The sequence below is a fragment of the Aeromicrobium sp. WCS2018Hpa-31 genome (assembly GCF_031843905.1).
Classification (GTDB): Bacteria; Actinomycetota; Actinomycetes; order Propionibacteriales; family Nocardioidaceae; genus Aeromicrobium.
In genome coordinates this window covers 1-56279 of the sequence record NZ_JAVTJF010000003.1, presented here as the reverse complement: position 1 = coordinate 56279, position 56279 = coordinate 1, and the positions used below count along the sequence as shown (strand labels likewise).

The window sequence follows — 56279 nt, the reverse complement described above, 5'->3', positions numbered from 1 at the left end:
GACGTCGCCGTGGTCGGCTACGACGACCTCGAGGTGGCCGAGCGGACCTCCCCGACCCTCACCACGGTGCGCAACCCGGTCGGCGAGATGGTGGAACGGGCCACCCGGCTGCTGCTCGACCAGCTCGCCGACGTCGGGGAGCGCGAGGCCGAGCAGGTCGTCTTCCCTCCCGCGTTGGTCTCCCGCGACAGCGCCTGAGCCCCTACGATGCGGGCGTGAGCACGTCCGACCAGCCAGCGTTCGACCCGAGCCTGCTCATCGACGTCGCGGCCGACTTCCTGTTCGACGGCGGACCGACCCTCACGCAGCGCGAGGTGGCCGAGCGCTCCGGCATGGACCTCGACCTCGCGAACGACCTGTGGCGCTACCTCGGCTTCCCGGAGGTCGAGGACGACAAGGTCGCGTTCACCGAGGCCGACGTCGCCGCGCTGAAGGTCACGAAGCGGCTCATCGACCTCGGCGTGCTCGAGGAGGACCGGCTGCCGCAGTTCGTCCGGTCGCTCGGGCGCACCTTCGCCCGGCTCGCCGACTGGCAGACGCGGCTCCTGCTCGGGGTGCTGCAGACCGAGGACGGTGGACAGCCGCCGCTCGACGTGCTCGCCGAGGTGATCCCGATGGTCGAGGAGGTGCAGGGCTACGTGTGGCGGCGGCACCTGCTGGCCACCGCGTCACGGATCGCGCTGCGCGACGTGCGGTCGGAGTCCGAGCGCCAGCTCGTCGTCGGGTTCGTCGACATCGTCGGGTACACCTCGCGCAGCCGGCAGATGAGTCCGCGCGCGCTGGGTGCAATGGTCGAGTGGTTCGAACGCGTCGTCACCGAGCTGGTCGTGCAGCACGGCGGACAGGTGATCAAGACCATCGGTGACGAGGCCCTGTTCACGGTGGACGACCCGACCGAGGCCGCGCTGCTCGCGCTCGAGCTGGTCGAGCGGGCCGAGGCCGACGAGCAGTTCCCCGACGTCCGCGTCGGGCTCGCCCACGGCCCCGTCCTCGCCCGGCTGGGCGACGTGTTCGGCTCGACGGTCAACATCGCTGCGCGGCTCACCTCGGTGGCGCGCCCGGCGCGCGTCCTCGTCGACCACGACCTCGCCGAGCTGCTCGACCACGACGACTTCCGGCTGCGCCGGACGCGGCGGGTCTCGGTCAAGGGCTACGAGCACCTCGAGCCGTGGGCGCTCAAGCGTCCACGCGAGAGCTGAGCGTCCGCGCCACCGCGTTGGCGGCCGCGCGCCCGGCCCGGTTCGCCCCGATCGTCGAGGCCGACGGTCCGTAGCCGACGAGCTGCACCCGCGGGTCGGCGGTGGCCGTCGTGGACGTGGCGAGCGTGGCGCCCAGCTGGATGCCACCCCTCGGTGAGCGCAGGTGCAACGGCGCCAGGTGGTCGACGTCGGGGCGGAAGCCGGTGGCCCACAGGATCACGTCGACGGGTTCGAACCTCGTCGTCTGCCGCCCGCGGCCCGGCACCCCCGCCGGGTGGTCGCCCCACCAGGCGCCCTCCGCGGTGAGCCGGTCGAACATCGGCAACCGTTCGTAGGCGCCGAGCCGCTCGGCCTCGGCCTCCTGCTCGCGCAGCATCAGCCCGGTCACGCTCACGACGCTGCGCGGGGGGAGCCCGGCCCGGACCCGTTCCTCGACCATCGCCACGGCCTCGCGGCCCGCCTCGGGGTCGAAGGGCTCGGTGCGCCACACGGGCTCGCGGCGGGTCACCCACAGGGTGTCGGTGACCGGCCGCAGCGCGCCGAGGAACTGGACGGCCGAGGCGCCGCCGCCGACCACCATGACGCGCCGGCCGCGGAAGTGCTCCGGGCCGGGGTAGTCGACGGTGTGCAGCTGCTCGCCGGCGAAGACCTCCTGACCGGGGTAGCGCGGCACGAACGGCCGCCGCCAGGTGCCGGTGGCGTTCACCAGGGTCCGGGTGTGCCAGGTGCGGTCACCGGCGTGGACGACGAGGAGGTCGTCCCCCGTTCCTGGCACCGACTCGACCCGGTCGACCGCCACCGGTCGTTCGACCGGCAGGTCGTGCGCCCGCTCGTACGCGGCGAAGTAGGCGGGCACGAAGACGTTGGCCCGCTCGTGACCCTCGGCCGGGGGCACGGGCGCGTCGGGCAGGTCGGCCACGCCGTGCACGTCGGACATGGTGAGCGCGTCCCAGCGGTGCCGCCACGCACCGCCCGGCGCGTCGTCGGCGTCGAGCACGACGTGCCGCACCCCACGTCGGGCCAGGTGGTACGACGTGGAGAGACCAGCCTGGCCGGCACCGATCACCACGCTCTCGAGGACCTCCACGTCCACGGGAACGCCGGAAGGCCCGGGTCTATGCCCGTCAGCCGTGCAGCCGGGAACCCTTGAGCGACTTGTCGACCGCGTTCTTCGGCCCGTGCACCGCGATCCCCACGAGGTCGAGCGCGTCGGTCGGCACGGCCGCGACGGCCGCGCGGTTGGCGGCGTCGTGGCCGGTCGAGAACATCTCGTGGGTGTAGATCGCGAGGGGCAGCCCTCGGGACACGACCTTCGCGTGGGCGCGCGAGAGGGTCGCGGCGTCGGCGGTCAGGACGACGACGGGCTGGCGCAGCAGTGGCAGGTAGCGCTGCCCGTCGGCGTCCTCGTACGGCTCGCCGAGGAGCTCGGGGTTCGCGGCGACCCCGCTCACGAGGAACGCGGTCACGTTGAGCTCCTGCCAGGGGAGCAGGTCGTCGCGCAGGACGACGGCGATCTTGGTGTCGAAGCGGATGTCCTCCATGGCCACCACGATCCGCCCCCGACCCGGGCGCGGTCTTGTACGTTCCTGACATGGCCGAGCAGGTGCGGGCGTGGGCGCCGCAGGCACCCCTGGTCCGCGAGGTGTTCCACGCGACGATGACCTCGCACGCGTACCCGGCGCACACCCACGACACCTGGACGGTGCTGCTGATCGACGAGGGGTGCGTCGCGTACGACCTCGACCGGCACGCCCGCACGGCGCCCGAGCGACACGTCAGCCTGCTGCCGCCGCACGTGACCCACGACGGTCGGTCCGCCTCGCAGGACCACGGCTTCCGCAAGCGGGTCCTCTACCTCGACGCCGCCTGGCTGCCGGTGTCGGTGACCGGCCACGCCGTGGACCGTCCGGTGCTGCCCGGGGCCGCGGCCCGGGCACTCACCGAGGAGCTCCACGAGGTGCTCGCCCGACCCGAGGACACCTGGCAGGCGGAGTCGCTGCTGCTGGGTCTGCGCGACGTCGTGCTCGGCTCGGGCCGGCAGGCGATCCCCGCTGCTGCCGACGTCCCGGCCGCGCGGGCGCTGCGCGACGTGCTCGACGACCACGTCGTCGACGGGATCATGCTCGAGGAGGCCGCCGGTCTGCTCGGCCGCTCACCGGCGCACCTGGCGCGGGCGTTCCAGCGGGCCTACGGCCTGCCGCCGCACCGCTACGTCGTCGGTCGACGGGTGGACCGCGCCCGGTCGCTGCTGCTGCACGGCGTCCCCGCGGCGGAGGTCGCCACCGCCGTCGGGTTCTGGGACCAGGCGCACCTCACCCGGCACTTCCGTCGGACCGTCGGCACCACGCCCGCCCGCTTCGCCGGGTCGGCCTAGACCGCGGTCTGGCGGATCAGCCTCAGGACGAGCTCGGGGTCGTCGGCCATCGGCACGTGACCGCAGCCGGGCAAGGGCTCGTGGCGGGCCTGCGGCAGGCGGGACTTCGCCACGGCGGCCTGGGCGTAGGGCAGCAGGCGGTCCTTCGTGCCCCACGCGACAGTGGTGGGGACCGGCACCTGGCTCGCGAAGCGGTAGGTGACGCCCTCCCGTGCGGTGCGCTCGAAGGCCGTCGCGTGCTTGAGGGCCAGCGAGTCGCCGTAGGTGTGGTCGGCGTCGTGGCGCTCGGGACGGGCGTAGAGGATCGCGCCGATGGCCCGCCGACCGCGCAGGTCTGCGGCCAGGCGCTGGAGCAGTCGTGCCGGGGTGAGCAGCGCCGACAACCGCATGAGCAGCAGCGGCACGAGCGCCTGGAACCGGTTGACGGGGCCGAAGAACCCGGCGGGGCTGAGCGCCGTCACCGACGAGACGAGGCCGCGCGAACCGAGCTCGAGCGCGATGGCGCCACCGAGGGAGTTGCCCACGACGTGCGGCTTCGCGATGCCCCACCGCTCGAACTGGTCGAGCATGTGCTCGCACGCGTTCTCCATCGAGTACCGGACGCCGCCGGCGAAGGCGGGGGACTCGCCGAACCCGGACAGGTCGGGGGCGATCACGTCGTAGTCGCGGGCGAGGTCGTCCAGGAGCGGGTCCCAGGCCTGGCGACGGTGGCCGATGCCGTGCAGGAGGACGAGCGGGGGAGCGCCGGGCGTGCCGCGTCGGGTGTAGGCGAGATCAGGATGCACGGCAGCATGGTGCCACATACCGACGGTATCTCGACACCCTCTCGACATCGTGACAGTAGAACTGTCACAATGGTGCTGTGACGATCAACTCCGGTTCAGGGCCCCTGCAGGGCGTGCGCGTCGTCGAGATCGTGGGCATCGGCCCCGGTCCCTTCGCGGCCATGATGCTCGCCGACCTCGGCGCCGACGTCGTCCGGGTGCACCGCCCCGGCGGCGGTGGCCTCCAGCTCACGACCCCCGAGCAGGACCTGCTCGGCCGCGGCCGTCCCTCCGTCGCGCTGGACCTCAAGGACCCCCGTGGCGTCGAGACCGTGCTGCGGCTCGTGGAGTCCGCCGACGTGCTGCTCGAGGGCTTCCGTCCCGGCGTCACCGAGCGCCTCGGCATCGGCCCCGACGCCTGCCTGGCCCGCAACCCCGCGCTCGTCTACGGCCGCATGACCGGGTGGGGCCAGGACGGACCGCTCAGCCAGACCGCGGGCCACGACATGAACTACATCGCCGTCGCCGGTGCGCTCGACCCGATCGGCCGCCGACCCGGCGACGCGCCGACGTTCCCGATGAACCTGCTCGGCGACTTCGGCGGCGGTTCCCTCTACCTGGTGGCCGGCGTGCTGGCCGCGGTGCTGCACGCGCGCAGCACGGGCGAGGGCCAGGTCGTCGACGCCGCCATCACCGACGGCACCGCCCACCTCATGACCATGGCCGTCACGATGCAGCAGTCGGGCAGCTGGGACGGGCGTCGCGGCACCAACCTGCTCGGTGGGGCCGCCCCGTTCTACGACGTCTTCGAGACCTCCGACGGGCGCTGGATGTCCGTCGGCCCCCTGGAGCCGCAGTTCTTCGCCGCGTTCACGGACCTCCTGGGAGGCGACCTCCCCGGCCAGTACGAGCTCGAGCGCTGGCCCGAGCTGAGGGAGCGGATCGAGCAGCGGTTCGCCGCCCGCAGCCAGGCCGAGTGGGTGGAGGTCTTCGAGGGCAGCGACGCCTGCGTGCACCCGGTGCTCCCGCTGGCCGAGGCCTACGAGCACCCGCACAACGTCGCGCGGGGCACCTACGTGGAGCACCACGGCACCACGCAGCCCGCGCCGGCCCCGCGCTTCTCGCGCACCGAGGCCCGCCTCGGCTCGGCTCCCGAGGCACCGGGCGCCAGCACGCGCGACGCACTGACCGCCTGGGGCATCGACGACGTCGAGTCCCTCATCGCCGACGGCGTCGCCGTCCAGGCCTGACCGACCATCTCGCAAGCACCGAAAGAGGACCCCATGAAGCGCACCATCTTCGACGCCGACCACGAATCCTTCCGCGACACCGTCCGCACGTTCTGCGAGAAGGAGGTCGCTCCGCACCACGACCAGTGGGAGAAGGACGGCATCGTCCCCCGCGAGGTCTGGGAGAAGGCCGGCGAGCTGGGCCTGCTCGGCTTCATGATGCCGGAGGAGCACGGCGGAGGCGGCATCGACGACTTCCGCTACAACGCGATCCTGTCCGAGGAGATCACCCGCGTCGGGGCGAGCGGCATCGGCTTCGTCATCCAGACCGACCTCGTGTCCGGCTACCTGCTCTCCTACGCCACCGACGAGCAGAAGGCGCGCTGGTTCCCGAAGTTCTGCAGCGGCGAGATGATCACGGCCATCGCCATGACCGAGCCGGGCACCGGCTCGGACCTGCAGGGCATCAAGACCCGCGCGGTGCTGGAGGGCGACGAGTACGTCATCAACGGCTCCAAGACCTTCATCACCAACGGCATCAACGCCGACCTCGTGCTGGTCGTCTGCCAGACCGACCCCGAGGCCGGCGCGATGGGCTTCTCGCTCATCGCGGTGGAGCGGGGCACGCCCGGCTTCGAGCGCGGTCGCAACCTCGACAAGATCGGCCTGAAGGCCCAGGACACCGCCGAGCTCTACTTCGAGAACGTGCGCGTGCCCAAGGAGAACCTCATCGGTGAGCCCGGCCAGGGCTTCATCTACCTGATGGAGAAGCTGCCGCAGGAGCGTCTCTCGATCTCCGTGGTCGCCGCGGCCGCGTGCCGCGCCGCGATCGACATGACGCTCGACTACGTCAAGGAGCGCAAGGCGTTCGGCAAGCCCGTCGGCTCCTTCCAGAACAGCCGCTTCGTGCTGGCCGAGCTGGAGACCGAGGCGAGGATCGCGCAGGTCTTCGTCGACGAGTCGATCACGCAGCACAACCGCGGCGACCTCACCGTCTCCGACGCCGCCATGGGCAAGTGGTGGACCACCGAGCTGCAGAAGAAGACCGTCGACAAGTGCCTCCAGCTGCACGGCGGCTACGGGTACATGAGCGAGTACCCGATCTCCAAGGCGTACCTCGACACCCGCATCCAGACGATCTACGGCGGCACCACCGAGATCATGAAGGAGATCATCGGGCGCGGCATGGGCCTCTGACCCCTCATTCGACGACGGCCGCCACGCACTGCGTGGCGGCCGTCGTCGTGGGGAGCGCAGACACTCAGACCAGGGGCTCCTCGCCCTCCTGGACGGCGGCGTCCTTCTCCTCCGCCTTCTCGCGGCGGTAGGAGGGGAGGGAGGCCAGCACGCCGGCGCCGAGGATCAGCACCACGCCACCGAGCGACCACTCGGGCCCGACCTTGCCGAAGATCTCCCCGTAGGTCATCTTCGCGGCGATGAACACGAGCAGCGCGGCGAGCGCGGCCTTGAGGTGGCGCAGTCGCGCCACGAGCTCGGCCACGAGGAAGAACAGTGGCCGCAGGCCCAGCAGCGCGAACGCGTTGGCGGCGAACACGACGTAGGTGTCGGTGGTGATGCCGAGGATCGCGGGCACCGAGTCGACGGCGAAGATGATGTCGACGACGGCGATGGCCACGAGCGCGGCGCCGGCCGTGGTCAGCATGCGCTTGCCGTCGACCTTCGCGAGGAGCTTGTCGCCGTGGTCGCCCTCGGCGATCGTCATGCGGTTCTTGACGCCCTCGATCAGCTTCTCGTCACCGTCGTGGTCGTTGCGGTGACGCCACAGCCGCAGGCCCGTCCAGGCGAGCAGCGCGGCGAACGGGTAGGTCAGCCAGGAGGCGGCGTCGAGCGCGGCGGCACCCACCAGGATGAAGATCAGCCGCAGCACCAGGGCGAGCACGATGCCGTACGTCAGCAGGCGCACCCGCTTCGGTGTCGGGATGGCGAAGGCGCCGAAGACGACGAGGAAGACGAACACGTTGTCCAGCGACAACGACTTCTCCACGAGGTAGCCGGCGAGGTAGGTCGTGGACTGCTCGGTGGTGCCGAACAGGTAGAGCACGCCGCCGAACGCCAGGGCGATCGCGATCCAGACGATGCTCCAGATCGCGGCCACGCGCGGCGGCATGTCGTCGCGGGCTCGCACGAGGATCAGGTCGACGACGAGCAGGATCGCCAGGGCGGCAAACAGCAGGGTCCAGTCCAGGGAGGTGCCGAGAGGCATGGGGGAACGTCCTTCGCGGTGCAGTGTCAGGTCTGACAGGGATCGCGAAGGTTTCTCCACCCGGGAGGGCCACCTGGTGCGGATCCGGATGGCCGGACCGTGCTGACGCACTCAGGTCGACGGGATACTTCCCTTCGATGTGCACGAGTTTACCGACTGCCGCGAAACGTCGCAGCGCGAGCGGACGTGACGTCAGTCGCGGTCGTTGGCCTTGCGCCGCACGGTCCGACGCTTCTCGTCGTCGACGGCCTCCTCGTACGCGGTGACGAGTGCCTGCACCGTCAAGGGCTTGAACCGCTCGATCATCGCGGTCATCAGCTCGGGCGGCTGGCCCGACGCCACCAGCTGGGGCCACACGGACGTGCGGAACAGCTCGGTCAGCTCGATCGCGAGCGCGCGCCCGTGCTCGGTGACCATGCGCCGCGCGGCGAGCGCGGCGTCGACCGGCAGGCCTGCGTCGAGGAAACCCATGCCGACGGCCAGGTGGGCCGGCGCGAGGCGGAACACGTCCTCGGTCGGGGTGGGCTCGACCACGCCGATGGCCACCAGGACCTCGAGGTCGTCGTCGCTCAGCTGGCGTCCGGCGCGCTTCTCGAGCATCGTCCGGTCGAGCGTCTCGGGCATCTCGGGCGTCCAGGGCGCGAGCAGCGTGCGGTGCAGCGCCACCTGCTCGGGCGTCGCGTCGGCCGGGATCTGCTCGAGGTAGCCCTCGATCGCCGCCAGCGTGAAGCCGTGCGCCTGCAGCTCCTTGACGAGCTCGAGGCGGGCCAGGTGGTCGGGGCCGTAGTAGCCGTTGCGACCTTCCCGGCGCGGCGGCGGGATCAGACCGCGCCCGGCGTAGAACCGGACCGTGCGGACCGTCATGTCGACGCGCGTGGCGAGCTGCTCCACGCTCATCGTCTCCGTTGCCTGAGGACTCACCCGGCAGAGCGTAGTACCCGGCATGCGAGATCGACGGATGCGAATGAGGCGTTCGTTCCACTACGGTCCCTGACATGGACAAGCTCTCGGGGAAGAACTCGGCACTGCTCATGGTGGTCGTCCTGGTGCTGGGAGGTGTGCTCTGGGCGACCGGGCTCACCGACAAGATCACCGGGGCGACGAAGGGATCGTCGTCCGAGTCGTCCTCGGGCGCGGACCGTCCGTACGACGCGATCGAGATGCGCGTCCGGAACGTGGCCGACAGCGGCACGTTCACCGCCACGGTCGTCACCACGTCCCGCTACGCGGACAAGGGGCTCGAGGCGTACGGCGACGGCCGCGTCACGGTGCGGCTCTACGGGGTCGACACACCGGGCGCCAGCTACCGCCAGGAGTGCTACGCCGAGGAGGCCAAGGAGTCCCTCGAGAAGCGACTCTCGGAGTCCTCGCAGCGCATCTGGGTCAAGCCCGGTCGTGACGACCGCCGGGGTCGCGCCCTGGCCTGGGTGTGGACGAAGGACGGCGAGCTCCTGCAGGAGAGCCAGCTGGCCGACGGTGCCGCGACCCTGCGTGACGACGCCACCTTCGCGCCGTACGAGAAGCAGGTCACGGCAGCCGAGGACAAGGCCGAGAAGGCGAAGACCGGACTGTGGGGCGCGTGCGGGTCCTGAGCGCGGTCCTCGCGCTGCTCCTCCTCGCGGGGTGCAGCGACCCGGAGCCGACCCCGCCGACGCAGGAGCAGCGCGCCGACGCCGAGGCCAAGGTCGAGGAGCTGGCGCCGGACGCCTGGGGCCTCGGCGCGCCGATCGCCGAGGCACGTCAGGACATCTGCCAGGAGGGGCAGCAGAGCTCCAAGGTGAGTGAGGTCGACTCGGCCTGCACGCTGGGCCGGTCCTGGATCGTGCCTGCTGCCGCGTCCCGCTCCGACGTCGCCGGGGCGATCGACGACCTGAGTGACCGCCTCGCCGACGCCGGCTGTGAGAGCGCCATGCGCGGCGGTCTCGACGTGGCCGCGCGCTACTGGCGGGAGGGCGTGCAGTCGGAGCCGGGGTCGCTCCCGGGGTCGAGCTTCCGCTGCGGGTCGCGCGGCGTCGACGTCTCGACCGTGAGCCCAGAGCAGCCGGGGCCGAGGTCGATCGTCTCCGTGGGTGACCTGACCGGCGGCACCGTGGGGGAGAAGGACACGGACGACTTCGGGGCCGACGTGCGCCGTGAGGTCGAGGCCAGTGGGCAGGCGCTCCTGTGGCAGATCACGGTCACGCAGACCTACGCCGTGCGACGCTGAGTGCAGCGTGACCCGCGTCACGATCCGGCAGGCCCCTAGCAACTCTGACAGTTGTGGTGTCACAATCGGCACCGAAGGTTCTACACGAAGGACACTGAGGACACTGACATGACCGAGGCATTCATCTACGACGCGATCCGCACCCCGCGCGGACGCGGCAAGAAGACCGGCTCCCTGCACGAGGTCAAGCCGATCTCGCTGCTCAACGGGCTGCTCGACGAGATCCAGACCCGCAACCCCGACCTCGACGCCAACCAGGTCGACGACGTCGTCCTCGGCGTCGTCTCGCCCGTGGGCGACCAGGGCGCCGACATCTCCCGCACCGCCGTGCTCGCGGCCGGCTTCGGCGAGCAGGTCGCCGGCGTCCAGCTGAACCGCTTCTGCGGCTCCGGCCTCGAGTCGGTGAACCAGGCCTCGGCCCGGGTCAAGTCCGGCTGGGAGGACCTCATCGTCGCCGGCGGCGTCGAGTCCATGAGCCGCGTGCCCATGGCCTCCGACGGCGGCGCCTGGGCGATGGACCCCCGGACCGCGCTCGACACCGACTTCGTGCCCCAGGGCATCGGCGCCGACCTCATCGCGACCCTCGAGGGCTTCAGCCGCGACGACGTGGACCAGTTCGCCGCCGAGTCGCAGGCGCGCGCCGCCAAGGCGATCGCCAACGGCTACTTCGCGAACTCCGTCATCCCCGTCAAGGACGTCAACGGCATGACGATCCTCGACCACGACGAGTTCGTGCGCGAGGGAACGACGGCCGAGTCCCTCGCGGGCCTCAAGCCGTCGTTCAAGGACCTCGGCGACTTCGCCGGGTTCGACGCGGTCGCGCTCGAGAAGTACACGACCGTCGAGAAGATCAACCACGTCCACCACGCCGGCAACAGCTCCGGCATCGTCGACGGTGCCTCCCTCGTGCTGATCGGCAACGAGAACGCCGGCCAGCGTCACGGGCTCACGCCCCGGGCCCGCATCGTCTCGACCGCCGTCATCGGCTCCGAGCCGACGATCATGCTGACGGGCCCCGGCCCCGCCTGCCGCAAGGCGCTCGACAAGGCCGGCCTGTCCATCGAGGACATCGACCTGATCGAGATCAACGAGGCCTTCGCCGCCGTCGCCATGAAGCTCATGCGCGACCTCGGCGACTACCCGCACGAGCAGACCAACGTCAACGGCGGCGCCATCGCGATGGGCCACCCGCTCGGCGCCACCGGCGCGATGATCCTCGGCACGCTCGTCGACGAGCTGCACCGCCGCGAGAAGCGCTACGGCATGGCCACGCTGTGCATCGGCGGCGGCATGGGCATCGCCACCATCGTCGAGCGCATCTGACCCCCCAGGAGAAGAAGACCATGACTGAAGCAGTGCGTTACGAGGTCGAGGGCGGCATCGTCAACCTCATCCTCGACGACCCCAGCCAGAACGCCAACACCATGAACGACGCCTACGCGTCGTCCATGGCCAAGGCCGTCGACCGCCTGGTCGACGAGATCGCGGCCGACGCCGACAGCATCAAGGGCGTCATCATCTCCTCGGCGAAGAAGACCTTCTTCGCCGGTGGCGACCTCAAGCTCATGACGCAGGCCACCCCGGCCGACGCTCAGAAGCTGTTCGACAACGTGGAGGGCATCAAGGCCACGCTCCGCAAGCTCGAGACCTCCGGCAAGCCCGTCGTCGCCGCCATCAACGGCGCCGCGCTCGGCGGTGGCCTGGAGATCGCGCTCGCGGCGCACCACCGCATCGCGGCCGACGTCCGGCTCGAGGTCGGTCTGCCCGAGGTGACCCTCGGCCTGCTGCCCGGCGGCGGAGGCGTGACCCGCACCGTGCGCATGTTCGGCCTGCAGGACGCGCTCATGAACATCCTGCTCCAGGGTCCGCGCATGCAGCCGGCCAAGGCCAAGGAGATCGGCCTGATCGACGAGATCGTCCCCGCCGACGAGCTGCTCTCCGCAGCGAAGGCGTGGATCGAGTCGGTCCAGGGCGACGCCGACGCGGCCACGCAGCCGTGGGACCGCCAGGGCTACCGCATGCCCGGTGGGACCCCGTCGAACCCGAAGCTGGCCGCCAACCTGCCCGCGTTCCCGGCCATGCTGCGCAAGCAGACCAAGGGCGCTCCCTACAAGGCGCCGCGCAACATCCTCGCGGCTGCCGTCGAGGGTGCGCAGGTCGACTTCGAGACCGCGAGCCGCATCGAGTCCCGCTACCTGGTGGAGCTCCTCGTCGGCCAGCAGTTCAAGAACATGACGCAGGCGTTCTTCTTCGACCTCGGCTCGATCAACGCCGGTGGCTCGCGTCCGGCGGGCGTGGAGCCGAAGAAGTTCACCAAGGTCGCCGTCATCGGCGCCGGCATGATGGGCGCGGGCATCGCCTACGTCTCGGCGCAGGCGGGCATGGAGGTCGTGCTCAAGGACGTCTCGCGCGAGGCGGCCGAGAAGGGCAAGGCCTACAGCGAGAAGCTGCTGGCCAAGAAGCTCGAGCGCGGTCGCACCACGCAGGAGAAGGTCGACGCCTTCCTCGCGCGCATCACGCCCACCGACGACTACGCCGACCTGGAGGGCTGCGACCTCGTCGTCGAGGCCGTCTTCGAGTCGGTCAAGCTCAAGCACGAGGTCTTCGCCGAGATCGAGAAGGTCGTCAAGCCCGACGCCCTGCTCGGCTCGAACACGTCGACGCTGCCCATCACCGGCCTGGCCGAGGGTGTGGAGCGCTCGAAGGACTTCATCGGCATCCACTTCTTCTCCCCGGTCGACAAGATGCCGCTCGTGGAGATCATCGCCGGTGAGCAGACCGACGACGCCGCGATCGCCGGTGCGCTGGACTACGTGCAGCAGATCCGCAAGACGCCGATCGTCGTCAACGACAGCCGCGGCTTCTTCACCAGCCGCGTCATCGGCACCTTCGTCAACGAGGGCATCGGCATGCTGTCCGAGGGCGTCGACCCGGTCTCCATCGAGCGGGCCACCACCATCGCGGGCTTCCCCGCGCCGGTGCTCCAGCTCAGCGACGAGCTCAACCTCGAGCTGATGACGAAGATCCGCAACGAGTCCAAGGCGGCCGTCGAGGCCGAGGGCGGCACGTGGGTCTCCGACCCGGGCGAGCAGATCATCGACACGATGATCGAGCTGGGCCGGCCGGGACGCCTCAAGGGTGCGGGCTTCTACGACTACGAGGACGGCAAGCGCGTCGGCCTCTGGTCGGGCCTGCGGGAGCAGTTCCCGACGGCCGACACGCAGCCCGACTTCGAGGACCTCAAGGAGCGTCTGACGTTCCGCATGAGCCTCGAGACGATCAAGTGCCTCGAGGAGGGCGTGCTGCGCACGGTGCCCGACGCGAACATCGGCTCCATCTTCGGCATCGGCTTCCCGGCCCTGCAGGGTGGCGCGATCCAGTACGTGAACGGCTACGAGGCCGCCGACGGCTCGATCGGCGTCGAGGCGTTCACGCGTCGCGCGCAGGAGCTGGCCGCCACCTACGGCGACCGCTTCGAGCCCCCGGCGCTGCTGCTGGAGAAGGCGAAGAACGGCGAGAAGTTCGCCTGACCACACCTCGACGAGGCCCCCACGACCCTGCGGTCGTGGGGGCCTCGTCATGAGGTGACGATCCGGTGTAGGACTTGCGTCACGTAGCCACTTCCGCTGAAGTGGCCCGATGGACGTCACCGGGATCGAACAGGCCATCGACGGATTCTTCGCCCCCGTGGCGGACTTCGTCTCCGGGATCATCTTCTTCGAGCTGACGATCGGCGGGGTCGCGTTCCCGCTCATCGTGTTCTGGCTCGTGGCGGGCGCACTGGTCTTCACCATCGCCTTCCGCGGCCCGCAGACGTGGGGCGTGGGACACGCGATCGAGCTGGTGCGCGGCAAGTTCGGCAGCAAGGACGACCCGGGCGAGGTCTCGCACTTCCAGGCGCTCGCGTCGGCGGTGTCCGGCACGGTGGGTCTGGGCAACATCGCCGGTGTCGCCGTCGCGGTGACCCTGGGTGGTGCAGGTGCGACCTTCTGGATGATCGTCGCGGGCCTGCTCGGCATGGCCACCAAGTTCGTGGAGTGCACGCTCGGCGTGAAGTACCGCGTGGAGCACGAGGACGGCACCGTCAGCGGTGGTCCCTTCCGCTACCTGCCCATCGCGTTCGAGCGGTTCGGTGCGGCGGCGGCCACGGTCCTGACCGGCATCTTCGCCGTCGCGATCTTCTTCTTCGGTGCGGTCGGCGGCAACATGTTCCAGGCCAACCAGACGTACGCCCAGGCCAAGAACGTGACCGGCGGCGACGACGGCTTCCTCGGCTCCGACGGTGCGGCGCTCGCGTTCGGCATCGTCCTCGCCCTGCTCGTGGGCCTCGTGATCATCGGCGGCATCAAGTCCATCGGCCGGGTCACCGAGAAGCTGGTGCCCGCCATGGCCATCGTCTACGTCACCGCCTGCCTCGTGGTGATCGGCGCGAACATCACCAACCTGCCCGACGCGTTCGGCCAGATCATCACCGGTGCGTTCTCGCCCGAGGGCGTGACCGGCGGTGTCGTCGGCGTCCTGATCATCGGCTTCCAGCGCGCGGCGTTCTCGAACGAGGCCGGCGTCGGCTCGGCGCCCATCGCCCACTCGGCGGTCAAGACGAGCCGTCCGGCGAGCGAGGGCTTCGTGGCGCTGCTGGAGCCGTTCATCGACACCGTGATCATCTGCACCATGACCGCGCTCGTCATCGTCATCGCCGAGCCGCAGAGCTGGCTCGACGGCAAGGCCGCGGTGGCCGCCGGTGAGTCACCCAACCCCGACGGCGTGGTGCTCACCTCGGACGCGTTCGAGACGGTCGTCCCGTGGTTCCCGTACGTGCTGGCGATCGCGGTGGCGCTGTTCGCCTTCTCGACGCTCATCACGTGGGCCTACTACACGCAGAAGGCCTGGACGCACCTGTTCGGCCGCTCGCAGTTCACCGAGCGCCTCTTCCAGGTGATCTTCTGCGTGTTCACCGTGTTCGGCTCCGTCGTCACGCTCAGCGACGTGATCACGCTCGCCGACTCGATGCTGTTCCTCTGTGCACTCGTCAACATCTTCGGCCTCTACCTGCTCCTGCCGGTGGTGCGCCGGGAGGTGCGCGAGTACTGGGCGGACAAGAAGGCCGACCGGCTGGTGCGCGCGGACTCCTGAGTCGAGGCGTCCCCGAGTCCCGGCACACCATCGCCCGCCGTCGGCGGGCGGGCGATGGTCTTCCGGAGCGGGGCTGAGACGTGACGACCCTCACCTCGCGTGTGAAGATGAGGCTTGCCTAAGTTAGTGTGTCCTTCGGAATCGTCCCGAAAGGACTCCCGATGACCCTGCGCTCCCGCATCGTCCTGGCCGCCGCGGCCGCCCTCGTGCTCGCCGGCTGCGGCATGACCACCGAGAGCGGGGAGGCGTCGGGCGAGAACGCCTGGACCTACACCTCCGGCGACGGCAAGACCTACACCGCGGAGAAGATGCCCGAGCGGATCATCGCGCAGGGAGAGGCCGCCGCCGCGCTCATCGCGCACGGCATCGAGCCCGTCGGCATTTTCATCAACCAGCCCCTCGAGGACACCAAGGCCCTGAAGGGCGTCGACGTGTCGGGCATCCCGATCCTGGGCGAGACCTGGGGCCAGATCGACGCCGAGAAGGCCGCGCAGCTGAAGCCCGACCTCATCGTCACCACCTACTGGAGCACCGAGAAGGCGTACGGCGGCTTCGAGGAGGGCGTCGAGGAGGACAGCAAGAAGGTCGCCAAGCTGGCCCAGGTCGTCGGACCCACCGCGGACCAGTCGGTCGAGGAGATGCTCGACGGCTTCGAGGAGCTCTCCGAGTCCTTGGGCGCCGACCTCGACTCCGAGCAGATCGCCACCGACAAGGCCACGTTCGAGGCGGCGCGCGACCGGTTCAAGGACACCGTGGCGAAGGCCGAGGGCCTGTCCGTCCTCGGCGTCTCGCCCGCCGACGACCTGCTCTACGTCGCGGTGCCGAAGCACTCCGCCGAGCTGGCCGACTTCAGCCGCTACGGGCTCGACATCACCGTGCCGGACTCCCCGGACCCAGACTTCCCGTACTGGGAGAACCTGTCGTGGGAGAACGCCGACAAGTACCAGCCCGACCTCATCCTCATGGACGACCGCACCTACGACCAGGCCATGAAGATCGTCGCGAAGCAGCCCACGTGGACGAAGATCAAGGCCGCCGAGGCCGGGGCGGTCACCCCGTGGCCCGCCTTCTGGATCAGCACGTACCGCGCCTACGCCGAGCAGCTCGACATCCTCAGCGACGTGGTCGAGAAGGCCGACCCGGACTTCACGTGAGCACCACGCTCCAGCGCTCGACGTCCACCGAGGCGCCCGCGCCCCGGCACCGGTCGGCGGCGGGCCTCGGCGTGGGCGTGCTCGTGCTCCTCGGCGTGCTCGCGGTCGTCACGTTCGTCAGCATCACCATCGGTGCACGCGGCGTGGGTCTGGGCACGATCTGGACGGCGTTCACCGACTACGACCGGGCGTCGGCCGAGCAGACGGTCATCCGGGAGCTGCGGGTGCCACGCACCCTCCTCGGCCTGCTCGTCGGGGCGGCCCTCGGTCTGGCGGGTGCGCTGCTGCAGGGCGTCACGCGCAACCCCCTCGCCGACCCCGGGATCATGGGCATCAACATGGGTGCGGCCACCGGCATCGTCGTGGCCGTCATGGTCCTCGACGGCATCAGCCAGTCCGCGTCGGTGTGGGTGGGCTTCGCGGGGGCCGGCATCGCCACCGTGGTGGTCTACGGCGTCGCGTCGTTCGGCCGTGAGGGAGCCACGCCGGTGAAGCTCGCGCTCTCCGGCGCCGCCGTGAGCGCCGCGCTCTACTCCGTCACCACCGGCATCACCATGACCGACGTCGGCGCGCTCAACGAGCTGCGCTTCTGGCAGGTCGGCTCGCTCAGCGGCCGCTACCTGCCGGTGCTCGAGCAGACCTACCCGTTCCTGGTGGCCGGCATCGTCGTGGCGATGCTGCTGGGTCGTGCCCTCAACGGGCTGGCGCTCGGCGACGACCTGGCCGTGGCCCTCGGCCAGCGGGTGCGCCTGACGCGGGTGGTCATCTTCGTCACGGTCGCCCTGTTGGGCGGCGCCGCCACCGCGGCCTGCGGACCGATCGTGTTCGTCGGGCTGATCGTCCCGCACGTGGCCCGGGCGATCTGCGGACCCGACTACCGTTGGATCCTGCCCTACACCCTGCTGCTGAGCCCGGTGATCCTGCTGTCGGCCGACGTGCTCGGACGGGTGCTGGTGAGCCCCAGCGAGCTCCAGGTCGGCGTGGTGCTCGGGGTGCTCGGTGCGCCCGCGTTCATCGCGCTCGTCCGCTACAAGAACCTGGCCCAGCTGTGAGCGCCGCGACCACGCCCCTGCGCGACGCGGTCCGCGCGCAGCGCCGCGGCCACCGAGCCCGGACGACTGCCATCACCGCAGGTCTCGCGGCGTTGGCGTTCGCGCTGTTCGTGGCGACCATGATGATCGGCACCTTCCGGCTCACCGCCTGGGAGGTGGTCGGGAGCGTCTTCCGGCTCACGGACGACCCGAGCGTCGACTTCATCGTGCTCGACCTGCGCCTGCCCACGGCCGCCACGGCGGTGGGCGTGGGCCTCGCGCTCGGCGTCGCGGGCCTCGTCTTCCAGCGGCTGCTCGCCAACCCGCTGGCCTCGCCCGACTTCGTGGGCATCTCCGGTGGCGCCAGCCTGTTCGCCGTCTCGACGATCCTGTTCTCCACGTGGGGTGCGGTCGCGACGTCGGGCATGGCACTGCTCGGGGCCGTGCTCGCCGCAATCGCGGTGTACCTGCTGGCCTGGCGCGACGGCATCACCGGCTACCGGTTCATCCTCATCGGCATCGGCCTGTCCGAGCTGTTCGTGGCGCTCACCGGCTACGTGATCGCGAAGGCCGAGCTGAGCGACGCGCGCGAGGCGATGACCTGGCTCGTGGGCTCGGTCGGCTCGGCCGGCCCGTTCGAGCTGCGCGCGCTGCTGATCGGCGTCGCGGTGCTGCTGCCGGTCGTGCTCGTGCTGTCGCGGCGGCTCGGCGCGCTCGAGCTCGGCGACGACGCGGCGTCGGCGCTCGGCGTGAGCGTGGAGCGATCGCGGCTCGTCCTCCTCGCGCTGTCGGTCGTGCTCGTGGCGCTCGCCACCGCCGCGGCCGGCCCCGTCGCCTTCGTGGCGCTCATCTCCGGACCGATCGCGATCCGGCTCGTCGGCAACGCCGCCAGCCTGCCGGCGGCCGCCTTCGTCGGTGCCGTCATCGTGCTCCTGGCCGACCTCGTCGCGCAGCACGCCCTGCCCGTCGCCCTGCCCACCGGGGTGATCACCGGCGCCGTCGGCGCCCCCTACCTCATCTGGCTGCTCGCCACCGTCAACCGGGAAGGACGCGGAGGATGACCACCACCAGCACCGGCCGCACCCATGGCCCCCGCACCCATGACCTCCGGGCTCAGGACCTCACGCTCGGGTACGCCGAGACCGACGTCGTGTCCCACCTGGACGTGGAGATCCCGCCCGGCCGGATCACCGTCATCGTCGGCGCCAACGCCTGCGGCAAGTCGACGCTGCTGCGAGGCCTCGCCCGGCTCCTCAAGCCGCGCCACGGGACCGTCCTGCTCGACGGGACGTCGGTGCACGAGCAGCGCTCCACCGACGTCGCCCGCATCGTCGGCCTGCTGCCACAGACGCCGGTCGCGCCCGACGGCATCACGGTGGCCGACCTGGTGGGTCGTGGCCGCTACCCGCACCAGGGATGGTTCCGCCGCTGGAGCCCGGAGGACGACGCAGCCGTCGCCGAGGCGCTGGAGGCCACCGGCACCGCCGACCTCGCCGACCGCCCGATCACGGGGCTGTCGGGCGGCCAGCGCCAGCGCGTCTGGGTGGCCATGGCACTCGCGCAGGACACCGACCTGCTGCTCCTCGACGAGCCCACCACCTACCTCGACATCAACCACCAGGTGGAGCTGCTGGACCTGCTCACCGACCTCAACCGCGAGCACGGCAAGACCATCGCCATGGTGCTGCACGACCTCAACCTCGCGTTCCGCTACGCCGACCACATCATCGCCATGAAGCACGGCGAGATCGTCGTGGAGGGCAGCCCGTCCGACGTCATCGACGCGGCCGTGGTGGAGGACGTGTTCGGGCTCGCCTGCCAGGTGGTCCCCGACCCCGTGAGCGGCACGCCGCTCGTCGTGCCGCGCAGCCGTCACCACGTCGGCGGGCTCACGTCCGAGGCGGAGTCGCCGGCCGCCGTCTGAGTCGGTCGACGTTCGTCCAGGGCTCATGGCACGTTCACGACCGCGCCCTAGCGTGCGAGGCATGGCCGGACTACGCGAACGCCTCGCCCGTCGGATCTGGACGCCACCGCCCCCACCGAAGCCGCCGCGCGACCCCGAGCTGGTCGAGCTCGACCGGTTGCGCGACGCGTGGAAGGACGGGTCCGTGCGTGACGACCGGATCAACGAGCACCTCGCGCTCGTGCTCGACAAGTCCGGCGTCCCCGGCGGGCGCGTGCTCGAGATCGGCGGCCGAGGGCACCCGCGTCACCGGGTGTTCGACGCCGACCGCTTCGAGTACCTCAACCTCGACCTCGCCGAGACCGGACCGGGCGTCATCATCGGCGACATCACGCACTGCCCCGAGATCCCCGACGCGTCGTTCGACGTGGTGCTCAGCGTCGACGTCTTCGAGCACATCGACCGGCCGTGGCGCGCGGGCGAGGAGATCGTGCGGATCCTCAGGCCCGGGGGCCTCGTCTACACCTCGACGTTGTTCAGCTGGCGCTACCACCCGTGCCCGATCGACTACTGGCGCTACACGCCCGAGGCTCTCGCGTTCCTGATGCGCGGCACCGACACGATCGACCAGGGCTTCGACGCGACCGAGCGACGTCGCGACGTGCGCAAGAAGGCGGCAGAGGACCCCCTGCCGTTCGACGCGCTGGGCGGCTGGCGAGAGAACGTACGCGTCTTCCACGCCGGCGTGAAGCCGGCCTAGGCCTTCCCGGCCGCCTGGTCGCGCCCCAGGCGCGAGTGGCTGCGTCCGTAGACGAAGTAGAGGACGACGCCCAGCACCATCCACACGAGGAACCGCAGCCAGGTCTCGACCGACAGGTTCACCATGAGCCAGATGCACGCGGCGATCGCGAGGATCGGCACCAGCGGGACGCCGGGCACCCGGAAGGAGCGGTCGAGGTCGGGCCGGGTGCGGCGCAGCACGATGACGCCCGCCGAGACCACCACGAACGCGAACAGCGTGCCGATGCTCACGAGCTTGCTCAGCTCCGACAGCGGGACGAAGCCGGCCAGCACGGCCACGAAAGCACCGGTGATGATCGTGATCTTGTAGGGGGTGCCGAAGCGCGGGTGCACCTTGGCGAGGCCCTGGGGCAGGAGGCCGTCGCGCGACATGGCGAACAGCACGCGGGCCTGGCCGAGCATGAGCACCAGCACCACGGTCGTGAGCCCGGCCACCGCGCCGACGGAGATGATCTTGCTCGCCCACTCCAGGCCGTTGGCCGAGAACGCCTCGGCGAGCGGGGCGGCGGTGTTCATCCGGTCGTCGCTGTACTTGAGCATGCCGGTGACGACGAAGGCGACGGCCGCGTAGAGCACGGTGACGATCGCGAGGGAGCCGAGGATGCCGCGCGGCATGTCGCGCTGCGGGTTGCGGGTCTCCTCGGCCGACGTCGCCACGATGTCGAAGCCGATGAACGCGAAGAACACCACGGAGGCGGCGGCGATGATGCCGTAGATGCCGAACACGGTCGGCTCGACGCCGAAGATCGTCTGCAGGAGCGTGGAGTCCAGCCCCGACTCGCCCGAGCTGGGCTTCGACGGCGGCACGAACGGCGTGAGGTTGGAGGCCTTGATGAAGAACAGGCCGGCGACGACCACGAACAGCACCACGGCGACCTTCACCACGACCAGCACGCTCGTGAACCGACCCGAGAGCTTGGTGCCGAACACGCCCAGCGCGGTGAGGGCCACGACGATGGCGATGGCACCGAAGTCGGGACGGGCCGCGTCACCGGCGAGCCACGTCGGCAGGTCGAGGAGCGACTGGAGGTAGGCCGACCAGCCGCGGGCCACGACCGCCGCGCCCAGCGCCAGCTCGAGCACGAGGTCCCACCCGATGATCCAGGCGATCAGCTCGCCCAGCGTCGCGTAGGAGAACGTGTACGCGCTTCCCGCGACGGGCACGGTGGAGGCGAACTCGGCGTAGCAGACCGCGGCGAGCGCGCAGGCGATTCCGGCGAGGACGAAGGAGATGACGATCGCGGGACCGGCACTCCGGTAGGCCTCCTGGCCGGTCAGCACGAAGATGCCGGTGCCGATCATGACCCCGACGCCGAAGACCGTGAGGTCCCAGGCGGAGAGGTCCTTCCTCAGCCGGTGGTCGGGCTCGTCGGTCTCGGCGATGGACCGCTCGACGGACTTGGTGCGGAAGAGGCTCACCGGGTGATCCTGCACCCGACGATTGCAGCGCGCAACCGTACCGGTGGGTCAGGCGGTCCTCGCCGCGTCTAGCTGCTCCGCGGCCTTGGCGATGTTGCGCTGCATGGAGCCGAAGATGATGCCGTGGAAGGGCAGGATCGCCCACCAGTAGGCGTGCCCGAGCAGACCGCGGGGATGGAAGAGCGCGCGGTGGTGGAACGTCGTGGTCCCGCCCTCGGTCGAGCCCACCTGCAGCTCCAGCCAGGCCAGCCCCGGCACCCTCATCTCCGCCCGCAGGCGCAGGAAGGAGTGGTCGTCGGTGGCCTCCACCCGCCAGAAGTCGAGGGCGTCTCCGACCACGAGCTCCTTGTCGTTGCGTCGACCACGACGCAGCCCGGGCCCGCCGACGAGCCGGTCCAGGATGCCGCGCACCCACCACGCGAGCGCCCAGGAGTACCAGCCGTTGCGTCCGCCGATGCCCTCGATGACCGTCCAGAGCGACTGCGGGGACGCGTCGACCTCGCGCGTGCGCTCGTCCTTGTACAGGGAACCGCCCGCCCAGTCCGGGTCCGACGGCAACGGCTCCGACGGTGCGCCGGCGGTCGCCGCCGACGACCAGCGGGTGGGGACGTCGAGGTTCTGGATCTTGGTGAGCGCGAGCTCGACGGCACGGTCGAAGCCGATGAGACCCTCGGGAGGGTCGGGCACGTACTGCTCGACGTCCTTCTCGCTCGCGACGACGGTGTTCTTGAGCGACTCGACGAGCGGACGCGCGATGCTCGCGGGCACGGGCGTGATGATGCCGACCCAGTGGCTCGACAGACCGGGAGACAGCACGGGCACCGGCAGCACACGACGCTTCGGCAGCCCGGCGACCGCGGCGTAGCGCTGCATCATCTCGAAGTAGGTCAGGACGTCCGGACCACCGATGTCGAAGGCCCGGTTCACGTCCGACGGCATCGCGGCACTGCCCACCAGGTACCGCAGCACGTCGCGGATGGCGATGGGCTGGATGCGGGTGTGCACCCACTTCGGCGTGACCATGACGGGCAGCCGCTCGGTGAGGTAGCGGAGCATCTCGAACGACGCCGATCCCGAGCCGATGACGATGCCCGCCTGGAGCACGGTGGTCGGCACGCCCGAGGCCAGCAGGACCTCGCCGACGCGCTTGCGGGAGGCGAGGTGCTCGGAGAGCTGCTCGCCCTCGGGGTCCATGCCGCCGAGGTAGACGATGCGGCTCACGCCGGCCTGCTGGGCGGCACCGGCGAACGACTCGGCGATCCGGCGCTCGGTCTCGGCGAAGTCGTCACCCGACCCGATCGAGTGCAGCAGGTAGTACAGGACGTCGACCCCGTCCATCGCGGCACGCACGTCGTCGTCGGACGTCGCGTCGCCCTGCACGATCTCGACCCGCGGCGCCCAGTCGTGGGCCTGGGCCTTCTCGGGGCTGCGCACGAGCACGCGCACGTCGTGGCCCGCCTCGAGCAGCTCGGGGACGAGGCGGCCGCCGACGTAGCCGGTGGCACCGGTGACCAGGGAGAGCGTCATGTCTCCATCGTCGGGGACCCCGCGCGCCGGGGCATCCCGAGTGGGTCGAGGTCACACCGGCGTACCCGGTGGTGTCAGCCGGCCCGGTGCAGCTGCTCGACGTCGTCGTAGGCGAACCGGTTGGGGAACTCCAGCGGCGTGGTGGGCCGCCCGGAGGGCTCGGCGCGCTCGGGGTGCTCGACGTCGGCGCTGCACACCCGGTTGCCGCAGTCGTTGCGGCGCACGAGCCGGTCGCCCACGACCGACCCGAGGTAGTGACCGCGCGCGTCGACGACGTCGGTGCCCTCCCAGGGCATCCAGCCGATCCAGCGTCCGGCCGTGTCGAACACGTGCTCGTCGTCCCAGGCGCGTCGGAACGCGATGACGTCTCCGTCGAGGTCGTACAGGTACACGCTCATGTGGTCAGGCTCCCGAGATGGTGCTGGTCTTTCCCCCCTTGACGGTAGGACGACCGAATGATGACGCGGTGAGAACGCACCAAGATGATCCCGATGGACTAGTCAGTCCTGGCCAGCGCACGCTCGACGGCCGTCTCGACGTGGATCCGGGTGGTCGCGAAGACCGGCACCGGACTGTCGTCGGCCGAGACGAGCAGCTCGATCTCGGTGCAGCCGAGGACGATCCCCTCCGCGCCGTCGGCCACCAGTCGGCCGATCACGTCGGCGTACGCGGCACGTGAGGTCTCGCTGACGATCCCGCGCACGAGCTCGGCGTAGATCACCCGGTGCACGGTGGCCCGGTCGGCGGCGCCGGGCACCAGGACCTCGATGTCGTGCCGGGCGAGGCGCTCGCGGTAGAAGTCCTGCTCCATCGTGAAGGCGGTGCCGAGCAGGCCGACCCGGCCCAGTCCGGCGTGCCGCACCCGTTCGGCGGCCGCGTCGGCAATGTGCAGCACGGGCACCGTCACGGAGGCCTCGACGACGTCGACGACCTTGTGCATGGTGTTGGTGCAGAGCAGCAGCAGCTCTGCACCCGCCTGCTCCAGCCGCTGCGCTCGGTCGGCGAGGAGCGCGCCGGCCTCCTCCCAGCGGTTCGCGGACTGGAGCGCCTCGACGTCGGCGAAGTCGAGCGAGTCGAGCAGGACGCGGGCGGAGTGCACACCCCCGAGCCGCTCGCGGACGAGCACGTTGGCGAGCCGGTAGTACTCCGCCGTCGACTCCCAGCTCATCCCGCCGAGCATCCCGATCGTGCGCATCGCGGCCTCGTTCCCGGGGCTCCCGCCCCTGTTGCAGGATGGTCCCATGAGTGATGCGTCCGCGACCGAACAGCACCGTCAGGTGGGCCTGGAACGACTCGACCGCGGCCGCTACCGCGTCACCAACGCCCGGGGCGGGGAGATGGTGATCGGCGACGGCTCCGGCGACGACTTCACGCCCGTCGAGCTGCTGCTGGCCGCGATCGCGGGCTGCACGGCCATCGACGTCGACCTCATCACCACCAAGCGGACCGAGCCGGAGCGGTTCGCGGTGACGGCCTCGGGCGAGAAGATCCGCGACGACGACGGCAACCGGATGGACGACCTGCAGGTGCGCTTCGACGTGGCGTTCGGCGAGGACGAGGAGGGGGCGAAGGCGACCGGCCGGCTCGCCGACGCGATCGCCAAGTCCCACGACCGACTCTGCACGGTGAGCCGCACGGTCGAGCTGGGCACGCCCGTCGACACGCAGTAGGTCAGCGCAGGCCGTACCAGGTGGCGGCGGCAGCGGCGGCGAACAGCAGCAGCGCGGCCGGCACCACCACCCACGTCGGCCAGCCCGGCCGACGACGCGGGCGGTGCCCCGCCGTCACCCGCTCCAGCTCGACGGCGAGCGCCTCGGCCGACGCGTGCCGGTGGTCCGGGTCGCGTGACAGGGCGCGGTCCAGGACGGCGTCGAGCCGCGACAGCAACGGGGAGGCCGCCGCGCCGCGGGTCCGGGCGAGACCACGGGGCCGTTCGCCATCGGAGCGTCGCAGGACGGCGGCGGCGTCGGGCACGTCGAAGGGGAGCGCACCCGTGACGAGGACGAAGGTCACGACCGCGAGCGCGTACACGTCGGTGCGGGCGTCGATGCGTCCGCCCGACGCCTGCTCCGGCGCCATGTACGCCGGCGTCCCGGTGGTCACGGTGAACCCGGTGGCCTCCGCCAGCCGCTTCACGCTGCCGAGGTCGGCCACGAGCACGCGGCCGTCGTCGGCGACCAGGAGGTTGCCCGGCTTCACGTCCCGGTGCACCACACCCGCCGCGTGCAGCACGTGCACCGCCCGGCACCCCTCGACGGCCAGGCGCACCGCCTCGGCCGGCGCGAGCGACCCGTCGGCCACCGCGTCGAGCGACCCGCCCCCGGCGAAGTCCATGACGAAGTAGGGCCGGTCGGTCCCGTCGAACGTCTCGGTGCCGATGTCGTGCACCCGCACGACGCGGGAGCTCTCGAGCCGCCGCAGCAGACGCGCCTCGGCCAGGAAGCGCTCGCGCACGTCGGCGTGGTGGGCCCAGTTCTCCGCCAGCACCTTCACGGCCACCGGTACCTCGAGCTCGGTGTCGTAGCCCCGCCACACCGTGGCGAACGCGCCCGACCCCTGGACCGCGTCGAGCCGGTACCTCCCGATCTGCCTCATCACGGGACAGTATGGTCGCTGGCGTGGCCCCCGGCGGTGAGCCCGGCGGGGGTGCCGGCCCGTGGGCGGCAGACGAGCCCGGCGGGGGTGCCGGGCCGTGGGCGGCAGACAAGCAAGGGGGATCCATGGAGGACGACCAGCTGCTCGAGCTCGTCGCGCGGGCCCAGGCCGGCGACGCCGACGCCATGGAGGACCTGCTCGCGCACCTGCGTCCGCTCGTGCTCCGGCGCTGCTCGAAGTTCCTGCCGTACTCCGGCGACGCCGAGGAGGCCGCGCAGGAGGCGCTCCTGGTGGTGGCGCAGAAGCTCCACACCTTCGCCGGCCGCGGCTCGTTCGTCGGGTGGGTCACCGTCGTCGCGTCCAACACGGCGCGCCAGGCCTACCGGTCCATGCGGCGTCGCTTCGACGAGGGCTCCACCGACCTCGTGCCCGACGCGGCCGACCCCCGCACGACGAGCGTCATCGCAGGCACGCGGCTCGACCTGCTCGAGGCCCTGGAGCACCTGGAGCGCGAGCACCCGTCCGCCGTCGAGGCGTTCGTGCTGCGCGACCTCGGGACGCTCCCGTACGACGAGGTCGCCGCCCTCACCGACGCGCCGCTCGGCACGGTCAAGGCACGCATCCACACCGCCCGCCGCTACCTGCGCGAGCGGCTCGGCCAGGACCCACCGCCCGGTCCGGACAACCTTTCGGGCCCGGACGGCATCTGATGGTGCAGATCCCCTCACCGAAGGACGCACGCTCATGATGCAGACCAGGCTGGCGCTCTCGCTGCTCGCCGGAGCCGTGGCCCTCGGCGTGGCCACCGGTGCCGTGGCCGCTGTCGTCGGGGGAGAGGACGCCGCCCCGAGCGACTCGCCACGCGCCTCGTCGTCCCCATCCCCCTCGTCGTCGCCGTCCAAGGAGAAGGACGACGAGCCGGCCGCATCGGCCCCGGCCCCCTCCGGCGGTGGCGACCAGGACGCGCCCGAGGCCGAACCCGACCTGCTCGCGCCGTCGGCCCTGCTCATCACTCCCGGTGCGGTCGGTCCGGTGCAGGTGGGGATGACGAAGGCGCAGGCGCTGGCGACCGGGTACTTCGATGCGGACGTCCAGGCCCCGGTCGACGGCTGCCCCGCGCGCCCCCTCACGTGGCGCGACGAGTACGCGAACACCTTCGACGTGCTGACGTCGCAGGCCGGTGACGTGGTGTCGATCGGGATCCGCCAACCAGGTCCGCGCACCCGCTCCGGCTACGGCGTCGGCTCCACGTGGGGCAGCCTGAAGGCCGTGGCACCCGAGCCGCAGGAAGCCGGGTACGGGCAGACCGGGGCGTACGTGCAGGAGAGCGGCGACGGCAGCTGGATCGGGTTCCTCCTCGACACCCCGCCCGACCAGCTCACCGACGACGACGTCGTCACCTTCGTCGAGGTGACGCGGGGCGACCGTCCCGGTCTGATGCGCGACGGCTGCTGAGGACCGCGCCCCTCAGAGACGCTTCGCGGGGTCGTGCGGGCCCTTCGGCTCCACCCAGAAGTCGAGCGCCAGGTCCTCCTCGCGACCGCCGTTCAGGTAGATCGACAGGTCGGTGACGCCCTCGGCCTCGAGGACCTCGTCGTCGATGAAGAAGTTCCCCGTGCACTCCCGGCTGGGTCGCGTGAGGATCGCGTGGGCGGCGTCGGCCATGATCGCCGGCGTGCGGGAGCTGGTCTCCAGCCCGGCGCCCACCACGTTGCGCACCGCGGCGGTGTCGATCGCCGTGCGCGGCCACAACGAGTTGCACGCGACGCCGTCCTCCCTCAGCTCCTCGGACAGGCCCAGGGTCACGAGGCTCATGGCGTACTTGGCGATCGCGTAGGCGGTGAACGTGCCGAACCACTTCGGGTCGAGGCTGATCGGCGGGCTGAGCGTGAGCACGTGGGGGTTCGCCGACGCACGCAGGTGCGGGATGCACAGCTTGGACAGCAGGAACGAGCCGCGCGCGTTGATCTGCGTCATGAGGTCGTACTTCTTCATCGAGATGTCCTCGGTGCGGGACAGGTCGATCGCGCTGGCGTTGTTGACGACCAGGTCGATGCCGCCGAACGTCTCCACGGCCCGGGCCACGGCGTCCTCGACGAACGCGTCGTCGCGGATGTCACCCACGAGCGGAAGCGCACGTCCGCCGGCCTCCTCGATGGCGGCGGCAGCGGTGTGGATCGTCCCGGGCAGCTTGGGGTGCGGCTCGGACGTCTTCGCGAGCAGCACCACGTTCGCACCGTCGCGGGCGGCGCGCACCGCGATGGCCTCCCCGATGCCTCGGCTGCCTCCGGACATGATCATCGTCGTTCCGGCCAGGCTCATCGGGGGTCCTCTCGTCGTGGACGTGCGTCCTCGCTATCGTGCTGGGGACGGCAAGAACAGTCAAGGTTGATTGTTTCTCTGGAGGTGGCGGCACCGATGGCGCAGGACGTACCGGCCTGGTTCACGGCCGCCCTGGCGGAGCGGCCCGAGCACGCCACGGTCGACGTCGACGGCGTGCGCATCACCTACCGGGCGTGGGGCCCGGTCGACGAGCCCGTCACGGTGCTCGTGCACGGCGGCGCCGCGCACGCGGGCTGGTGGGACCACGTCGGGCCGCTGCTCGACGGACGCGTCGTCGCGCTGGACCTGAGCGGGCACGGGGACAGCGACCACCGCGACGTCTACGCGCTCGAGACCTGGGCGGCCGAGGTCATGGCCGTCGCGCGGGCGCAGGGCAGCACCCGTCCGCCCGCCGTCGTCGGCCACAGCATGGGCGGATTCGTGGCCCTCACCACCGCCCGGGACCACGGCGCCGCACTGGCCGGGGCCGTCGCGATCGACTCGCCGGTCCGCGAGATGTCGAGCGAGGCGCGAGCGTGGATCGCCTCGCACGGCGTCATCCCCGCGCCGAAGCTCCACCCCGATCGTGAGGCGATCCTCGCCCGGTTCCGCACGCTCCCGGCCGACGACGCCACGCTCGACTTCGTGCACCGCCACATCGCCGAGGGGTCCGTGCGCGAGGTCCCGGCGTCCGACGGGGAGCCCGGGGGATGGCGCTGGAAGTTCGACCCCCGCATCTTCCTGCGGTCGCGCATGGAGCCCGAGGAGCTCGCCGAGGCGGCCTGCCCGGTGGCGCTCCTGCGCGGAGATCGCGGCATGGCCACGTCGGACATCACCGACGCCGTCGCCGAACGGCTCGGCGGGCACGTGCCGGTGACGGTCGTGCGAGACTCCGGGCACCACGTGATGCTCGACCAGCCGCTGGCGCTCACCGCCGCCGTGCAGGCCATCATCGGAGAATGGAGACGCCCGTGACGAGCGACCCGACCAGCACAGAGCTGCTGCTCGACACCACCGAAGGCATCCTCTCGATCACCTTCAACCGGCCCGACGTCATGAACGCGCTCGACGGCGCCATGCTCGAGCGGGCCGCCGAGGCCGTCGAGACCACCGACGCCCGCGTCGTCGTCGTGACCGGCGCGGGCCGTGCCTTCAGTGCCGGCGCGGACCTGCGTCGGCTCGAGCGGGGCGGCACGCACGAGAACGGCAACCGGCTCGTGCGCGCACTCGTCTCGACGGACCGCCCGGTCGTGGCCGCGGTGAACGGCCCCGCCGCTGGCATCGCGATGTCGGTCGCGCTGGCCGCCGACGTGACCGTCGCCCACGAGTCGGCCTACTTCCTGCAGGCGTTCGTCAACATCGGCCTCATGCCCGACGGCGGGGCGACCGAGCTGCTCGCCGCATCGGTGGGCCGGGCCCGGGCCAACCGCCTCTCGCTGCTGGGCGAGCGGCTCCCGGCCGCCGAGGCCGCGCAGATGGGACTCATCGACCGGTGCTGCGGCGACGACTACGCCGAGCAGGTGGCCGAGCTGGTCGCGAAGCTGGCCAACGGCCCCACGGCCGCGTACGCCGCCACCAAGCAGGCCATCACCGCCAACACGCTGCGCCACCTCGACGAGACGCTGGACCGCGAGCTCCGTCTGCAGCGGGAGCTCGCCGACACGGCGGACTCGAAGGAAGGCATCCAGGCGTTCCTGGACAAGCGCGCCGCCGGGTTCGTGGGCCGATGAGCGAGAGCCGGATCGAGGCCCTCGAGGCGCTCCTGGACGAGCGCTGGAGCTGCCGCGGATACACCGACGAACCGGTCGAGGCGGCCACCATCGAGCGGCTGCTGACCGCCGCGCAGCGCACCCCGTCGTGGTGCAACACCCAGCCGTGGCACGTGGTGGTGACCGCCGGAGGCGAGACCGAGCGGCTCAAGCAGGCGATGGCCGACGACGAGCGCTTCGGCCCCGACCTGACCTTCCCGGAGTCCTACGAGGGCGTGTACGCCGAGCGTCGGCGCGAGTCGGGCTGGCAGCTGTACGAGGCGGTCGGCGTGGTGAAGGGCGACCGGGCCGGGTCCGCCGCCCAGACGATGCGCAACTTCGAGTTCTTCGGCGCCCCGCACGTCGCGATCGTCACCACGACCCGCTCGCTCGGCGTGTACGGCGCGATCGACTGCGGCCTGTACGTGCAGTCGTTCCTGCTCGCGGCCCAGGCCCTCGGTCTCGGCGCCTGTGCCCAGGCGGCCCTGGCCATGCGCTCGGAGCTGCTGCGCGAGTGGTTCGACCTCGACGACGACCGTCAGGTGGTGTGTGGCATCTCCTTCGGCCACCCCGACCCCGACCACCCCACCGCCTCCTACCGCACCTCCCGCGCGTCGCTGGACGAGGCGGCCGAGCTGCGGCTCTGACCTCTCGTCCGGCTCGTCCGGCTCGTCCGGCTCGTCCGGCTCGGCGGGTGGGTCTGGTCCTGCGGCTGCTGCCTCGGTTGGGTCTCGTCCTGCGGCTGCGCTGGCTCGGCTGGGTCTCGTCCTGCGGCTGCGACTGCACGGCTGGTCTCGTCCTGCGGCTGCGACTGCCTCGGCTTCTCGTCGACCTGCGCTCCGAAAGGGCCTCGACCGGCGGTGGGGTGCGCGCTCGGCCTGGGTTCTCGGGCCGCGGGTGCGCCGATGGTGCGTTCGGGGCGTCCTGACCGTCTCGTTGCCTCGCCCCCGCGTCGGGTGGGGCCGTGAGAGGTAGGTGGCGCGCGTTATTCGCCGGGCGGAGGTAGGTAGCGCGCGGATACGGACCTCCAAACCGCGGGTCACCTACCTCTGCCGCGCAGATTCCGCGCGCTACCTACCTCTGACGCTCCGATTCCGCGCGCCACCTACCTCTCACCCGGCCGGGGCAGTGGGAGGTAGGTGACGCACCCAATCCGAGTCATTTCAGGTGCGTCACCTACCTCTGACGGCCCGGTTCGGTACGAGACCTACCTCTGACGGCCCGGTTCGGTGCGAGACCTACCTCTGAAGCCCCAGGACCAGCCCGCAGCACCGGGGCTCGGCCGAGCGGGAGCCCATCCGCCGGTCGAGGCTCTTTCGGAGACCGGGCCGAGACCGAGCCGAGGAAGCGCAGCCGCAGGTCCAGACCCAAGGGAGCAGCGCAGCCGCAGGTCCGGACCCAACGAAGAAGCGCAGCCGCAGGTCCCGACGCGAGGAAGCAGCGCAGCCGCAGGTCCGGACCCGACGAAGCAGCGCAGCCGCAGGTCCGAACCAGAGGAAGCAACGCAGCCGCAGGTCCAGCCCCAGGATCACCCCCGCAGCGCCCCCACGCCCAGCACCGCGGCGAGGCCGAGGGCGGAGCGGGGGTGGTAGGCCGCCGTCCAGAGTCCGCCGTGGGCGGCGCCGCGTGCCTCGTCCTGCCACGGCTCGGCCTCGGGGGGCAGGTCGGCGCGGAGGTCGTGGACCAGGAGCGCGGCCATCAGGGTGTTCGACGTGGCGGGGTCGAAGATCTCGACGCCGAAGCGGTGCGCGCCGGCGTAGGCCGCCGCGAGCGCCTTGTTCTTCACGACCGACCGCGTGCGGGTGGCTGGTGCCACGTTGAGCGACACCGTGGTGCCGGCGGCGCGAGCGGTCGTGGCACGCCAGCGCTGCAGCCGCTTGGCGAACGCGTAGTTGGGACCCTGCTGCGGGACGAGGGCGTCGCAGATGCCCGGGTCGGCGCCGGGCGGGTAGTTCCGCTGCAGGAGCCGTCCGCCGCTCGCCACGCGTGTGGCGTGGCGAGCCATGCGACCGAACCGGCCGGCGCGGTACGCCGCCTCCGACCTCGCCACGTCGTCGGCACCGACGGCGAACACGTCGGTGGGTGTGGCAAGGAAGGCCAGCGCGGTGTCGGGGCGCTCTCGCACCAGGTGGTCGGCGAGCGCGTCGGCGGCCATCGAGACCCGGACGTGCTGCCCGCCGTCGGCGTAGCAGTAGTTGCCCAGCACGACGCGGGACTCGAAGGAGCCCAGCCAGTGGGCCAGCGCGGGCAGCTCGCGCACCAGGTCCGCGCCGACGTCGCTCCCACCGTCGGGTCGACCGTGGGTCACGATCCGGCTGGGCACGTGCACGCGGCCCGCCCCGCCCGTCGCGACCTCGGCGATGCGGCCCTGCACGTCGGCGCGGGGCAGGTCGACGGCGGCCACCTCGGCACCCCACCGCTGCAGCGCGCGGTACGGACCCATCTCGGCCCCCGCCCCGAGCACGACGACGAGGTCGCCCTCGAGCCGCAGCCAGTCGGGGTTCGCCTGCACGGTGCGCACCGCGTCCGCGCACGACGGTGTGACCACACCACGGTCCAGCCAGTCGTCCAGCTGGCGAAGGAGGGCGTCGCCACCCAGCCTCTCGCCGCGGTAGGGCACGGTCAGCTCGGTCTCCGGCTCCGCCTCGCCCTGGACGGTGGTCGTGCTGAGCACCTGGTCCAGCGGCGTCACGGCCAGGGCCTCGTCGAGGGCGACGTCGTCGAACCGCATGGCCGCGTGCGCGCTGCGCAGACCCTCGGCCGCGATCGAGCGCGCAGCCGCCGCATCCCCGACGCCGGCCTCCACGGCCCGGCGGAAGTGCTGGAGGTACTGCCGCCGCCAGGCCGTCTCGTGCTCGACGGCGCGTGCACCGACCGGATCGGCGGGCCGCAGCGCATCGGCCAGGACCTCCCTCGCCGTGGCGGACGTGCTCTCGGACCGGAACTGCACTCCCTCGCGCGTGGTCATGACGACAGCCTAGGAACCCTGGGAGTGCAGGGGAAACCCGCGGCGGAAGGTAACTGGGAGTGACACACGATCTTGTTCACGACACGCCGACGTGAACACTTTCTTGGATCTGGACCCATCCACGGCCATCACGGTCCCGAACTACGTGCATGAGCCACTCGATCGCCACCCAGACCACGCGGGCCACCGCCCCGTGGTGGACCGGTGCCGTGTCGGGCCTGCTCGCTGCGGTCGCAGGCGTCGCAGCCGGATCGGGCGTCGCCACTCTGCTGGGCGTCCCGACGCCGATCGAGTCGGTCGGCAACCGGGTGATCGACCTGGTGCCCCGTCCGCTCAAGGAATTCGCCATCGAGCAGTTCGGGACGAACGACAAGCCCGTGCTCATCGGCGGCGTCGCCGTGACCCTCCTGGTCGCCGCGGCCGTCGCCGGCTGGTTGGGCCTGCGTCGGCCGCGGCTCGCCCTCGGCATCACGGCGCTGCTGGGGATCGTCGCGCTCCTCACCGCGGTCCTCGACCGCACCTCGACGGCCAACGTCGTCGTCACCGCCATCCCCTCCGCCGTCACCCTCGTCGTGAGCGTGTTCCTCCTGATGCGCTTCCTCAGCGCACTCGAGCTCGCGCCGAAGGTCGGTGACGAGACGCCCGCCGGCTTCGACCGTCGCGCCTTCCTGCAGGTCGTCCTGGCCGCCAGCGCCGTCATGGCGATCGGCGGAGGCGTCACCCGCTTCCTCGGCTCCAGCGCCGGTCGTGAGTCCCGCGCCTCGGTGAAGCTGCCGAAGGCAGCCGTCCCGGCCAGCGCGGTGCCGGCGGGTGCCCAGGTGGAGCTGAAGGGCATCAGCCCCTACGTGACGCCGAACAAGGACTTCTACCGCATCGACACCGCCCTGCGCGTGCCGCAGGTCGACGCGAGCACCTTCAACCTGCGCATCCACGGCATGGTCGACCAGGAGCTCAACCTCTCCTTCGAGGACCTGCTCAAGGAGCGCCTCGTCGAGCGCCGCATCACCCTGACCTGCGTCTCCAACGAGGTCGGCGGCCCCTACGTGGGCAACGCCGCCTGGCTGGGCATCCCCGTGGCCGAGCTCCTGGCCCGCGCCGGGGTCAAGGACGGCGCCGACGCCGTCAAGACCACCAGCGCCGACGACATGACCATCGGCACCCCGCTCGAGGCGCTCACCGACACCGACCGTGGTGCGCTGATCGCGGTCGGCATGAACGGCGAGCCGCTGCCGCTCGAGCACGGCTTCCCCGTCCGCATGGTCGTCCCCGGCCTCTACGGCTACGTCTCCGCCACGAAGTGGCTCGTCGACATCGAGGTCACGAAGTTCTCGGACTTCAAGGCCTACTGGTCGACCCGCGGCTACTCCGAGGAGGCGCCGATCAAGCTGTCGTCCCGCATCGACGTCCCCAAGGCCTTCCAGGCGCTGCCCCGCGACAACGTCCGCATCGGCGGCGTGGCCTGGGCGCAGACCGTGGGCATCGAGCGCGTCGAGGTCAAGATCGACGACGGCGACTGGCAGGACGTCGAGCTCGCGGACCGGGACGGCGTCGACACGTGGCGCCAGTGGTCCTGGACGTGGGAGGACGCCACCGAGGGGACCCACCAGGTGACCGTGCGTGCGACCGACGCCGACGGCACCACACAGACTTCCGACCGGGTGCCCATCGCACCGGACGGATCGACCGGCTGGCACAACGTCAGGTTCCGCGTCGAGTAGCAGGAAACACCCAACCAAGGAGAAGAAACATGCGCACGACGACCAAGAGCAAGACCCTCGCGATCACCGCCGTGGCCTCGCTGTCCCTGTTCACTGCGGCCTGCGGCTCGAGCGATGACGACGCCGCTTCCTCGTCCGACAACGAGACCTCGGCGCCCGCGTCCGAGGACGCGTCCGACGCCGGTGCCGACCTCGTCGGCCCGGGCTGCGCCGACTACGCCTCGCAGGTGCCGGACGGCGCCGGCTCGGTCGAGGGCATGGCCCAGGACCCGGTGGCCACCGCCGCCAGCAACAACCCGCTGCTGAAGACGCTCGTCGCGGCCGTCTCCGGTGAGCTCAACCCCGACGTGAACCTGGTCGACACCCTCAACGGTGGCGAGTTCACCGTGTTCGCGCCGGTCGACGACGCCTTCGGCAAGCTGCCCGAGGAGACCGTCAAGACGCTCGGCACCCCCGAGGGCGCCAAGACGCTCGAGTCGGTCCTGACCTACCACGTCATCCCCGGCCAGATGGCTCCCGGCGACATCGACGGCACCTTCGAGACCGTCAACGGCGCCGAGCTGACCATCACGGGCGAGGGCGACAACATCCGCGTCGGCGACCAGGCCGGTGTGATCTGTGGTGGCGTCAAGACCGCCAACGCCACGGTGTACCTCATCGACACGGTGCTCATGCCCCCGGCCTGATCATCGAGTCCCGGTCACCCGAGGGTGATCGAGGCGCGGTCGTGAACCCGACGTGAGCGACCACGCCGACGACTGATCGACGCGAGGCCCGGACCCTCCTCCAGGGGGTCCGGGCCTCGTGCTGTGCAGGGACGACGCCTCGGTCTCGTCTCGGCATGACTGTATTCCTGTCAGTAACACGTGGCACGATGTCGCCATGACCACAGCGATCCGTACCGAGGGCCTCGTCAAGCTCTTCGGCGAGAACCGAGCGGTCGACGGTGTCGACCTGCAGATCCCGGCCGGAGGCGTCTACGGCGTGCTCGGGCCCAACGGAGCCGGCAAGACCACCACCATCCGCATGCTCGCCACGCTCATCAAGCCCGACGGCGGCCGGGCCGAGGTGCTCGGCCACGACGTCGTCGCCGAGTCGGCCGCGGTGCGCTCGAAGGTGGCCATGACCGGTCAGTTCGCCTCGCTCGACGAGGACCTCACGGGCCTGGAGAACCTGGTCATGCTGGCCCGGTTGTACGGGTACCGCGGTGCTGCGGCCCGCGACCGCGCCCACCAGCTGCTCGACGCCTTCGACCTCACCGACGCCGCGGGTCGCCAGGTCAAGGCCTACTCCGGCGGCATGCGTCGGCGCATCGACATCGCCGGCAGCATCGTCGTGCGACCCGAGCTGATGTTCCTCGACGAGCCCACCACCGGGCTCGACCCGCGCAGCCGCAACCAGGTGTGGGACATCGTTCGCGCCCTCGTGTCCGCCGGCACGACGGTGCTCCTCACCACCCAGTACCTCGACGAGGCCGACCAGCTGGCCGACCGGATCGCCGTGATCGACCGCGGCACGGTCATCGCCGAGGGCACGACCGGTGAGCTCAAGGCCTCCGTGGGAGCGGGCGCGCTCAAGGTGCGGGTGGCCGACCAGGCCGACCGCGAGCGCGCGGCGTCGGTCCTGGCCGCGACCCTCGACGCCGAGGCCGTGCTCGAGAAGGACCCCTACGCCCTGTCGTTCTCGGTGCCGTCGCCGCAGGGCGTCCCCGACGCCCTCGTGCGCGTCGCCGAGCAGGGCATCGCGGTCTCGGAGTTCTCGCTCGGCCAGCCCAGCCTCGACGAGGTGTTCCTCGCCCTCACCGGTGAGCACGTCACCGACGTCGAGCCCGACACGACGGAGGTCCCCGCATGAGCACCACCATGGACGCCAAGGTCCGCGAGGCGGTCGGCAGCAGCGAGCGCCCCGAGCCGGTGGGCCCGCTGGGCTCGTCGCTGATCTTCACGCACCGGGCCCTGCTCAAGATCAAGCACGTGCCCGAGCAGCTGTTCGACGTGACGATGTTCCCGATCCTGTTCACGCTGATGTTCACCTACATCTTCGGCGGCGCGATCGCCGGGTCCACCGGTGAGTACCTGGAGTACCTGGCGCCGGGCATCCTCGTGCAGACCGTCGTCATGATCACCATGTACACGGCCATGACCATCAACAACGACATCAAGAAGGGCGTCTTCGACCGCATCCGGTCCCTCCCGGTCTGGCGTCCGTCGCTCATGGTCGGGGCCCTGCTCGGCGACACGCTGCGCTACACGATGGCCTCGGTCGTCATCCTGGTGGTCACGATGCTCATCGGGTACCGGCCGCCCGGCGGTCTCGTGGGCGTGGTCGCGGCCGTCCTGCTCCTGCTGGTGTTCTGCTTCAGCGTCAGCTGGATCTGGACGCTGCTCGGCATGAAGCTGCGCAGCCCGGAGTCGGTCATGGGGGTCTCGATGATGGTCCTGTTCCCGCTGACGTTCCTGTCGAACGTGTTCGTGCCCATCGACACCATGCCCGACTGGCTGCAGCCGGCGGTCGAGAACAACCCGGTCTCGATCCTCGTCGACGCGGTCCGCAGCCTCATGGTCGGCGATCCGCACGGCGGGTCCATCGTCACGGTCCTCGTGATCTCGGGCGTGTTCGTGGCCGTCTTCGGGCCGCTCACCATGCGGGCGTACTCCCGCCGGTCCTGAGGGGCGAACCCCCGTAGGCTGGGCGGGTGGAGCCGACCTCTGGGACCTTGCTCGCGGACGAGTTCGACCGCGCCGCGCCTCGCTACGACCTGCTCACCTCGCTCAACCCCGGCTACGTCGACGCGTTGCGCGACGCCGCGCGCCGACTGGTGCTGAGCCTGCCGGTCACGGGCACGGCGCCGACGCTGTGGGACCTCGGCTGCGGCTCGGGCCTCTCCACCCGGGCGCTGCTCGACGCCGCTGGACCGGGCGCCCGCATCGTGGGCCTCGACGCGTCGGCCGGGATGCTCGCCCAGGCACAGGAGAAGGACTGGCCCGACCACGTCAGCTTCGTGCAGGCGCGGGCCCAGGACCTGCCCGGCGTGGCCGCGGTCCAGCTCGACGGCCAGGCCGACGGTGCCTTCGCGGCCTACCTGCTGCGCAACGTGCCGCAGGAGCAGCGTGACGACGTGGTCGCGGCCATCGCCGACCAGGTGCGCCCCGGCGGGTGGATCGCGCTGCAGGACTACCACGTGAAGGGCTCGCGGACGGCCGAGGCCGTCTGGAGCGCCGTCTGCTGGGGCGTCGTCACGCCGCTGTCCGTGGCGGTGCGCGGCAACCCCGCGATCTACCGGTACCTGTGGCGAAGCGTGCTGCGCAACGACTCCACCGCAGAGCTGCAGGCGCGGCTCGAGCGGGCCGGTCTCACCGACATCACGTGGACGACGGCCGGCGGCTGGCAGCGGGGCATCCTGCACACCGTCCTCGCCCGACGTCCGCTCTGACCCGCGCGTCATGGCCTCACGTCCTGTCCCACCCGGTCGCGACCGGAACGCCGTGCTCCACCCCGCCGCCCCCGGCTCCTCGCGGCTGGGCGACGACCGACACGTCGTGGTGGTCGGCGGCGGCATCGCCGGCCTCGGCGCCGCAGTGGTGCTGGCCGAGCGCGGTGCCCGCGTGACCCTGCTCGAGGCGTGCGACCAGCTGGGTGGCCGGGTGCGCGCCTGGCCACTGGCCGACGACGGCGACACCGGATCCGGCGGACCCGACGGCGCGCGCACGATGAGCCGCGGGTTCCACGCGTTCTTCCGGCAGTACTACACGTTGCGGTCGCTGCTGCGCCGCGTCGATCCCACGTTGTCGCACCTGGTGCCGGTGCCCGACTACCCGCTGCGTCGCGGCGACGGGCTCACCGACTCCTTCGCGGCCCTGCCGGCCACGCCGCCGTTCAACCTGCTGACCTTCGTGCTGCGCAGCCCCACGTTCCCCGTCTCGGCCCTGCCGTCGGTCCACGTGCCGAGTGCCCTCGAGCTGGTCGACGCCTCCTACCCGGCCAGCCACGAGCGCTACGACGGCGAGTCCGCCCAGGACTTCCTCGACCGGCTGCGCTTCCCCGAGGGAGCGCGTCACCTCGCGCTGGAGGTCTTCGCCCGGTCGTTCTTCGCCCACCCCACCGAGTTCGGGGCCGGTGAGCTGGTCGGCATGTTCCACACCTACTTCACCGGCAGCTCCGAGGGCCTGCTCTTCGACGTGCCCGACGACGACTACGACGCCGTGCTGTGGGCACCGCTCGGCCGCTACCTCGAGGGGCTGGGCGCGCGGGTGCGCACCGGTGCGCGGGCCGACCGGGTCGCACCAGACGGCGACGGCTGGCTCGTGCACACGGGCGAGGAGGCCCTGCGGGCCGACGCCGTGGTGCTGGCGACCGACCCCCGCACCACGCGCACGCTCGTGGCCCCCCTGCCCGCCGACGACGACGAGCGTCGCGACTGGCACCGCCGCGCTGCCGCCGGCCGCAACGCCCCGCCCTTCGCGGTGCTGCGGCTGTGGCTCGACGGCACGGTCGCGGCGGAGCGGGAGGCGTTCCTCGGCACGAGCGGGTACGACCTGCTCGACAACGTGACGGTGCTGGAGCGCTTCGAGCGCGGGGCCGCCGAGTGGTCCGCCCGGCACGGCGGCTCGGTGGTGGAGCTGCACGCCTACGCCACCGACCCCGTCCGTGACGCCGACCTGGCCGGCGACGGCCCCGGAGGCCTCGACGTCGCCCTGGTGCGGCAGCGGCTCCTGGCCGCCCTGCACGACGTCTACCCCGAGACCCGCACGCTCGGGATCGTGCACGAGGAGCTGCTCGTGGAGGACGACTGCGGACTGGTGGGCACAGGACCGTGGCGCGACCGCCTGACCGTCGACACCCCCTACGCCGGGCTCGTGCTCGCCGGCGACGGGCTGCGGGTCGACTGGCCGATCGCGCTCATGGAGCGGGCCGCCACCACCGGCGTGCTCGCGGCCAACCAGCTGCTCGCGGGGTGGGGCGTGCGGGGCGAGGACGTGTGGACCGTCCCGCTCGACGGCCTGCTGCGCCGACGCCCACGGCTGCCCTCGCTCTCGCGATGAGCGACGCCACCCGGTCGCGACGTCGGGCCGTCCTGCCCGGCGAGGCGGGGCACGAGACGGGAGACCCGCGCGTGGAGCGGGTCGACGCCGGTGGCCGTCCCGGCGTCAGCACCGTGTGGCGGATCCGGTCGCTCGAGGCCGCGCGTCAGGTGCTGCGCGCCCGGCACGCCACGACCCAGGCGGGCTTCACGGCCGAGGCGATCCCGCAGGGCTACCTCGAGCACCACCCGATCCTGGTCTCCGACGGCCCGAGGCACGACGAGCAGCGCCGCAAGGTGGCGCGCTTCCTCGCACCGACCGTCGTGGCGGAGCGGTACACCGACCTCATGCACTCCGTGGCCGACCGGCTGCTCGCCGAGGCCGTCGCCGACGGCGGGTGCACCCTCGACGAGCTGGCGCTGCTGTACACGGTCGAGGTCACGGCCGAGGTCGTCGGACTCACCGAGTCGTCCGTGCCCCGCATGGCGCGACGGCTGGAGGCGATGTTCAGCCAGCCGCCGTTCGACATCACCCGCCGTGACCTCGGCAGGTCCCGCGGGCAGTGGATGCAGGCCGCCTACCGCGGGCTGCTTCCGGTGGGCCGGCTGTTCCTGGCCGACGTGCGCCCCGCCGTGCGGGCGCGGCGACGCGAGCCGCGCGAGGACATCATCAGCCACCTTCTGGCCGAGGGGTACTCGACGGCGAGCATCCTCGTCGAGTGCGTCACGTACGGCACCGCGGGCATGGTGACCACGCGCGAGTTCATCGTCATGGCTGCGCTGCACCTGCTCGACGACGACGCCCTGCGCGCCCGCTACCTCGTGGCGCCCGAGGTCGAGCGGCTGGCGATCCTGGGCGAGATCATCCGGCTCGAGCCCGTCGTCGGACACCTGTACCGGCGGGCCCAGCAGGAGATCGCGGTGACCGACGGCGACGACGCGTGGACGATCGAGCCCGGTGACCTCGTCGACGTGTGCGTGCGCCCCGGCAACGCCGACCCCCGCGCGGTGGGCGACGCCCCGCTCGACCTGTGCCCCGGCCGCTCCCTGCCCGCAGGCGTGGGTGACCCGGTGCTGGCGTTCGGCGACGGTGAGCACAAGTGTCCCGGGCAGCCGCTGGCCCTGCTGGAGTCCGACGCCCTGCTGCTGCGGCTGCTGGCGCTCGAGCCGCGGCTGGAGACCGAGCCCGAGCTGGGCTGGGACCACCTGATCGCCGGCTACTGGCTCCGGGGGGCGAGGCTGGCCCTCGGCGAGGGTGGCAGTCCGCGGCCCGGACCGCGCACCAGCACGTCGGCCAGGATCGCGACCTTGGTGCGTGGTCTCACCCGGAGGCGGCCCGAGAAGACGTCGTAGTCGGCCTCCTCGATCAGGTCGAGGATGCGCGAGTACATGCGCAGCGCGGTGGCCACGCAGCGTGCCCCGGGCCTCGGCAGCATGGCCACGCCGGGAGCCGCCTCGCGGTACAGCGCGCGGTTGCGCTCCACCTGCTCGGCCATCATCGAGCGCCACGCGGGGGTGACCCGACGCGTCCACGGGTCGGCGCCGTGGCGCTGCAGGTCCTCCTGAGGCAGGTAGACCCGCCCGCGGTCGAGGTCCTCGCCGACGTCGCGCAGGAAGTTCGTCAGCTGGAACGCGTGCCCGAGCGCGCGGGCCGGTTCCTTCGCCGCCGGCGTGAGGGGCTGCAGCACGGGCAGCATCATCTCGCCGATGACGGCGGCCGAGCCCTCCATGTAGCCGTCGCGCAGGTCCTCCCACGTCTCCCACGTGGTGCGGGTCAGGTCCAGCTCCATGGCGCGGAAGAACCGGTCGAAGCACTCGGGGTCGGTGCCGCGGCGCTGCAGGCTGTCCACGACGGCGGCCATGACGGGCTCGTCGGACCGGCCGGCGGCCACGCAGTCCCAGAAGTGCTGCTCGAACATCCGCAGCCGCACCCCGGGGTCGACCTCGCCGTGGCCCGGGACGGCCGGGTCGACACGCTCGGGCTCGTCGACGATGTCGTCGGCGAGCCGGCACAGCGCGTAGACGGTGTAGACGTCGATCCGCTGCTCGCGGGGGAGCAGCCGCGCACCCCAGTAGTAGGTGGTGCCGTGGCGCTTCGTCAGCTCGGCGCACCGCGCGTAGCCCTCGGCCAGCCGCGGGTCGGGGTGCAGGGGGCGTGCCATGGTGCAGCCCAGCCTACTGAGGTGCGGGAGGATGGGCCGCATGACAACCGGTCCCGCTGACGTCGCGGTCGTCGGGCTCGGTCCGGCCGGCCGCACGCTCGCGTCGCGCTGCGCGGCGCTCGGTCTGCGCGTGCTGGCCGTCGACCCGCGGCCGGAGGCCGGCTGGACGCCCACGTACGGCGTGTGGGAGGACGAGCTGTCCGGGTTGCCGCCGACGGTCGTGCGGGCGCGGTCGGCGGCGCCACAGGTGCGGGCCACCGCCGTCCACCGGCTGCCGCGCACGTACGTGGTGCTCGACAACGCGGCGGTGCAGGCAGCGCTGCCGCTCGACGGGGTCGACGTGCGCCGCGACCGGCTCGACGACGCCGGCGTCGCGGCGCTGGCGGGGCAGGCCAGGGTCGTCGTCGACGCCCGCGGCGCGCGTCCCGACGGACGGGTGGCCCACGACCCGGCGCCGGCGCAGACCGCGTTCGGCGTCGTCGTCCCCGCCGACGTCGCGGCTCCGGCGCTGCAGGGTGCGGAGTCGCTGCTGATGGACTGGCGCACCGACTGGGCGCCGGGCGGGGTGCCGCCCGCGGGTGCGACTCCGACGTTCCTGTACGCCTTCGACCTCGGCGACGGGACCGTGCTGCTGGAGGAGACCTGCCTGGCCGCCGCTCCAGGCATGGCCGTCGAGGAGCTGCAGGTGCGGCTGCGGCGTCGGCTGGCGGCCCGCGGTGTCGACCCCGCCGTGGTCGACGCTCCGCTGGCCCGCGAGGTCGTGCGGATCCCGATGCGGGGCCGCGGTCGACCACCGGTGCCGGGCACGCTCGCGCTCGGCGTCGCCGGCCGCGGTGGGCACCTCGTCACCGGCTACTCGGTGGCGCACGCGCTGCTGCGAGGTCGTTCCCTCGCCGAGGACCTGGCGGCCGGGCGCGTGCCGGACCAGGTCGACCCGGTGCGTCCGGTCGACGGGCTTCGCGAGGCGGGTCTGCGGGCCCTGCTGCGCCTCGACGTGGACGGCACCCTCGCCCTCTTCGACGGCTTCGGCCGCCTCCCGGCCCACCAGCAGCGCGCCTTCATGTCGCGCGACGCGCCGCCGTCGGCCGTGGCCGGCGCCATGTGGACCATGTTCCGCCACATGCCGTGGTCGGGCCGGCGCGAGCTGGCCCGCGCCACCCTCGGCCGCTGACCGACCATCCCTCCCTGGAGGGCGCCCCCGCCGCGTCGTGACGCCTTGACGTCGGTTCGTTCGATGGAAATCGACGCAAACGCGTCATATCGCCTACCGCGGTGGGGCGTGTGGACCTGCGGCTGCGTCGGCGCGGCTTCTCGCGTCCTTGCTCCGCGAGAGGCCTCGACGGTGCGGGGGCGAGGGGGTCGGCCGAGCCCGCCGGGCCCGGTCCGGGCGGTTTGACGCCTTCGCGTCGGTTCTCTTCGCGGAAATCGACCTGAAGGCGTCACAACGCCGATTCGGACAGTTCCGGGGCACGCGTGCCGCTCGGAATGCCCCGGACCTGTCCGAAACGTGAGGCCGTGCCCCGAGGGCTCGGTCGGGTCGCTGGTCGCTGCCCGGTCGAGGCCTTTCGGAGGCCGCCTCGACGACTCACTCAGCCGGCGCAGCCGCAGGTCCCCACGTTTCGGACAGTTCCGGGGCACCCCGACCACTCGAACCGCCCCGGAAGTGTCCGAAACGGGGAGACTGGCGGGCGGGTCAGCGCAGGAGCTGGTTGACCCGCTCCGCGGCGAGGCGGCCCGACGGGAGCACCATCGGGACGCCGACGCCGGGGACCGTGCCCGATCCGGCGAACACCAGGCCGGGGACCCGCTTGTCGACGTTGGCGGCGCGGAACGGGCCGGTCTGGGCGAACGTGTGGGCCAGCGCGAACGGGGTTCCCGCGGCCATGCCCTGCTCGTGCCAGTCCAGGGGCGTCACCAGCTCGTCGACGACGACGTCGGTCGGGTAGCCGGCACCCTCGAGGAACTCCATGAGGCGCTCCTTCATCGGCTCGCGCTCGGCCTTCCAGTCGATGCGGCCGACGTCGAGGTTGGGCGTCGGCTCCAGCACGTAGAGCGTGCTGTCGCCCTCGGGTGCGGCATCGTCGTCGTCGAGGGAGTGGATGGTGACCAGTCGCGAGGGGTCGCGCATGAGGGTGCCGCGCTTCATGAGGTCCTCGAACGCCCCCGCCCACTCGTGGCCGAAGTGGATGTTGTGGTGGGCCTTGCCCTGCGGCAGACCCTTGACGCCCACGTGCCACACGACGCACGACGGCGAGTAGTCCCCACCGAGGCGTCCGCCGATGCCACGGACGGCGCGGGGGAGCTTCAGCTCGGGCAGCAGCCACTCGTAGGCCGTCGGCAGGTCGATGGTGCACACGACGGCGTCGGCCGCGATGGTCCCCTCGCCCGTGGCCACGCCACGCACGCGGCCCCCGGAGTCGCGCACGAGAGCGGTGACGGTGGTGCCGTAGCGGAAGTCCGCACCGGCGTCGGAGGCCGCGTCGGCCAGGGCCTGCGGCACGGCGCGCATGCCGCCCTTCGGGAAGTAGACGCCCTCGATGGAGTCCATGTACGTGATGACGGCGTAGAGCGAGAGTGCGTCGTCCGGCGCGAGGCCCGCGTACATGGCCTGGAACGAGAACAGCCGGTGCAGCCGCTCGTCGGCGAAGCGTCGCCGGATCATCGGCCCGAGCCGGGTGAACCCACCCATCGCCAGCAGACGTGCGGCGGCCATGGGCCGGGAGAGCAGGTCGGTGGGCCGGTCGAAGTTGCGGTCGATGAAGTGCGGCATCTCGGTCAGGTAGAGCTTGCGGAGCCACACCACGAACTCGTCGAACGCGGCGGCGTCGACGCTGCCGCACTCCCGGTGGATCTCGGCGCGCATCGCCTCGTGTCCGTGCCGGACCTCCAGCGTGGAGCCGTCGGCGAAGAAGGCCCGGTACGCCGGGTCGAGCAGGCTCAGCTCGAGCCGCTCGGCCAGGCTCGAGCCGGCCGCGCGAAGCGGCCGGTCGATGAGGTCGGGCATCGTCAGCACCGTCGGGCCGGTGTCGAACGTGAAGCCCTCGCGGGTCAGTCGACCGGCGCGACCGCCGGGCACGTCCTCGCGCTCGAGCACGGTGACGCGGTGCCCGTCGCCCACCAGGTGGCAGGCGGCGGCGAGGCCCGCCAGCCCCGCTCCGACGACGACGACGTGGCTCATGCAGACCTCCAGGAGATGGTGCGGGCGGTGTCGCGCAGACCGACGACACCCTCCGCGGTGAACGGGGAGTCGAGCAGGACCTGCTCGGCTCGGTCGGTCTCGGCCCGGATGCGGTCCTCGACCTCCTGCCGCACGCCCGCCTCGGCGAGGGCCTGCTGCAGCAGTGCGACGTCACCGTCGCGGGCGTCGGTGGTGCCGACGCGTGCCATGGCGGCGGCGGCCTCACCCGTCAGCCGGTCGGCGCCGAGCACCCAGATGAGCGTGGTCTTGCCCTCGCGCAGGTCGTCGCCCGACGGCTTGCCCGTCACGGCGGGGTCGCCCCACACGCCGAGCACGTCGTCACGCCAGGCGAACGCGCGCCCGAGGTGCGAGCCGAACCGTTCGAGCGCGTCACGCTGCGCCGCCGTGGCGCCGGCCGCGAGCGCGCCCAGCTGGAGCGGGCGACCGATCGTGTAGGCGCCGGACTTGAGCGCGGCCACGGCCTCGGCGTGGGCCAGGTCGGTGCGGCGCCCTGCGGCCCCGGTGAGGTCGGCCCGCTGGCCGACGATCAGCTCGAGGTTCAGCTCGTACCAGTAGTCGCGCAGCGCGAGGGGCAGCGTGTGGACGAGCCGGTCGGCCTCGCTGTGCGCGAGGTCGCCCAGCAGGATCGCGATGTTCTGGCCGAAGCGGTCGGGGTCGCCGTGGCCGTCGGCCTCGCGGTGACGACGCGCCGCGACCACGTGGGCGGCGGCCGCACCCCGGCGCTCGACGGACTGGTCCATGACGTCGTCGTGCACGAGGGCGAACAGGTGCAGCGTCTCGAGGGCGGCCGCGGCGCGCACCACGTCGTCGTGGGCGGGCGTGCCCACCTCGCCGCCCGCCGCCACGAAGCCCCAGTGGCACATCCGCGGGCGCAGGCGCTTCCCGCCGCCGAGCACGAGGGAGCGCAGCCAGCCGGGGAGGTCGCCAGGACCTCCCGCGAGCGGACCTGCGCCGCCCGGAGGGACCAGCGCGTCCCACACCGACTCCACCCAGGTCAGCTCGGTGGCGAGCAGATCGGCGACGGCCGTGACGGTGTCGGCGTCGGAGCCCGTCGTGGAGCCGACCGCGGGTGCGCTGTCACGCAGGGGGAGGTGGGATCGGCGGGCGTCGAGCTGCGGCACCTGCAGCACCGACCACGGGCTGTAGACGCCTGGTGTGGCGGTCGCGGCGGCCACGAGGTCGGACCAGGCGACCCAGAGGTGCTCTCCCACCTCCGCCGGATCGGGGGCGAGGCTGCCGCGGACCCGGCCCACGAGGACGGGGCAGATCTCGTTCTCGACCACCCCGCTGGCGTCGACGGCGCGGTACCGGAAGTCCGGCAGCACGATCCGCAGGTCGTCCACCTCGACCCCCAGCTCCTCGCGCAGACGTCGGCGCACGGCGTCCTCCAGGGCCTCGCCCGGTCGGGGGTGCCCGCAGCACGAGTTGGTCCAGACTCCCGGCCAGGTGAGCTTGCTCAGGGCGCGTCGGGTCAGCAGCACCCGGCCCTGGTCGTCGAACAGGTGCAGCGAGAAGGCCTGGTGCAGCGGGGTCTCGGTGCCGTGGACCGAGAGCCGGGGTGCCGTGCCGGCGGGCGTGCCGTCGTCCTCGAGCAGGACCACCAGGTCGTGCTCGGCCTCCAGGGCGGTCACCGGCGTGTCGTCCAGACGTTCATGATCCCTCCATCTTCGACGCAGCGCGCCGACTTCGCAGTGCAAGTGGGGTGGGCACGTGGGGTGGGGCGCAGGGCCCCACCTCGTGGGTACCCCGGCCCGGGCCAGCGACCCGCTAGCCTTCCGAGGTGGGCGCCCTCCATCTGATCCGGCACGGCCAGGCCTCCTTCGGCAGCGACGACTACGACCAGCTGTCCGAGCGCGGCACCCGACAGGGCTCCTGGCTCGGCATGGCGTGGGAGGCGTCGGGCTTCCGCCCCGACTGGTCGGTGGCGGGGTCCATGAAGCGGCACGCCCAGACCGCGGTGGCCGCGCTCGACGCGATCGACGGCGACCTGTACGACGTCGACGCCGGCTGGAACGAGTACGACCACCTGGCGCTCGCCGGCATGGACGTGACCCCGACGACGGACCTGCGTGCCTTCCAGCAGCAGCTCGACGCCGCCCTGGGCGCGTGGGTGAGCGGGGCGCCGTCGTCGGTGGAGACGTTCGCCGAGTTCTCCGAGCGTGTGCTGCGTGCCCTCGACGCCGCCGTGGCCGAGGCCGGGACGGGCCGACGGGTGGCGGTGTTCACGTCCGGAGGACCGATCGCGCTCGTCGCGTCGCACCTGCTGGCCGGCGACTCGTCGCTGTTCATCACGCTCAACCGGGTGCTCGTGAACGCCTCGGTCACGACCCTGATCGTGGGGCGCGGTGGTACCCGGCTGCTCACCTACAACGAGCACGGGCACGTGCCCGCCGACCAGGTGACCTTCCGGTAGGGATCCGGCGGGGTCACTCCCACTTCATCGCGAACCCGAAGGCCGCGACGATGAAGCCCATGCCGATGACGATGTTCCAGTCGCCGAGGTCGGAGTAGACCGGGATCTGGATGTCGGTGCCGGAGATGACGTAGAAGACCACGATCCAGAGCAGGCCGACCAGGGCCGAGGCGATCATCAGCGGCGCGGCGTACCGGTTGCCGGTGGGCGCGCCCGGCTCGGGCTCGGGGCGGGTGCGGTCGGCCACCGACGACGCGGCGAAGGCGAGGACGGCGGCGACGGCGAAGTTCCAGCCGCCCAGGCGGAAGAGGCCGGGGATCGCGCCGACGTTGGGGAAGGAGCGGTCCGAGACCGTGAAGAAGGCGCCGACCGCCCACGCGATCGCCACCACGAGCAGCAGCAGGGCGAGCGGGTGCAGCCAGCCACCTCGGGGGGTGCGGACCTTGCTCGGGTTGCTGTTCTTGGCCACGGGGATCTCTTTCGGCTGCCTACGGGACATTCTGGGCTAGCGTAGTCGCCGACGTGGTCGTCGTCGGACTGGGGAGAGGGACACGCATGTCAGGGTCGCGTGCGCGGTCGCAGGTCCGGTCCCGCCGGGGCTGGTCGGTGGCGGTGCTGCTGGTCTGCTCGGTGGCCGGCCTGACCGCAGCTGCCGCCCACGCGACGTCGGACGGCGAGGACCTGCGCCCGGCCGGTGGCGACATCGCCTCGCTCGTCTCCGACCGCACGCTCCGGGTGGAGCAGCGCCAGCAGCAGGCCGACGACCTGCAGCGCGAGATCGACGACGTCCTCGACGCCGCCGACCGCAGCAGCGGCATCGACGCGGTCGCCCGACGGCTGCGGTCGCTGCGCGACGTCGCAGGACTCAGCACGGCCCGCGGACCGGGCATCAGGGTCACGCTCGACGACGCGCCGCGCAGCGCGGCCACCTCCGGGGTCGACCCCAACTACCTCGTGGTCCACCAGCAGGACCTCCAGGCGTTCGTGAACGCGCTGTGGGCCGGTGGCGCCGAGGCGGTGAGCCTGCAGGGTCAGCGGCTGGTGTCCACCACGGCGATCGTGTGCGTCGGCAGCACGGTCATCATCGACGGCCGGCCGTACTCCCCGCCCTACGTCGTCGAGGCGATCGGCGACCGTCCGGGCATGACGTACTCGCTCGGCACGTCGCCCGAGGTCGTCAACTACGAGCGCTACGTGACCAAGTACCGACTGGGCATGAAGGTCGAGTCGAGCGACGACCTCGTGATCGGTCCCTACACCGGCACGACCTCGCTGCAGTACGCCCGCCCGCTGGCCTGACCCCGGCTACTGACCCAGCCCGTCGGCCACGCCGTCGGCCCCGGCATCGGCGTCGGCCTCGCCGTTCGCGTCGGCGTCACCGTTGCCCGGGCCCCCGTCGTCGCCGGGGTTGCTCGACACGGTGATCTCGATCGACGACCCCGGCGGCACGGTCTGCCCGGCCGGCGTGGACTGGCCGGTGACCTCGTCCTCGGGGGCGCTCGACGACGGGTCCTCGGTGACCGAGACGTCGAGGTCGAGGTCCTCGAGCGCCTTCTGCGCCTCGTCGCGCGACATGCCGATGACGTTGGGCACGGTGACCTCGCCCTCGGACACGATCACGGTGACGGTGGCCCCGACGTCGACGCTCTGGCCGGCCGGGGGGTTGGTGTTGATGACGGTGTCCTTGGACTCGTCGGAGGCGCGTTCCTCCTTCTTGACCTTCAGGCCCTCTCCCTCCAGGGCGTCCTTGGCCTCGTCGTAGTTCAGCCCGACGACGTTGGGCACCTGGACCTGCTCGGGTCCGGTCGACACGATCAGCTCGATCTCCGACCCGTCGGGGGCCATGGAGTCGCCCTCGGGGGTCTGGGAGACGACGTTGCCGCTCTCGACGTCGGCGTCGGGACGTTCCTCGGTCGTGACGGTGAACCCCTCGCCCTCGAGGGTGCGCTGGGCGGCCACGGCGTCCTGGCCGACCACGTCGGGCACGCGCACCTGGGCCGGGTCCTCGGTGTCGTTGCCCGCGAGCAGGAAGTACGCGAGGCCGGCGATGATCAGGGCTGCGAGGATGCCGAGCGCCCACCACAGGGCCTTGTTCTTCTTCTCCTCCTCCTCGTCGTCGGCCACGGCGGGCTGGGTGCCTGTGGCGGCTGCGGCGGCGACGGCAGGGGCCACGGCGGTGGCCGCCGGGATGGCCGAGGTGGCCTGCGTGGGAGCGTCGACGTGCTGACCGGCGATGGCGCGCTCGAGGTCCTTGCGCATGTCGGCGGCCGACTGGTAGCGGTCGTCGGTGCGCTTGGCGAGGGCCTTGGCGACGATGTGGTCGACCGGCTGCGACACGTCGGGGTTCAGCTGCGACGGAGGACGGGCCTCCTCGCGGACGTGCTGGTACGCCACCGACACGGGGCTGTCGCCGACGAACGGCGGGCGCCCGGTCAGCAGCTCGTAGAGCAGGCAGCCGGTGGAGTAGATGTCGGAGCGGGCGTCGACGGTCTCGCCGCGCGCCTGCTCGGGGGAGAGGTACTGCGCGGTGCCGATGACGGCCGCGGTCTGCGTCATGGCGCTGGAGGAGTCGGCGATCGCGCGCGCGATGCCGAAGTCCATGACCTTGACCTGGCCCGACGGCGTCAGCATGACGTTGGCCGGCTTGATGTCACGGTGGATGATGCCGGACCGGTGCGAGTAGTCGAGCGCGCTGAGCACGTCGGCGGTGATCGACAGCGCCCGCTCGGGCAGGATCTTGCGGTCGTCGCGCAGGATCTCGCGCAACGTCTGGCCCTCCACGTACTCCATGACGATGTACGGGATGTGGTTGCCGTGCTTGTCCGTGGAGTCGCCCGTGTCGTACACGGCCACGACGGCCGGGTGGTTCAGGGCGGCTGCGGACTGGGCCTCGCGCCGGAAGCGGGCCTGGAAGGTGTCGTCGGAGGACAGGTCGGCCCGCAGCTGCTTGATCGCCACGGTGCGGCCGAGACGCAGGTCGCGGGCCACGCGGACGTCGGCCATGCCGCCGCGCCCCAGCAGTCCGCCGAGCTCGTAGCGCTCGCCGAGCAGGATGGGCTCGTCGGGGGTACCGGTCATGGTGTCACTCTCCCTGAGGGGTCGAAGTCACTCACCGAGCACCGCCTCGATGACGGAGCGTGCGATGGGGCCGGCGAGACGTCCGCCGGCGATCTCGTTGCGGGCGGTGTCCGAGGACTCCACGACCACGGCGACGGCGACCTTGGGGTCGTCGGCCGGGGCGAGGGCCACGAACCAGGCGTAGGGGGGACGGTCCGCGGTGGACTGCGCCGTCCCGGTCTTGGCGCCGACGTCGACGCCGGGGATCTGGGCCGAGGTGGCCGTCCCGGACTCGACCGTCGCGACCATCATGTCGCGCAGCTTGGCGGCGTTGTCGGAGGTCATGGCCTCGCTGAGCTCCTCGGGCTCGAGGGACTCGATGACCCGGAGGCTGGGCGAGCGCACGGTCTTGACCACCTGCGGCTTCATGACGACACCGTCGTTGGCGATGCCGGCGCCGACCATGGCCATCTGCAGCGGAGTGGCCGCGACCTCGAACTGGCCGATGCCGCTCTGGGCGAGCTGCGGGGCCTCGAGGTCGGTGCCCTCGACCGTGAAGCGGCTGGCGTTGTTGCGCAGTCCCTCGATCGGGTCGGTGCCGAAGCCGAACTTGCGCGCCTGCTCCTCGAGCTTGTCCTGGCCGATCTTGCCGGCGAGGTCGCCGAAGGAGACGTTGCAGGAGACCTGGAGGGCGCGCTCGAAGGTGATCTCGTCGCCGCCGCAGTTGCCACCGTTCTCGTTGGGCAGCGTGTAGTCGATGCCGGGGAACGACAGGCGCGCGCCGCCCTTGACGTCGTCGTCGGGCTCCAGGCCCAGCTCGTCGAGCGCGGCCGCGGCGGTGACCAGCTTGAACGTGGAGCCGGGGGGCAGGATCTGCTCGGTGGCCCGGTTGGTGAGCGGGTCGTCGTCGTCGCCCTGCAGCTTCTCCATGGCGTCGGCGACCTCGCCGAAGTCGTGGCTGGCCAGGGCGTTGGGGTCGTAGGACGGCTGGCTGACCATGGCGAGCACCTCGCCGGTCTTCGGGTCGAGCGCGGCGACGGCGCCCTTGGTGTCCTTGCCGAGGGCCTCGAGCCCGCTGGCGGCCACCTTCTGCGCCTGGGGGTCGATGGTCAGCTCGACGCTGCCGCCCTGGGGCTTCTTGTTGGCGAACAGGTCGATCACGCGGCTGACGAACAGCCGGTTGTCGTTGCCCGAGAGCACCCGGTTCTGCGACCGCTCGAGGTTCTCGCTGCCGTACAGGTAGGAGAAGTAGCCGGTGAGCGGGGCGTACAGCTCGGCCTGCGGGTAGGTACGCTGGTACTTGTACTGGTCGTCGCTGGGCTCGCTCTCGGCGATCGCCTCGTCGCCGACGAGGATGGCGCCGCGGTCGCGCGAGAAGTCGGCGTCGATGACGCGCTTGTTGCCCTGACGGTCGTTGAGGTCCGTGGCCTGCACGAACTGGACCACGTTGACGTTGATGAGCAGCGCCGCGAACAGCACGAGGCACGCGACGGCGAGGTTGCGGATGGGCTTGTTCATGACAGCTTCACCACCTGGGTCTCCTCGTCGTGGTCGAACTGCGACACCTCGGGCGCGGGGCGCCGGGTCTGGTCGCTGATGCGCAGGAGCAGCGCGATGATGGCCCAGTTCATGACCACCGAGGATCCGCCTTGGGCCATGAACGGCGTCGTGAGGCCGGTGAGCGGGATGAGCCGCGTGACGCCGCCGATGACGACGAAGATCTGCAGGGCCATCGAGACGGCGAGGCCGGCCGCGAGGAGCTTGCCGAACGCGTCGCGGCAGGTGAGGGCGATGCGCATGCCGCGCTCGACCACGAGCCCGTAGATGACCAGGATCGCCATCAGGCCGGTGAGGCCGAGCTCCTCACCCATGGCCGCCGCGATGAAGTCCGAGAACGAGAACGGCGTGAGCTGGGGACTTCCCTGGCCCCAGCCCGTGCCGAGGATGCCGCCGTAGGCCATGCCGAACAGGCCGTTGATGATCTGGCCGTTGCGGTCGGGATCGGCGAACGGGTCGAGCCAGGCGTCGAAGCGCACCCGGACGTGACCGAACGCCAGGTAGCCGAAGTAGGCGCCGACCACGAACAGCCCGCCGCCGACCACGAGCCAGCCGGGGCGCTCAGTGGCGATGTAGAGCATGACCACGAAGAGGCCGAAGAAGAGCAGCGAGGAGCCGAGGTCGCGCTGGAAGACGAGGATGCCGATGCTGATGAGCCAGCCGACGCCGATGGGGCCGAGGTCGCGGCCGCGGGGCAGGTCGATGCCGGCGAAGCGGCGTCCCGCGAGGGCGAGCGCGTCGCGCTTCACGACCAGGTAGCCGGCGAAGAAGATGGCCAGGCAGATCTTGGCGGCCTCACCGGGCTGGAAGCTGAACGGCCCCAGGTTGATCCAGATGCGGGCGCCGCGGATGTTCTGCCCGATCACCGGCAGCAGGGGCAGGACGAGCAGCGCCAGGGCGACGAAGCCGAAGGTGTACGTGTAGGCCTGCAGGCGTCGGTGGTCGCGCACCACGAGCAGCACCACGGCGAACGCGACGATCCCGAGGGCCGACCAGATGAGCTGGGAGTTCGCGAGCGGCGCGTAGTTGCCGCCGAGGCACAGGTCCTCGCAGCCGAGGTCGATGCGGTAGATCATCGCCAGGCCGAGACCGTTGAGGCAGATGACCAGCGGCAGGAGCACGGGGTCGGCGTAGGGCGCGACCTTGCGGACGAACAGGTGGGTCGCGATGGCGGCGACGACGAGGCAGCCGGCCAGCTTGACGGCGCCCGCCGGGATGCGTCCCTCCGAGCCGAGGCCGACCGCGCAGTAGGCGGCCACGCCGATGCAGATGGCGAGCAGCGTGAGCGTCAGCTCGGCCCCGCGGCGCTTGCGCGGGACGAGGGTGGGGGTGGTCATGGCCTAGGCCCCCTGCTCGTCGTCGGCCGAGGCGCTCGCGCTGGGCGTGGGGGACGGCGACGGAGTGGGCTCGGGCACGACGGCGAGGTCGCGCAGGTTCTCGACGATCTGCTCGGCGTTGGCCCGGCTGTCGGCCTCGAGCCCGCCCTCGACCTGCTCGGCGCGGAACGCCGGCAGGGTGTCGAGCTCGATGTCGGTGACCTCGTCGACGCGCTGCAGCGTGACGAGCGGGATGTCGGCCTGCACACCGCGGTAGATCGTGACCTTGCCGTCGGACGCCGCCACGTAGTACTGGTCCTGCGTCCACTGGTAGGCGTAGAAGAGACCTGCGGCGATCGCCCCGACGACCACGGCGAGCGCCACCAGCCGACGCACCCAGCGCCACTTGCTGGGCGGGACCGGCGCGTAGCGCAGCTCCTCGGGGTCGGGCTCACGCTCGCGCTTCGCCTCGCCGCGGGTGCGGGACTTGCCGGTGCCGCCGGAGGCCTGGCCGGTCCGTGGTCGCGGTCCGCCGGACGCCGCGCCGACCAGCTGCGGCTGGCCGTCGGACGACGACAGGTTCTCGTCGGGCTCCCCGTCGTCCTCCACGAGCTCGCCGATGACGACCGTGACGTTGTCGTACCCACCGTTCTCGAGGGCCGTGCGGACCAGCTCGGAGGCGGCGGCGTCGATGGTCTCCGAGGACAGGAGGCGCTCGATCGTGGCGTCGTCGACCATGTCGGACAGGCCGTCACTGCACAGCAGGAAGCGGTCGCCCAGCTGGCCCTCGAACCAGTCGAAGTCGGCCTCGTTGTCGTCGCGGCCGAGCATGACGCGCAGCAGGAGCGAGCGGTGCGGGTGCACACGCGCCTCCTCGGGCGTCAGCTTGCCCTCCTCCACGAGGCTCTGCACGAAGGTGTGGTCGGTGCTGATCTGGGTGAGCTCGCCGTCGCGCAGCAGGTAGGCGCGGGAGTCGCCGATGTGGGCGGTGGCGAAGCGTTCGCCGTCCCACAGCATGGCCTCGAGCGTGGTGCCCATGCCCTCGACCGAGGGGTCGTCCTGCACCAGCTCGCCGAGCCGGTGGTTGGCGTGGGCGACGGCCTTCTCGAGGGCCTCGAGCGGGTCGATGTCGGGCAGCTCGCGGTCGAGCTGGCGGATGACGTTCATGGCCTCCGCGGAGGCGAGGTCGCCGGCCGCTGCGCCACCCATGCCGTCGGCGACGGCGATGAGCCGGCCGCTCGCGTAGCCGGAGTCCTGGTTCATCGAGCGGCGCAGGCCGACGTCGGTCAGCGCGACGTAGCGCAAGGTCAGGGAGGTCATCGCCCTACTTCCGCAGCTCGACGATCGTCTTGCCCAGGCGGACCTGCAGTCCGAGGCCGACGGGCGTGGGTGAGGTGATGCGCTGGCTGCCCAGGTAGGTGCCGTTGGTGGAGCCGAGGTCCTCGACGAACCACTGCTCGCCGTTGGTGGCGAAGCGTGCGTGACGCGTGGACACGTAGTCGTCGTCGAGGCGGATGGCGGCGTCGGTGCCGCGGCCGAGCAGCACCGGGCCCTCGCCGAGGGGGACGCTCTGGCCGGAGTTGGGACCCGACACGACCTGCAGCTTGGTGGGCGCGCCGCGCGGGGTGCGCTGCTTCTTGCCGCCCTTGGCCGGCTTGGGCGCCGCCGCGGCCTTGGGCTGGCGCTTGGCCTTGGCTGCCGGGGCCTTCGCGCCGAAGATGTCGGAGCGGATGACGGAGACGGCCGACAGGACGAACAGCCACAGGACGGCGAGGAAGCCGATCTTGATGAGGGTGAGGGTCAGGTCCGACATCAGGCCTCGCTCGTCGTGATGCGGATGGTGAGGGTGGTGTTGCCGAGGCGGATCTCGGACCCGTCGCGGACCGACGCGGTCTGCACGCGCTGCCCGTTGAGGATGACACCGTTGGTGGACTGCAGGTCGGTGACCGTGACGCTCGTGTTGCCGCCGGACTCGTGGACCTTGATGTCGGCGTGCCGGCGCGATATGCCCGGGTCGTCGATGCGCAGGTCGGCCTCGCTGCCGCGCCCGACGACCACGCCGGGCGGGGTGAGGGGGTGCTTGAGGCCGTTGACCTCGAGCACCACCTGCGAGCTGCGGACGGCGGTCTCGGTCATCCGCTGGCCCTCGACGGGGCGGACCGACGCGTTGGTGCGGCTTCGGACGCGGAACCGGCCGGTGCCGAGCTCGGTCGCCATCACCAGCTTGATGCTGAGCGGGCCTGCCAGCGTGTACCGCTGCTCGGTCACGTGTTCCTGGACGAGCGTGGCCAGCTCGGTGGTGAGGGTGTCGCCGAAGGGCGAGAGCCGCTCGTGGTCGACGGCGGACAGCTCGACGGTGAAGTCGTTGGGGACCAGCATCCGCTGGCGCGACAGCACGTGGGCGGAGTTGTCGACCTCGCGCTGGATGGCGGCGGCGATCTCGACGGGCTGCACGGCGCTGCGGAACGCGCGGGCGAACGCACCGGTGACGGCGCCTTCGAGTCGCTGCTCGAAGCGGCTCAGCACTCCTGCCATCAGGTGTCGCTCCTGCCGGTCGGGTCGCGGGTGTCGTCGGTGGTCCCGACGATCGTATCGGCAGGGCCGCAGCACGCGAACTCGCACGCGAACGCGTTCCACCCCGCCATCGGTGGATTCGCAACATCAGGCCCTTCGGACGGCCCCCATCGGTGGATGTTCAACCCCAGCGGCGCCTCTGCGGTTGAGGATCCACCGACGACGGCGACGGTGGGCGGGTGCACCGCGCCCCGCGGGGGATCGGCCCGCACGCCTCCTGTTAGACTCGGCGATCGGTTCCTCCGGGAACCATGCGCGAGTGGCGGAACGGCAGACGCGCTGGCTTCAGGTGCCAGTGTCCGCAAGGGCGTGGGGGTTCAAATCCCCCCTCGCGCACACGACAGGACCGGGCCCCGACAGCACTGCTGTCGGGGCCTCGTTCGTTTCTGGGGCCCGGTGCTGGCGTGTGCATCGATGGTGCGGGGATGTGAGGAGGAGGTCGCTCAGCGACCGACGGAGTCCCCCCTCGCGCACACCGAACGACCGGGCCCCGGCAGCACTGCTGCCGGGGCTCGATCGTTGAACGGGCCCGGTCGTTGCTGTGGCCCGGAGCTGGCGTGTGCATCGATGGTGCGGGGATGTGAGGAGGAGGTCGCTCGGCGACCGACGGAGGGGGGGGGGGGGGGGGGGGGGGGGGGGGGGGGGGGGGGGGGGGGGGGGGGGGGG

Annotated in this window: 51 protein-coding genes, 1 tRNA gene and 3 pseudogenes (1 of these 55 running past the window's edge); 32 read left to right on the top strand and 23 right to left on the bottom strand. The window is 71.7% G+C overall.

The window, feature by feature from the left end:
• Window positions 1–198 carry the 3' end of a LacI family DNA-binding transcriptional regulator gene (locus RQG84_RS04140; protein WP_311208985.1) on the top strand. It extends 831 nt beyond the left edge of the window, so the window shows 198 of its 1029 coding nt (coding positions 832–1029); its start codon lies beyond the left edge, outside the window; its stop codon occupies window positions 196–198.
• Window positions 199–215: 17 nt separating this feature from the next.
• Window positions 216–1199 (top strand): adenylate/guanylate cyclase domain-containing protein, encoded by a 984-nt coding sequence (locus tag RQG84_RS04135; RefSeq protein WP_311208984.1) that lies wholly within the window; start codon window positions 216–218, stop codon window positions 1197–1199.
• On the opposite strand, the gene RQG84_RS04130 is transcribed toward RQG84_RS04135, so the two are convergent.
• Complete coding sequence (locus RQG84_RS04130) at window positions 1177–2286, bottom strand: FAD-dependent oxidoreductase (RefSeq protein WP_396135238.1); 1110 nt, start codon at window positions 2284–2286, stop codon at window positions 1177–1179. The genes RQG84_RS04135 and RQG84_RS04130 overlap by 23 nt on opposite strands.
• 37 nt (window positions 2287–2323) lie before the next feature.
• A complete protein-coding gene (locus RQG84_RS04125) occupies window positions 2324–2740 on the bottom strand; it encodes a DUF2000 family protein (protein ID WP_311208982.1) in 417 nt (138 codons plus the stop codon).
• A gap of 50 nt (window positions 2741–2790) precedes the next feature.
• Here RQG84_RS04125 and RQG84_RS04120 point away from each other — a divergent pair, with 50 nt between their 5' ends.
• Window positions 2791–3573 carry an AraC family transcriptional regulator gene (locus tag RQG84_RS04120; RefSeq protein WP_311208981.1) on the top strand — a complete coding sequence of 261 codons (783 nt, stop codon included), beginning with the start codon at window positions 2791–2793 and terminating at the stop codon, window positions 3571–3573.
• Here the strand turns inward: RQG84_RS04120 and RQG84_RS04115 are convergent.
• The gene (locus RQG84_RS04115; RefSeq protein ID WP_311208980.1) at window positions 3570–4358 is read right to left on the bottom strand and encodes an alpha/beta fold hydrolase; all 789 of its coding nucleotides are present in this window, start codon (window positions 4356–4358) and stop codon (window positions 3570–3572) included. The genes RQG84_RS04120 and RQG84_RS04115 overlap by 4 nt on opposite strands.
• A 77-nt stretch (window positions 4359–4435) precedes the next feature.
• Here RQG84_RS04115 and RQG84_RS04110 point away from each other — a divergent pair, with 77 nt between their 5' ends.
• Together RQG84_RS04110 and RQG84_RS04105 are read left to right on the top strand one after the other, a co-directional pair.
• Window positions 4436–5587, top strand: a complete 1152-nt coding sequence (locus RQG84_RS04110) for a CaiB/BaiF CoA-transferase family protein (RefSeq protein WP_311208979.1) — start codon at window positions 4436–4438, stop codon at window positions 5585–5587.
• 33 nt (window positions 5588–5620) lie between these two features.
• On the top strand, window positions 5621–6763 hold the full coding sequence (locus tag RQG84_RS04105; RefSeq protein WP_311208978.1) for an acyl-CoA dehydrogenase family protein: 1143 nt from the start codon (window positions 5621–5623) through the stop codon (window positions 6761–6763).
• 64 nt (window positions 6764–6827) lie between these two features.
• Here the strand turns inward: RQG84_RS04105 and RQG84_RS04100 are convergent, their stop codons facing one another.
• Window positions 6828–7790 (bottom strand): TerC/Alx family metal homeostasis membrane protein, encoded by a 963-nt coding sequence (locus RQG84_RS04100; RefSeq protein WP_311208977.1) that lies wholly within the window; start codon window positions 7788–7790, stop codon window positions 6828–6830.
• A 192-nt stretch (window positions 7791–7982) separates the two neighbouring features.
• On the bottom strand, window positions 7983–8711 hold the full coding sequence (locus RQG84_RS04095) for a MerR family transcriptional regulator (RefSeq protein WP_164468786.1): 729 nt from the start codon (window positions 8709–8711) through the stop codon (window positions 7983–7985).
• Window positions 8712–8785: 74 nt separating this feature from the next.
• Here RQG84_RS04095 and RQG84_RS04090 point away from each other — a divergent pair, with 74 nt between their 5' ends.
• The 10 genes from RQG84_RS04090 to RQG84_RS04045 all read left to right on the top strand — a co-directional run bounded on the left by RQG84_RS04090 (window position 8786) and on the right by RQG84_RS04045 (window position 19977).
• Window positions 8786–9382 (top strand): thermonuclease family protein, encoded by a 597-nt coding sequence (locus RQG84_RS04090; protein WP_311208976.1) that lies wholly within the window; start codon window positions 8786–8788, stop codon window positions 9380–9382.
• Window positions 9370–9996, top strand: a complete 627-nt coding sequence (locus tag RQG84_RS04085) for a hypothetical protein (protein WP_311208975.1) — start codon at window positions 9370–9372, stop codon at window positions 9994–9996. Before RQG84_RS04090 ends, RQG84_RS04085 begins: the two co-directional genes overlap by 13 nt.
• 108 nt (window positions 9997–10104) lie before the next feature.
• A complete protein-coding gene (locus RQG84_RS04080) occupies window positions 10105–11319 on the top strand; it encodes an acetyl-CoA C-acetyltransferase (RefSeq protein ID WP_311208974.1) in 1215 nt (404 codons plus the stop codon).
• Window positions 11320–11339: 20 nt separating this feature from the next.
• Complete coding sequence (locus tag RQG84_RS04075) at window positions 11340–13526, top strand: 3-hydroxyacyl-CoA dehydrogenase NAD-binding domain-containing protein (RefSeq protein WP_311208973.1); 2187 nt, start codon at window positions 11340–11342, stop codon at window positions 13524–13526.
• 109 nt (window positions 13527–13635) lie between these two features.
• Window positions 13636–15129 (top strand): alanine/glycine:cation symporter family protein, encoded by a 1494-nt coding sequence (locus tag RQG84_RS04070; protein WP_311208972.1) that lies wholly within the window; start codon window positions 13636–13638, stop codon window positions 15127–15129.
• Window positions 15130–15290: 161 nt separating this feature from the next.
• A complete protein-coding gene (locus RQG84_RS04065) occupies window positions 15291–16283 on the top strand; it encodes an ABC transporter substrate-binding protein (RefSeq protein ID WP_311208971.1) in 993 nt (330 codons plus the stop codon).
• Complete coding sequence (locus RQG84_RS04060) at window positions 16280–17335, top strand: iron ABC transporter permease (protein WP_056557018.1); 1056 nt, start codon at window positions 16280–16282, stop codon at window positions 17333–17335. Before RQG84_RS04065 ends, RQG84_RS04060 begins: the two co-directional genes overlap by 4 nt.
• Window positions 17332–18375: an iron ABC transporter permease gene (locus RQG84_RS04055; protein WP_311208970.1), complete on the top strand. Its 1044-nt coding sequence runs from the start codon at window positions 17332–17334 to the stop codon at window positions 18373–18375. The genes RQG84_RS04060 and RQG84_RS04055 overlap by 4 nt, the downstream gene beginning before the upstream one ends.
• Window positions 18372–19238, top strand: a complete 867-nt coding sequence (locus RQG84_RS04050; RefSeq protein ID WP_311208969.1) for an ABC transporter ATP-binding protein — start codon at window positions 18372–18374, stop codon at window positions 19236–19238. The genes RQG84_RS04055 and RQG84_RS04050 overlap by 4 nt, the downstream gene beginning before the upstream one ends.
• Before the next feature lie 61 nt (window positions 19239–19299).
• Window positions 19300–19977 carry a class I SAM-dependent methyltransferase gene (locus tag RQG84_RS04045; RefSeq protein WP_311208968.1) on the top strand — a complete coding sequence of 226 codons (678 nt, stop codon included), beginning with the start codon at window positions 19300–19302 and terminating at the stop codon, window positions 19975–19977.
• Here the strand turns inward: RQG84_RS04045 and RQG84_RS04040 are convergent.
• From RQG84_RS04040 to RQG84_RS04025, 4 genes are all read right to left on the bottom strand, one after another.
• A complete protein-coding gene (locus RQG84_RS04040; RefSeq protein WP_311208967.1) occupies window positions 19974–21437 on the bottom strand; it encodes an amino acid permease in 1464 nt (487 codons plus the stop codon). The two genes, RQG84_RS04045 and RQG84_RS04040, sit on opposite strands and share 4 nt — an antisense overlap.
• Before the next feature lie 48 nt (window positions 21438–21485).
• Window positions 21486–22964 (bottom strand): SDR family oxidoreductase, encoded by a 1479-nt coding sequence (locus tag RQG84_RS04035; RefSeq protein ID WP_311208966.1) that lies wholly within the window; start codon window positions 22962–22964, stop codon window positions 21486–21488.
• Window positions 22965–23038: 74 nt separating this feature from the next.
• The gene (locus RQG84_RS04030; RefSeq protein WP_055962160.1) at window positions 23039–23362 is read right to left on the bottom strand and encodes a 4-fold beta flower protein; all 324 of its coding nucleotides are present in this window, start codon (window positions 23360–23362) and stop codon (window positions 23039–23041) included.
• Between the two features lie 98 nt (window positions 23363–23460).
• Entirely contained in the window at window positions 23461–24159 is a 699-nt protein-coding gene (locus RQG84_RS04025; RefSeq protein ID WP_311208965.1) for an aspartate/glutamate racemase family protein, read from the bottom strand.
• Between the two features lie 46 nt (window positions 24160–24205).
• Between RQG84_RS04025 and RQG84_RS04020 the strand changes: the two genes are divergently transcribed.
• On the top strand, window positions 24206–24634 hold the full coding sequence (locus RQG84_RS04020) for an OsmC family protein (protein WP_311208964.1): 429 nt from the start codon (window positions 24206–24208) through the stop codon (window positions 24632–24634).
• Window position 24635: 1 nt separating this feature from the next.
• Here RQG84_RS04020 and RQG84_RS04015 read toward each other — a convergent pair whose 3' ends face one another.
• Window positions 24636–25559: a serine/threonine-protein kinase gene (locus tag RQG84_RS04015; protein ID WP_311208963.1), complete on the bottom strand. Its 924-nt coding sequence runs from the start codon at window positions 25557–25559 to the stop codon at window positions 24636–24638.
• A gap of 125 nt (window positions 25560–25684) precedes the next feature.
• On the opposite strand from RQG84_RS04015, the gene RQG84_RS04010 reads away from it, so the two are divergent.
• On the top strand, window positions 25685–26269 hold the full coding sequence (locus tag RQG84_RS04010; RefSeq protein WP_311208962.1) for an RNA polymerase sigma factor: 585 nt from the start codon (window positions 25685–25687) through the stop codon (window positions 26267–26269).
• A 34-nt stretch (window positions 26270–26303) separates the two neighbouring features.
• Window positions 26304–27014 (top strand): hypothetical protein, encoded by a 711-nt coding sequence (locus tag RQG84_RS04005; protein ID WP_311208961.1) that lies wholly within the window; start codon window positions 26304–26306, stop codon window positions 27012–27014.
• 12 nt (window positions 27015–27026) lie between these two features.
• Here the strand turns inward: RQG84_RS04005 and RQG84_RS04000 are convergent, their stop codons facing one another.
• Window positions 27027–27881 (bottom strand): NAD(P)-dependent oxidoreductase, encoded by an 855-nt coding sequence (locus RQG84_RS04000; protein WP_311208960.1) that lies wholly within the window; start codon window positions 27879–27881, stop codon window positions 27027–27029.
• Window positions 27882–27977: 96 nt separating this feature from the next.
• On the opposite strand from RQG84_RS04000, the gene RQG84_RS03995 reads away from it, so the two are divergent.
• The 3 genes from RQG84_RS03995 to RQG84_RS03985 are packed head-to-tail and all read left to right on the top strand — an operon-like array spanning window position 27978 to window position 30276.
• Window positions 27978–28856: an alpha/beta hydrolase gene (locus tag RQG84_RS03995; protein WP_311208959.1), complete on the top strand. Its 879-nt coding sequence runs from the start codon at window positions 27978–27980 to the stop codon at window positions 28854–28856.
• Window positions 28841–29611, top strand: a complete 771-nt coding sequence (locus RQG84_RS03990; RefSeq protein ID WP_311208958.1) for an enoyl-CoA hydratase-related protein — start codon at window positions 28841–28843, stop codon at window positions 29609–29611. The genes RQG84_RS03995 and RQG84_RS03990 overlap by 16 nt, the downstream gene beginning before the upstream one ends.
• The gene (locus tag RQG84_RS03985) at window positions 29608–30276 is read left to right on the top strand and encodes a nitroreductase (RefSeq protein WP_311208957.1); all 669 of its coding nucleotides are present in this window, start codon (window positions 29608–29610) and stop codon (window positions 30274–30276) included. The genes RQG84_RS03990 and RQG84_RS03985 overlap by 4 nt, the downstream gene beginning before the upstream one ends.
• An 881-nt stretch (window positions 30277–31157) precedes the next feature.
• On the opposite strand, the gene RQG84_RS03980 is transcribed toward RQG84_RS03985, so the two are convergent.
• The gene (locus RQG84_RS03980) at window positions 31158–32597 is read right to left on the bottom strand and encodes a hypothetical protein (protein ID WP_311208956.1); all 1440 of its coding nucleotides are present in this window, start codon (window positions 32595–32597) and stop codon (window positions 31158–31160) included.
• A gap of 149 nt (window positions 32598–32746) precedes the next feature.
• Here RQG84_RS03980 and RQG84_RS03975 point away from each other — a divergent pair, with 149 nt between their 5' ends.
• From RQG84_RS03975 to RQG84_RS03945, 7 genes and pseudogenes are all read left to right on the top strand, one after another.
• The gene (locus tag RQG84_RS03975; protein WP_055962130.1) at window positions 32747–34315 is read left to right on the top strand and encodes a molybdopterin-dependent oxidoreductase; all 1569 of its coding nucleotides are present in this window, start codon (window positions 32747–32749) and stop codon (window positions 34313–34315) included.
• 29 nt (window positions 34316–34344) lie between these two features.
• Window positions 34345–35001 (top strand): fasciclin domain-containing protein, encoded by a 657-nt coding sequence (locus RQG84_RS03970; RefSeq protein WP_311208955.1) that lies wholly within the window; start codon window positions 34345–34347, stop codon window positions 34999–35001.
• 196 nt (window positions 35002–35197) lie between these two features.
• Window positions 35198–36169 (top strand): ATP-binding cassette domain-containing protein, encoded by a 972-nt coding sequence (locus tag RQG84_RS03965; protein ID WP_055962125.1) that lies wholly within the window; start codon window positions 35198–35200, stop codon window positions 36167–36169.
• Window positions 36166–36984, top strand: a complete 819-nt coding sequence (locus RQG84_RS03960) for an ABC transporter permease (RefSeq protein ID WP_311208954.1) — start codon at window positions 36166–36168, stop codon at window positions 36982–36984. The genes RQG84_RS03965 and RQG84_RS03960 overlap by 4 nt, the downstream gene beginning before the upstream one ends.
• 26 nt (window positions 36985–37010) lie before the next feature.
• On the top strand, window positions 37011–37748 hold the full coding sequence (locus RQG84_RS03955; RefSeq protein WP_311208953.1) for a methyltransferase domain-containing protein: 738 nt from the start codon (window positions 37011–37013) through the stop codon (window positions 37746–37748).
• 10 nt (window positions 37749–37758) lie between these two features.
• The gene (locus RQG84_RS03950; protein WP_311208952.1) at window positions 37759–39357 is read left to right on the top strand and encodes an FAD-dependent oxidoreductase; all 1599 of its coding nucleotides are present in this window, start codon (window positions 37759–37761) and stop codon (window positions 39355–39357) included.
• A pseudogene (locus RQG84_RS03945) lies at window positions 39354–40481 on the top strand (cytochrome P450); the annotation flags it as partial. The gene RQG84_RS03950 and the pseudogene RQG84_RS03945, both read left to right, overlap by 4 nt.
• A gap of 71 nt (window positions 40482–40552) precedes the next feature.
• Here RQG84_RS03945 and RQG84_RS03940 read toward each other — a convergent pair.
• Complete coding sequence (locus tag RQG84_RS03940) at window positions 40553–41497, bottom strand: phytoene/squalene synthase family protein (protein WP_311208951.1); 945 nt, start codon at window positions 41495–41497, stop codon at window positions 40553–40555.
• A 40-nt stretch (window positions 41498–41537) separates the two neighbouring features.
• Between RQG84_RS03940 and RQG84_RS03935 the strand changes: the two genes are divergently transcribed.
• Window positions 41538–42668: a lycopene cyclase family protein gene (locus tag RQG84_RS03935; RefSeq protein WP_311208950.1), complete on the top strand. Its 1131-nt coding sequence runs from the start codon at window positions 41538–41540 to the stop codon at window positions 42666–42668.
• Between the two features lie 522 nt (window positions 42669–43190).
• On the opposite strand, the gene crtI is transcribed toward RQG84_RS03935, so the two are convergent.
• The 3 genes and pseudogenes from crtI to idi all read right to left on the bottom strand — a co-directional run.
• Window positions 43191–44675 (bottom strand): phytoene desaturase family protein, encoded by a 1485-nt coding sequence (gene crtI, locus RQG84_RS03930; RefSeq protein WP_311208949.1) that lies wholly within the window; start codon window positions 44673–44675, stop codon window positions 43191–43193.
• A pseudogene (locus RQG84_RS03925) lies at window positions 44672–45589 on the bottom strand (polyprenyl synthetase family protein); the annotation flags it as partial. The pseudogene RQG84_RS03925 and the gene crtI, both read right to left, overlap by 4 nt.
• A 210-nt stretch (window positions 45590–45799) precedes the next feature.
• Window positions 45800–46342 (bottom strand): annotated as a pseudogene (gene idi, locus RQG84_RS03920) (isopentenyl-diphosphate Delta-isomerase); the annotation flags it as partial.
• Window positions 46343–46476: 134 nt separating this feature from the next.
• Here idi and RQG84_RS03915 point away from each other — a divergent pair.
• Window positions 46477–47109, top strand: a complete 633-nt coding sequence (locus RQG84_RS03915; protein WP_311208948.1) for a histidine phosphatase family protein — start codon at window positions 46477–46479, stop codon at window positions 47107–47109.
• A 13-nt stretch (window positions 47110–47122) separates the two neighbouring features.
• On the opposite strand, the gene RQG84_RS03910 is transcribed toward RQG84_RS03915, so the two are convergent.
• Complete coding sequence (locus RQG84_RS03910; RefSeq protein ID WP_311208947.1) at window positions 47123–47608, bottom strand: cell division protein CrgA; 486 nt, start codon at window positions 47606–47608, stop codon at window positions 47123–47125.
• Window positions 47609–47664: 56 nt separating this feature from the next.
• On the opposite strand from RQG84_RS03910, the gene RQG84_RS03905 reads away from it, so the two are divergent.
• Window positions 47665–48408 (top strand): DUF881 domain-containing protein, encoded by a 744-nt coding sequence (locus tag RQG84_RS03905; protein WP_311208946.1) that lies wholly within the window; start codon window positions 47665–47667, stop codon window positions 48406–48408.
• A gap of 6 nt (window positions 48409–48414) precedes the next feature.
• Here RQG84_RS03905 and pknB read toward each other — a convergent pair whose 3' ends face one another.
• Genes pknB through RQG84_RS03875 form a run of 6 tightly spaced genes read right to left on the bottom strand, consistent with a single transcriptional unit; the run spans window position 48415 to window position 55574 of the window.
• A complete protein-coding gene (gene pknB / locus RQG84_RS03900; RefSeq protein WP_311208945.1) occupies window positions 48415–50187 on the bottom strand; it encodes a Stk1 family PASTA domain-containing Ser/Thr kinase in 1773 nt (590 codons plus the stop codon).
• Between the two features lie 27 nt (window positions 50188–50214).
• On the bottom strand, window positions 50215–51684 hold the full coding sequence (locus RQG84_RS03895; RefSeq protein WP_055962097.1) for a penicillin-binding protein 2: 1470 nt from the start codon (window positions 51682–51684) through the stop codon (window positions 50215–50217).
• A complete protein-coding gene (locus RQG84_RS03890) occupies window positions 51681–53060 on the bottom strand; it encodes an FtsW/RodA/SpoVE family cell cycle protein (protein WP_311208944.1) in 1380 nt (459 codons plus the stop codon). The genes RQG84_RS03895 and RQG84_RS03890 overlap by 4 nt, the downstream gene beginning before the upstream one ends.
• 3 nt (window positions 53061–53063) lie before the next feature.
• The gene (locus RQG84_RS03885) at window positions 53064–54359 is read right to left on the bottom strand and encodes a PP2C family serine/threonine-protein phosphatase (RefSeq protein ID WP_082506414.1); all 1296 of its coding nucleotides are present in this window, start codon (window positions 54357–54359) and stop codon (window positions 53064–53066) included.
• A gap of 4 nt (window positions 54360–54363) precedes the next feature.
• The gene (locus RQG84_RS03880) at window positions 54364–54852 is read right to left on the bottom strand and encodes an FHA domain-containing protein (protein WP_311208943.1); all 489 of its coding nucleotides are present in this window, start codon (window positions 54850–54852) and stop codon (window positions 54364–54366) included.
• Complete coding sequence (locus RQG84_RS03875; protein WP_311208942.1) at window positions 54852–55574, bottom strand: DUF3662 and FHA domain-containing protein; 723 nt, start codon at window positions 55572–55574, stop codon at window positions 54852–54854. Before RQG84_RS03875 ends, RQG84_RS03880 begins: the two co-directional genes overlap by 1 nt.
• Window positions 55575–55866: 292 nt before the next feature.
• On the opposite strand from RQG84_RS03875, the gene RQG84_RS03870 reads away from it, so the two are divergent.
• Window positions 55867–55949, top strand: a tRNA-Leu gene (locus RQG84_RS03870).
• Window positions 55950–56279 lie beyond the last annotated feature (330 nt).

Bases quoted from the DNA above. Each gene is read 5' to 3' on its own strand.
- RQG84_RS04125 (WP_311208982.1), bottom strand. From the start codon at position 2,740: ATGGAGGACATCCGCTTCGACACCAAGATCGCCGTCGTCCTGCGCGAC.
- RQG84_RS04120 (WP_311208981.1), top strand. From the start codon at position 2,791: ATGGCCGAGCAGGTGCGGGCGTGGGCGCCGCAGGCACCCCTGGTCCGC.
- RQG84_RS04105 (WP_311208978.1), top strand. From the start codon at position 5,621: ATGAAGCGCACCATCTTCGACGCCGACCACGAATCCTTCCGCGACACC.
- RQG84_RS04100 (WP_311208977.1), bottom strand. From the start codon at position 7,790: ATGCCTCTCGGCACCTCCCTGGACTGGACCCTGCTGTTTGCCGCCCTG.
- RQG84_RS04090 (WP_311208976.1), top strand. From the start codon at position 8,786: ATGGACAAGCTCTCGGGGAAGAACTCGGCACTGCTCATGGTGGTCGTC.
- RQG84_RS04080 (WP_311208974.1), top strand. From the start codon at position 10,105: ATGACCGAGGCATTCATCTACGACGCGATCCGCACCCCGCGCGGACGC.
- RQG84_RS04075 (WP_311208973.1), top strand. From the start codon at position 11,340: ATGACTGAAGCAGTGCGTTACGAGGTCGAGGGCGGCATCGTCAACCTC.
- RQG84_RS04070 (WP_311208972.1), top strand. From the start codon at position 13,636: ATGGACGTCACCGGGATCGAACAGGCCATCGACGGATTCTTCGCCCCC.
- RQG84_RS04065 (WP_311208971.1), top strand. From the start codon at position 15,291: ATGACCCTGCGCTCCCGCATCGTCCTGGCCGCCGCGGCCGCCCTCGTG.
- RQG84_RS04050 (WP_311208969.1), top strand. From the start codon at position 18,372: ATGACCACCACCAGCACCGGCCGCACCCATGGCCCCCGCACCCATGAC.
- RQG84_RS04045 (WP_311208968.1), top strand. From the start codon at position 19,300: ATGGCCGGACTACGCGAACGCCTCGCCCGTCGGATCTGGACGCCACCG.
- RQG84_RS04035 (WP_311208966.1), bottom strand. From the start codon at position 22,964: ATGACGCTCTCCCTGGTCACCGGTGCCACCGGCTACGTCGGCGGCCGC.
- RQG84_RS04030 (WP_055962160.1), bottom strand. From the start codon at position 23,362: ATGAGCGTGTACCTGTACGACCTCGACGGAGACGTCATCGCGTTCCGA.
- RQG84_RS04025 (WP_311208965.1), bottom strand. From the start codon at position 24,159: ATGCGCACGATCGGGATGCTCGGCGGGATGAGCTGGGAGTCGACGGCG.
- RQG84_RS04020 (WP_311208964.1), top strand. From the start codon at position 24,206: ATGAGTGATGCGTCCGCGACCGAACAGCACCGTCAGGTGGGCCTGGAA.
- RQG84_RS04015 (WP_311208963.1), bottom strand. From the start codon at position 25,559: ATGAGGCAGATCGGGAGGTACCGGCTCGACGCGGTCCAGGGGTCGGGC.
- RQG84_RS04010 (WP_311208962.1), top strand. From the start codon at position 25,685: ATGGAGGACGACCAGCTGCTCGAGCTCGTCGCGCGGGCCCAGGCCGGC.
- RQG84_RS04005 (WP_311208961.1), top strand. From the start codon at position 26,304: ATGATGCAGACCAGGCTGGCGCTCTCGCTGCTCGCCGGAGCCGTGGCC.
- RQG84_RS04000 (WP_311208960.1), bottom strand. From the start codon at position 27,881: ATGAGCCTGGCCGGAACGACGATGATCATGTCCGGAGGCAGCCGAGGC.
- RQG84_RS03995 (WP_311208959.1), top strand. From the start codon at position 27,978: ATGGCGCAGGACGTACCGGCCTGGTTCACGGCCGCCCTGGCGGAGCGG.
- RQG84_RS03990 (WP_311208958.1), top strand. From the start codon at position 28,841: ATGGAGACGCCCGTGACGAGCGACCCGACCAGCACAGAGCTGCTGCTC.
- RQG84_RS03985 (WP_311208957.1), top strand. From the start codon at position 29,608: ATGAGCGAGAGCCGGATCGAGGCCCTCGAGGCGCTCCTGGACGAGCGC.
- RQG84_RS03980 (WP_311208956.1), bottom strand. From the start codon at position 32,597: ATGACCACGCGCGAGGGAGTGCAGTTCCGGTCCGAGAGCACGTCCGCC.
- RQG84_RS03975 (WP_055962130.1), top strand. From the start codon at position 32,747: ATGAGCCACTCGATCGCCACCCAGACCACGCGGGCCACCGCCCCGTGG.
- RQG84_RS03970 (WP_311208955.1), top strand. From the start codon at position 34,345: ATGCGCACGACGACCAAGAGCAAGACCCTCGCGATCACCGCCGTGGCC.
- RQG84_RS03965 (WP_055962125.1), top strand. From the start codon at position 35,198: ATGACCACAGCGATCCGTACCGAGGGCCTCGTCAAGCTCTTCGGCGAG.
- RQG84_RS03960 (WP_311208954.1), top strand. From the start codon at position 36,166: ATGAGCACCACCATGGACGCCAAGGTCCGCGAGGCGGTCGGCAGCAGC.
- RQG84_RS03950 (WP_311208952.1), top strand. From the start codon at position 37,759: ATGGCCTCACGTCCTGTCCCACCCGGTCGCGACCGGAACGCCGTGCTC.
- RQG84_RS03940 (WP_311208951.1), bottom strand. From the start codon at position 41,497: ATGGCACGCCCCCTGCACCCCGACCCGCGGCTGGCCGAGGGCTACGCG.
- RQG84_RS03935 (WP_311208950.1), top strand. From the start codon at position 41,538: ATGACAACCGGTCCCGCTGACGTCGCGGTCGTCGGGCTCGGTCCGGCC.
- crtI (WP_311208949.1), bottom strand. From the start codon at position 44,675: ATGAGCCACGTCGTCGTCGTCGGAGCGGGGCTGGCGGGCCTCGCCGCC.
- RQG84_RS03910 (WP_311208947.1), bottom strand. From the start codon at position 47,608: ATGTCCCGTAGGCAGCCGAAAGAGATCCCCGTGGCCAAGAACAGCAAC.
- RQG84_RS03905 (WP_311208946.1), top strand. From the start codon at position 47,665: ATGTCAGGGTCGCGTGCGCGGTCGCAGGTCCGGTCCCGCCGGGGCTGG.
- pknB (WP_311208945.1), bottom strand. From the start codon at position 50,187: ATGACCGGTACCCCCGACGAGCCCATCCTGCTCGGCGAGCGCTACGAG.
- RQG84_RS03895 (WP_055962097.1), bottom strand. From the start codon at position 51,684: ATGAACAAGCCCATCCGCAACCTCGCCGTCGCGTGCCTCGTGCTGTTC.
- RQG84_RS03890 (WP_311208944.1), bottom strand. From the start codon at position 53,060: ATGACCACCCCCACCCTCGTCCCGCGCAAGCGCCGCGGGGCCGAGCTG.
- RQG84_RS03885 (WP_082506414.1), bottom strand. From the start codon at position 54,359: ATGACCTCCCTGACCTTGCGCTACGTCGCGCTGACCGACGTCGGCCTG.
- RQG84_RS03880 (WP_311208943.1), bottom strand. From the start codon at position 54,852: ATGTCGGACCTGACCCTCACCCTCATCAAGATCGGCTTCCTCGCCGTC.
- RQG84_RS03875 (WP_311208942.1), bottom strand. From the start codon at position 55,574: ATGGCAGGAGTGCTGAGCCGCTTCGAGCAGCGACTCGAAGGCGCCGTC.